Here is a 54687-nt window from a genome sequence, read left to right on the forward strand (position 1 = left end):
CAGCAGGCGGCCCGCGGCACCCAGAGCGTGACCGACACGGTGGGCCACGTGAACGCGTCGGCCTCGGAAACCGGCGCCATCGCCGAGAACGTGCTGGGCGCCGCCGCCCAGCTGCATCGCCAGGCGGATTCCCTGCGGTCCAGCGTTCATACGTTCCTGGGGAGCATCAGAGCGGCATGAGCGCCCTGAAGACGGGCTGACGGAGTCGGCCGGCGGCGTCGGTGCGCCTAGCCCGATCGCTTCAATCCCTTCGCGGAGGGGTGCTAAGCGCTTGGGCGGTAAGGGAAATGGCGGACCCGGCGAGATTCGAACTCACGACCTCTGCCTTCGGAGGGCAGCGCTCTATCCAGCTGAGCTACGGGTCCCCGTCGCAGCGGAAGCGCACCATAGCGCAACGCTTTCGCAGGAGCAAACACCGAATTGGGTCCGTTCGCCGCTTTTTGCCGGGCCGCGGCGGGCGTCCGTCGCCCCCGTCGCCAACGGACGTGCGGGGGACGGCGGCGGCCCGAGCGGCGGCACCGAGCGGCGCCGTCGGCGGATCTTCCGCCGTTTCGGTGCCCCGCGGAACACCTCCTGCGGGGCTCTCCGGTCTCCCCGTCGCCCCCACCCCGCCGCGGTGTCCGGGGGAAGGGTGGAAGCTATGGAGAAACGCGTCCTGTCGCTCCGTCCGCCTCACTCCACGGTGACGCTCTTGGCGAGGTTGCGGGGCTGGTCGACGTCGGTGCCCTTGAGCACGGCGGTGTGGTAGGCCAGGAGCTGCACCGGGATGGCGTAGAGCAGCGGCGCCACCAGCGGGTCGCAGGCCGGCAGCTCGACCGACCAGCGGACCTTGTCCGCCAGCTTGTCGATGCCCTTCTTGTCGGCGAGCAGCAGCACCTTGCCGGAGCGCGCGCAGACCTCCTGGACGTTCGACACCACCTTCTCGAAGAGGTGGTCGGACGGCACCAGCACGATCACCGGCACGGAGTCGTCGATCAGCGCGATGGGGCCGTGCTTGAGCTCGCCGGCGGCGTAGCCCTCGGCGTGGATGTAGCTGATCTCCTTCAGCTTCAGCGCCCCCTCCAGGGCCAGCGGGTACATGGCGCCGCGGCCGAGGTAGAGCACGTCGCGGGCCTCCGAAACCTCCATGGCCAGCTCGCGCAGGCGCTCGTCGTGGGCCAGCACCTCGGCGGCGCGGGCCGGCACCTCGCGCAGGGCGTGGGCGATCGACTGCAGGCGCTCCGGCGCAATGGCGCCGCGGGCGCGGCCCACCGTGACCGCCAGGCAGGCCAGGGTGGTGAGCTGGGTGGTGAAGGCCTTGGTCGAGGCGACGCCGATCTCCGGGCCGGCCATGGTGTAGAGCACGGCGTCGCTCTCGCGGGCGATGGTGCTCTCCGGCACGTTGACCACGGAGAGGATGTGCTGGCCCTGGCGCTTGCAGTAGCGCAGCGCCTCCAGGGTGTCGAGCGTCTCGCCGGACTGCGAGATGAAGACGGCGACGCCGCCCTCCGGCATCGGCGCCTCGCGGTAGCGGAACTCCGAGGCGATGTCGATCTCCACCGGCACCCGCGCCAGGGTCTCGAACCAGTACTTGGCGACCAGGCCGGCGTAGTAGGCGGTGCCGCAGGCGACGATGGTGATGCGCGGCGCCTTGGCGATGTCGAAGGGGAACTCGGGCAGCGCGATGTAGGAGGTCTCGGGGTTGATGTAGGCGTTGAGCGTGTCGCCGATGACCTGCGGCTGCTCGTAGATCTCCTTCAGCATGTAGTGGCGGTAGCCGTCCTTGCCGATCAGCGCGCCGGAGACGGCGGTCGTCTTCACCGGGCGCTCGACCACCGCGTCGCCGGCGTCGTGGACGGTGCAGCCGGTGCGGGTCACCTCGACCCAGTCGCCGTCCTCCAGATAGCAGATGCGGTTGGTCAGCGGCGCCAGCGCGAAGGCGTCGGACGCCAGGTACATCTCGCCGTCGCCGTAGCCCACCGCCAGCGGCGTGCCGTGGCGCGCGCCGATCATCAGCTCGTGCTCGCCGGCGAAGATCAGCACCAGCGCGAAGGCGCCCTCGAAGCGCTTGAAGGCGGTGGCGGCCGCCTCCACCGGGGTCATCTCGTGCCGCTCGAGATAGTAGGTGACGAGGTGGGCGATCACCTCGGTGTCGGTGGCGCTCTCGAAGACGTAGCCGTGGCCCTGCAGCTCGGCCTTCAGCTCGGCGTAGTTCTCGATGATGCCGTTGTGCACCACCGCCACCCGCGGCGTGGCGTGGGGGTGGGCGTTGTTCTCGGTGGGACCGCCGTGGGTCGCCCAGCGGGTGTGGCCGATGCCCACCGTGCCGGGCAGCGGATCGTCGCGCAGCTTCATCTCGAGGTTGCTGAGCTTGCCCTCGGCGCGGCGCCGCTCGATGCGGCCGTTCACCAGGGTCGCCGCGCCGGCGCTGTCGTAGCCGCGGTATTCCAGGCGACGCAGGCCTTCGACCAGGCGCGGAGCCGCGTCATGGATGCCGATGATGCCGATGATGCCGCACATGTCGAACCGTTCTCCTGAGACTGTCGCGGGTTTGGCGGTGGGAGCGGGGGGTGGTGGACGTCGCTCGCGGTGTCAGCCTACGCCTTTTTCGCCTTATCGTTTTGCTTCCGTTCGCGGAAGCCGGCGGCCCAGGCGGGGTAGGCCTGTTGCCGGCCGCGCGCCACCGCCAAAGCGTCGGCGGGCACGTCCTCGGTGATCACGCTGCCGGCGCCGACGATGGCGTCGTCGCCCACCCGCACCGGCGCCACCAGCGCGGTGTTGGAGCCGATGAAGGCGCCGGCGCCGATGTCGGTGTGGCTCTTGCCGAAGCCGTCGTAGTTGCAGGTGATGGTGCCGGCGCCGACGTTGGCCTTGGCGCCGACCCGGGCGTCGCCGATGTAGGCGAGGTGGTTGACCTTGGCGCCGGCCTCGATGCGGGCGTTCTTGATCTCGACGAAGTTGCCGATGTGCGCGTCGGGGCCGATCTCCGCCCCCGGGCGCAGCCGGGCGTAGGGGCCGACCTGGGCGCCCGCCTCGACCCGCACCTGTTCGAGGTGGCAGAAGGGCTTGATCTCGACGCGGTCGCCGACGCTCACGCCGGGGCCGAAGACGACGAACGGGCCGACCACCACGTCGCGGCCGAGGCGCGTGTCGAAGGAGAAGGTGACGCTGTCCGGGTCGACCAGGGTGGCGCCGTTGTCCATCGCCGCCTTGCGCAGGCGGCGCTGCAGGATGCGCTCGACCTCGGCCAGCTCGGCGCGGGAGTTGACGCCGATCACCTCGGCCGGGGCGCCCTCCACCACGGCGCAGGGCATCGCCTCGGAGCGGGCGATCTGCACCACGTCGGTCAGGTAGTACTCGCCCTTGGCGTTGGCGTTGCCGATGCGGCCGATCAGCTGGGCCATGCGGCTGCCGTCGAAGGCCATCAGCCCGGCGTTGCACAGGCCGACGGCGCGCTCCTCCGGCGTGGCGTCCAGGTATTCGACGATCTTCTCCAGCCCGCCGCGGGCGTTGAGGATGAGGCGGCCGTAGGCGCCGGGATCCTCGGGGCGCATGCCCAGCACCACCACCGCGGGGTCGCTCGCCTGGCGGCGGGCGTTGACCATGGCGCGCAGGGTGTCGGGGGTGACCAGGGGGGTGTCGCCGTAGAGCACCAGGACGTCGCCGCGGAAGCCCTCCAGCAGGCCGAAGGCGGCGCGGACGGCGTCGGCGGTGCCGCGCTGCTGCTCCTGCACGGCGGTGGGGTAGGGGGCGACGGCGGCGGCGACGTCGTCCATGCCGGGACCGACGACGACCACCACGTGGTCGGGGTCGAGCCCGGCCACGGCGGCCAGCACGTGGCCGATCATCGGCCGCCCGGCGACGCGGTGCAGCACCTTGGGCAGGTCGGACTTCATGCGCGTGCCCTTGCCGGCGGCAAGGATGACACAGGCGAGGGGGCGTTGGGTCATGGCGTTCCCTGTTCGACGTCGCGCACCGAGCGCTCCCCTGGGGGGCGCGGCGCCTAGATGACACAGCCCGCGGGGCGTACCCAAGTCAACTTTTGTGACACGCCGTTACACGTGGCGGGGAGGACGAACCCCCTGTGCCCGAGGTATGGACCGCCCGCGTGCACTGCAACGTCACCGGTCGGCGTACCGCCGCCGGGCCGTGCCCCTTTGCACCGCCCGGCGGCGATGGTCTATGCAGACGGTGCGCCCCCGCAGCCGGAGAGTCCGCCCGATGACCGACGCCGCCGCCCCGTTCCCGCCCGCCCCGTTCCCGCCCGTCGTCGTGTTCGACCTCGACGGCACCCTGATCGACAGCGCCCCCGACATCGCCCGCGCCGTCAACGCGACGCTGGCCGGCTACGGCCGGCGCGCCGTGACGGTGGCGGAGGTGCGGCGCATGGTCGGCGACGGGTCGGCTAACCTGGTGCGCCAGGCGTTCGCCGCGACCGGTGCGGCGGCGGCGGAGGAGACCGTGGCGGAGGCGCTCGGCCGCTACCTCGACCTCTACTTCGCCCAGTCGGCCGAGCCTTCCTGCCTCTATCCCGGCGTGCCGGAGACCCTGCGGGCGCTGCACGCCGCCGGGGTGCGGCTCGGCCTGTGCACCAACAAGCCGGAGCGCATCACCCGCAAGCTGCTGGCGCCGCTCGGCCTGGAGCCGCTGTTCGGGGCGGTGGCGGGCGGCGACACGCTGGCCGTCCGCAAGCCCGACGGCCGCCACCTCGGCTGGGTGATCGAGCGCCTGGGCGGCGGCCCGGCGGCGATGGTCGGCGACAACGCCAACGACGTGAAGGCGGCGCGCGCCGCCGGCGTGCCGGTGGTGGCGGTCAGCTACGGCTATCCACGCATGCCGGTGCCGGACCTCGGCGCCGATCTGGTGATCGACCGCTTCGCCGACCTGCCCGACGCGCTGGCCCGGCTCAAGCCGTTCTTTCCTTGTTGACAGGCGCCCCGCGACCCCTTAAATACGCCGCTCACCGCTTGGACGGCGGGCGCGTAGCTCAGCGGGAGAGCACTCCCTTCACACGGGAGGGGTCACAGGTTCAATCCCTGTCGCGCCCACCATCTTTTCCCATCAGATCAAAGCACTGGCGGACCTCCTAAGGTTGCCTGGGCAGCCCCTCCGTGGCGCACGTGCCGTGAACGGACACTTTCGATCCGGTGCTCGGTGCTCTGGACACCCGTTCGACGTGCCCAGGTGAAAGCGTCGCGCAGGTCGTCTCCGCCCCCCCCTCGCCGAGTCGCCGAGGGCGGCATCGGTCACAGGCCAGCCCCCCACACCATCCGCGTTATCGATCGTCCGCCGTCCCGTCGCGCACGATCTCCTCGCTCGTGACAAGATAGCGACTCCCCAGCCCTGGACTGGCGCGCCCGGCGCTCACAGGAGGTCTCTGATACCCCCCCGAGCCGAACCCCTGACACACGAGTGCCCCCACCCCACCCTCCCCGCGGCGCAGCCGTGGCGAGGGTGGGGTGGCAGAAGGCGTGTCAACCATTCCGCCCGACGGTATGATTGGGGGCGTCACAACCGGTTCGGTTGCATCTCCGCGAGCATAAGTCCGCCAAGTTGGTTGCTACTCGATCGGGGAGACTCTGCCATACTCGCAAAAGCCGTGCGCTTGGCTTCGCGTATCTGCCCTGGGTGATATGTCGTCAGTCGTGCGCCCATCCATGACTCTGGAGGCGGGAATGCTCGTATATGAGGACTATGCCTACCTGGACGAAACTCTTTATGGTTCGTCCGGAGACGACATATTTTTGCTTTCAGAGATCGGCCCCGGCACAAATTTTCTGTATGGGCTTGCCGGAGCTGATATCTTTCTCGGTCTTGGCCAGTCGCCGACGGTGGTCTATGGCGGATCGGGCAACGATACATTTGGGTTCGCCGGTACCACTGCGACCAGCCCTGCCTATGATAGGATCGGCCTCATCGAAGACTTTTCGTCTGGAGATGAGATTAGGATTTCCACAACCGGACAACCAACCCTTGTTGATCTTGCCTCGATTCCGGACTATGCCAGCGCTCCCTATGTGATTGGGTACATGGCGAACTACGTCAGTTCCAGTGGAACGTACGGTGTGCTGCTGGCAGAGACGAACGGCGACACGACATGGGACCACGTCGTCACCTTCAGTTCGGTGTCGTCGCTGAACATGGCCCTTGAGCCGACGACGGTCGGTAAAGTCGCGATATTCAGCGTGGGCGGCAGCACGGTGGTGGAAACGCCGATCCCGGTCCCGGATGGGGCGATTTCCGGATCGACGTCGGGGGACAATCTTGTGGGCACCGGCGACGGTGACGAGATCTACGGCCTCCAGGGTGCCGACACGATCTCCGGCATGGCCGGCGACGACGCGTTGTATGGCAACTTCGGAATGGACAGTCTGGCTGGCGACGCCGGCAACGATTCCCTGTTCGGCGGCCAGGATGGCGATACCATGTTCGGCGGCTCTGGTGACGATGACATCTACGGCCAGATCGCGTCCGACAGCCTCGTCGGTGGTGATGGCGCCGATGAGATCTTCGGCGGCCAGGGCGGGGATACCATCAGCGGCGGCGAGGGCAACGACTGGCTGACCGGCAACCGTGATGACGACCTGTTGTATGGCGGTGCCGGGGCCGACACGTTCGTGTTCAGGGAGACGATGGGCACGGACACCATCGCCGACTTCAATGCCGCGGAAGGTGACAAGATCGAGTTGCTGGGATCCCAGACATATGTTCTCACCGAGTCGGAGGGGAATGCCATGCTGCGATTCGACAGCGGCGATCAACTGGTGTTGGCTGGGCACCGGGCCAGCGAGGTGAACGACGGGTGGTTCACGGTTCTGTAGGAACGCCGACTTGGCCTCCGGCATGACGAGGTGGAAAAGGGGAGCATTCCATCGGGGCTGGGGGCGGTCAGCGACCGGAAGATCCGCGACCAGCGGTGATGTTCCTGCGGCGTCGATAAGGGGCAGTGTCTTGACGGACGGTGCGCCCAGTACGGAGAGGCCCGGGTTATGGCGGGGCCTGTCTTGGCCGAGCGGCTGTCATCGATGATCTGACCGTTGATCCCCTGGGGCGGCGGGAGCCGCGGGCGTCCACCAGCAGGTGGCCGCGTGGCGCCCGCCGGGATACTGAACATCCCGAGGATCGGCTTCCCGCCCCCGGGAAGTATCTACCGGTCGACAACACGACCGCGAAGATCTTGCGGGACGCCGCGCCGTCGCTGAATGGCGGCTCGCTTGATTGACGCCTGCACGCAGCGAGCCCGCTTCGGTGAAGGTGCCCCCGGAGCCTGTTATGAACCTGGCGCTTGATGACAACCCGTGATGACTTGTATTTTTCTTCTTTGGCGGCTCTGGAGGTCTTGGCTTTTGCCGAACGCCCCGGCCAGGCCGACGCTTCACCTTAGTCCACTGGTGGAAAGCAGGCATTCGTCGGAGTCGTCGACAAGTCAAAAGCGGTTGTGGTCGGCCATTGCGTCCCTAATAAGCTCTAGCCGTCCCGCTCATTCTGGTCACGATACAGATCAGCGAGGTTGCGGATGTGTTCGCGGACCTTTTCTCGGACGGCGGGTGTGAGGGCCCGTATATTGGCGATGTCTTCGCTTTCTTCCTTTGATATCCCGGGGCCATAAGGAAGAAGGTCCCACGGATTACATCCCAGTGCGCGTGAGAGGCGATCCATCCAGGCTTGAGTGAGTTTGCGCTCGCCACGTTCCAATCGACCAATCTGCTGATTGGTGGTGTGGGCCGCATCGGCGAGCCGGATCGTCGACCAGCCCTTGGCTTCGCGCAGTTGGCGAATGCGATTGGGGTATTCCATCACGCCACTCAACCAATTTGACGGAGGTTGTGCCACAACCAATGTGGTTGACTGACGCGAGCGTTCATCCGCGCCTCCCGCTCAAAACGGCGAATCTGCCACGCGACGGTTCGCTTGGTCCGGGCCGCGCTGGGCCGGACCTCATTTGGCTGCCGCCGCCCTGATCCGCTCGGCACCGTGCTGGCCGTGGCCCCGCGCGACTGGCCATCGAGGTTTCTGCAGTTGCGGGGCATGGTGGATGGTGCCTGTCGCCTTCTTATGGCCCGCGCCCGTCCCGGCAAACCGGCACCCTACGCGCGACTCCGACGACGCTTCGACCAGGCATCGGCGGAGGCACGATCAAGAGTTTCGGATGCACGGGCATGGGCATTGAACCGGCGCCGCGCTACGCTTGGGGCCCAGTGAGGAGGCGAGCATGAGCGACGACACCACGAAGCCGGCCCGAGCGGACACCGGGGCGTGCAGCGACGATGACCTCGGCGGCGCTTCCGGAGGCGTCACCGTCGTCTTCGACGGAGTCGAACTGCCGCAACACCTGGGTCAGCTTCGCTCCGTTCGGGAGGGGCGGCAAGCCGCGCTGACACGGTTGCGCGGAAGGGCGGCTCACCGCGCCAGCGACCGCCGCAGCAGCACGCTGCCGCCGTCGTGCGGCAGGCGCGCGTGCCAGGGGATCGCCGCCACCGCGACCTCGGTGAAGCCCTCGCCGGCGTAGAGGCTGCGGGCGGCGGCGTTGTCGGCCCACACGTGCAGGGTCAGCCGGTCGTAGCCGCCCTCGGCGGCGCGGTGGTAGCTCCAGGCGAGCAGCCGGCGGGCCAGCCCGTGGCGGCGCCAGCCCGGCTCGACCGCCAGGGCCGACAGGAAGTGGCTGCCCCAGTCCTGGGTGTTGTCGAACGGCTCCAGGTGGGCCAGCCGGTCGGTCGGGATGAAGCTGCGGTCGGCGTCGCGCATCCAGTCCGTCGGGTGGGCGTGGGCCACGCCCACCACCCGGCCGGCCGCCTCCGCCACCGCCATGTGGCGGTGCGAGAAGGAGCCGGCGCGGCCGGCGATGCCCGGCACCAGCATCGCCCCGGCGTCCATCCCCGGCACCAGGCCGTCCAGCAGGAACTCGTAGACCCCGCCGCCGGCGGCCAGCACCAGCGGCGCGATGGCCGGGGCGTCGTGCGGTTCGGCGGGGCGGATGCGGATGTCGGCGGCCATGATGGTCCCTGATGGGATGGAAGGGGGAAGGGCGGACGGGGTGCGACCAATGTGGCGCGTCCGCCGGCCGGCGCCAAGCGCGTGCCGAAAGGACGCGGGCCCCGGCGGTTGACGGCTGCCGGGCCGCTCGTCTAGGGTGTCCCCATGGACGGACACCGCTTTCTGCTGCGTGCGCGAATTATCGGCCCGGCCCCCGTGTGAGGGCCGGGACCTTTGACGCGCCGGCCCGGGACCGCTCCCGCGCCGGCCTCGCCGACCGCAGAGCAGGAGCCTTTCCCGTGTCCGTTTCCGCCGTTTCCCCCCTCGTGCCCGCCGCCGAGGCGCGGCCGGCCGACCCCGCCCGCACCGTCACCTTCACCCTGCGCACCGACGCCGAGCCCGGCGTGCTGCCGCGCGTGCTCGAGCTGTTCGCCAAGCGCGGCCTCGTCCCGGCGGCGCTGCGCAGCGACCTCGCGGCGGACGCCGAGACCCTGGCCATCGCCGTCGAGGTGACCGGCATGGCGCGGGCCGAATCCGACCATGTCGCCAATTGCCTGCGCAGCATCCCCGCGGTCATGCAGGTGCTCACCGGCGAGCGCCGGCTCGACGCCGTGGCCTGACGCTCAGCCGTGCTTGCCGCCGCCGTGGGTGTCGTCGCGGGGCGGCGGCCCGGCGGCCTCACCGGCGGCCGCCGCTCCGGCCTCGGGCTCGTCCTCGGCCTGCTCCGCCTCGCTCTCCTTCATCAGCGCCGCGGCCCGCTGCAGCTTGCGGAACTGGGCGACCGAGAAGGGCAGGGTGGCGAGGTAGGCGAGGCCCAGCGCCGTCAGGGTCCACCAGGGCTGGCTGACCAGGAAGGCGGCCAGCAGGCCGACGCCGACCAGCGCCGGAACCACCAGCCGCTGCGGGACGCGCAGCCCCTTCAGCGAGAAGGTGGGAATGGTCGAGATCATCAGCCCGCCCATGCCCAGCATCCACGGCACCACCAGGACGGGGTGGCCGGTGACCTCGGGATCGGTGGCGAAGCCGGCGATCAGCGGCAGCAGCGCCAGGCCCGCCCCGGCGGGCGCCGGGATGCCCGTGAAGTAGTTGAAGGCGAAGGGCGGCAGGTCGGGCGCGCCGAGGCGCGAGTTGAAGCGGGCCAGCCGCAGCGCCGCGCACACCGGGAAGGCCAGGGTGGCGATCCAGCCCAGGCTGCCGGCGCCGTCGAGCGCCCAGAGATAGATGGTCAGCGCCGGCGCGACGCCGAAGCTGATGACGTCGGCCAGGCTGTCCAGCTCGGCGCCGAACTTGCTCTGGCCGTTCAGCAGGCGGGCGATGCGGCCGTCCAGCGCGTCCAGCACGGCGGCGATCATGATGGCGATCACCGCCGGCTCCCAGCGCTCCTGCATGGCGAAGCGGATGCCGGTCAGGCCGGCGCACAGCGCCAGCACCGTCAGCACGTTGGGCAGCAGATGGTTGAGCGACAGCCCCTTGAGGCGGGGGTGCGGGCGGCGCGGCCGGCGGCGGCGGAAGGTGGGGGGCTTGAAGACGCCCTGGGCGAAGACCGGGTTCCGCTTCATCGGCGGACCTCGCCGAGCCGTTGCGCCTCGTGGGAGGCGAGATCGGCCAGCACGGTCTCGCCGCCGATCGCCGTCTGGCCGACGCACACCAGCGGCATGACCCCGTCGGGCAGGTAGATGTCGGTGCGGCTGCCGAAGCGGATCAGGCCGAATCGCTGGCCCGCCTTGACCGCCTGCCCGGGCTTGAGCGTGCAGATGATGCGGCGCGCCACCAGACCGGCGATCTGCACGTAGGCGATCTCGCGCCCGTCGGGCAGGCGCTGGCGCACCGCCATCCGCTCGTTTTCGTCGCTCGCCTTGTCCAGGGCGGCGTTGAGGAAGCGGCCGGGGTGGTACTCCGCCGCCACCACCTCGCCGTCGCCCGGCACGCGGTTGACGTGGACGTTGAAGACGTTGAGGAAGATCGAGATGCGCGTGCGCTGCTGCGGGCCCATGCCCAGCTCCGGCGGCGGCACCGCCGGAACGATCATCGTCACCCGCCCGTCGGCCGGGCTGACCAGCAGCCCGTCGCGGGCCGGCGTCACCCGGTCGGGATCCCGGAAGAAATAGACGCACCAGGCCGTCAGCAGCAGCCCCAGCCAGCCCAGCGGCTCGGCGACCATGACGCCGAGGAGCAGGGACACCACGGCGAATCCGGCGATGAACGGCCAGCCGGCGCGATGGATCGGAACGAGTACGGTATCGATGGCGGTCATCGCCGGGCCTTCACCCCTCCTGTTCGAAAGCCGCGCATTCTAGTCACGCCGTCCCCGCCTTTACAGAATTTTAGCGGCCTCGGGCGGATTCTGCCGACCCCTGAACCCACAAGAATGGGCGAGCCCCCGTGTCCGTTCCCCTTTCCGCCCGGCTCGACGCGATTCCCTCCCTGGCCGAGGTGGCGCGGGCGTCGCTGCCGCTGGGCGTCAACGCCGTCGTCATGACGCCCGAGGGAGTCCTCGGCATCGCCCGGCCGCCGCGTCCGTCGCGGCTCAACTTCTTCGTCGAGGGCCTGCCCTTCCACGCCGCCGTCAGCCCCGACGAGCGCGACGGCACCGAGGGGGCCGTCTGCCAGATCTGGGCCGAGGTCGGCCACATCCCCTACAGCGCCCAGTCGCCCGACCGCCGCCGCCGGCTCTTGGAGGTGCTGCGCGCCATCCAGGCGGTGCCGGACCTGCAGCGCGCCCGTTTCCTGGTCCAGGAGGGGCAGAAGATCCTGCTGTTCAGCGAGACCCGCGTCGACGGCCACGTCACGCCCGAGGACCTGATCCACGAGACGGTCCTGCTGATCCAGGAGGCCCGTCCGTTCCTGCGCATCCTCGGCGACCATCTCTGAAGGATCCGTTGGGGGGTGCGCCGGCCGCGCACCCTTGCCGGGAACATCGAACCCGCTTGCCCGTTCGTAAGACACACCGGCCCGCTGTCCGTTGCGGACAAAGCCCGATGCCGGCGCGTTTTATCGAAGGAGGGGCAGATGAGCAGCGTGTTCTACATCATCGGCGTGGTCGTCGTGGTCATCGCCGTCCTCAACCTGGCCGGCGTCGTCTAGAGCGGGATCACACCAGGTGGACTCACCTGGAGTGTGAATCCCGCTCCGGATCCGCATGTTCAGAGCAGGAGTCACGCTTTTGGCCGGACCGGGCAAAAGCGATCTTGCTCTGGACGCCCGTCCGTCCGGCTCAGTTCGCGACCGGCAGCGTGAAGATCTGCCCCGGATAGATCAGGTCCGGGTTGCGGATCTGATCGCTGTTGGCGCGGTAGATCAGCGTGTACTGGAAGCCGTCGCCGTAGGTGCGGCGGGCGATCCGCCACAGGCTGTTGCCGGGCTGGACGACCACCGTGCCGTCGCGCGGCATGTCGGGCGGCACGTCGGAGACCTGGACCGGCAGCTCGACCCGCGACGTCACCTTGCCCGTGTCGGAGACCTGGTCGGCCCGCAGCGTGTAGATGCCCGGGTCGATCAGCCGGTCGGGACGCAGGCGCCACTGCCCGTCGGGGTCGGTGCTGGCGCGTCCCACCAGCAGGTTGTCGAGATAGAGTTGGACCGCGCTGCCGGGCTGCGCCTTGCCGCCCATGGCGACGTGGCCGGCCTCGTCGTAGTCGAGGGTCTCCACCGAGACCCCGCCGGGCGGCAGGGGCGGCAGGGTGGCGACCGAGGCGCCGCCGCGCGCCGGCTCGGCCGGCGCGTCCGTCGCCGCGGCCACCGCCGCCGCGGCGGCGGGCTCGGGCGGTGGCGGCGCCTGGAGGACGGTCGACGCGCCCAAGCCGTCGCGCGGGACCGCCACGGCCAGCGCCTGCGACGGCCGGTCGGCCGGTCGGCCGGCGACGTCCCGGTCGGGATGCGGCACCACCAGGACGACCACGTCCTCCGACGGCACCGGCGAGTCCGTTGCGTCGCTCCCCGACGTCCGTGCGGGCGGGTCGCCGGGCGTCCGGGCCAGCAGGCTCAGTTCGCGGCTGCCGGGCGGCAGCGGATCGGACGGCAGGAACACCCATTCGCCGCGCTTGTCCGCCCGCACCTCGCCCAGCGGCTGGCCGGCATCCATGATCGTCACCCGCGCCTCGGGAGCGGCGCGGCCGGCGATCACCGCATCGCCGGCCGGGGTGATGCGCACCACGTCGAACGCGGGCGGCAGCGGCGCCGGCCGCGCCGGCGCGGCGGCCTCCGGCGCCGCGGAGGGCGTGGCGGCCGCCGGCGGAGCCGCGGCCGTCACGGCCGGTTCGGGCTTGGCGGCGGGAGCGGGCACCGATTGGATGTCGGATGGCGCCGCGGCCGGCGCAACGGCAGCGGCGGGTGTCCCCGGGGCGGGCGCCGGAACAGTGGGGGCAGGCGCGGCCGGCGCGGCGGCCGGCGGCGGAGCGGGCGCCGGCGCGGGGCGTGAGACGGCAACCGCGGCCGTCCGAGGCGCGGGCGGGGCCTCGGTCCGGGTACCCATGATGATCGCGGCGCCGCCCGCCACGAGCGCGGCCGCGCCGCCGAGAACGAAAAAGGCTTTCAACGCCGCACATCCGCATCGGATCGCCGACCGAAGCGGTCGGTTGTCACTGAAATATCCGCCCTTCTGCGCGTCGGATCAACTGCGCAGTACGTCCGGAGACGGCGATTGCGTACGGTTTCGCGGTCGTTTCGTGGTCGTGTCGCGGCGGCCGTCGGCCGTCAGCGGTCGGCCGGCAGCGACTTCAGGTATACGGCCATGGCATGGCGGTCCTCGCGGGTCAGCTTGGAGGTGGAGTTGGTGACGACCTCGCCCATGGCGCCGCCGGCGAAGTCGCCGTCGGGCATCATGCCGATTTCCAGGAACAGTTCGAGATCCCCGACCGACCAGGCGCCGATCCCACGGTCCGGGTCCTGCGTGATGTCGGGCACGGCGTCGCCTTCGGGACCGTCGGGATTGCCGGTGAAGAGGGCGTCGCGGTCGAGCCCGCCAAGGAGCGTGCGCGGCGTGTGGCACTCGCCGCAGTGGCCAAGCGCTTCCACCAGGTAGCGCCCGCGGTTCCACTCCGCGGACTTGCCGGGATCGTCGGGCCGCGGACCGGCATCGAGATGCAGCCACTGCCACACCGGAAGGAGGAAGCGCCAGCCGAAGGGCGGGTCCAGATCGTGGGGCCGGTTCGGCGTCGCGACCGCCGGCCGCGAGAACAGGTACGCTCTGAGGTCGGCGATGTCGCGGTCGCTCATCCGCGTGTACGAGGGGTAGGGGAAGGCGGGGAACAGCGCCGTGCCGTGCGGTCCCCGGCCCTCGCGCAGCGCCGTCCGGAAGTCGGCGTCCGACCAGGCGCCGATGCCGTGCCGGGGATCGGGCGTGATGTTGGGGCTGTAGAAGGTGCCGAAGGGCGTCTCCAGCGCCCGTCCCCCGGCCAGCGGCGCGCCGCCGCCCTTCCCGTCGGTGTGGCAGCCGTAGCAGCCGGCGGCCGCGAAGACGTACGCGCCGCGGGCGACCGGGTCGTCCGACGCGGGGTCGGCGGCCGGCGGCTCGGCGGCGCCCGCCGCGGCGGCCGGCGCCGTCGCCAGCGCGAGGAGAAGGGCGGCCGTCCGCACGGTTCAGTCCTTCTTCTGGCGGAAGTCCTCGTGGCAGGACTGGCAGACCTTGCCCACGCCCTGCATCGCCTTGGCGATCTGCGCCCGGTCGCCCGAGGCCGCGGCCGTCTTCAACTGCTCCGCGGCCGGGCTCAGGTCGTGCCAGTAGGATTCCGCCTTGGACCAGTTCTGCCACAGCTCGGGCTTGACCTCGCTGTCGCCGACGCCGATCGCGGTCCCCTCGGGGAACACCGTCCTGGGGTCGGTGGCGGCCACCTCCTGGATGGCGGTCGCGGCGGACTGCACGTCGGCCGCCGTCGGACCCTCGTTCTTGACGAAGCCGCCGACGGCCTTCATGCCGCCGCCCATCTTCTTCATCAGCTTCTCGCGCGCTTCGACCTGCGCCATCGGGTCGGCGGCCAGCGCCAGCCCGACGCCGCCGGCGAGGGTGGCGGAAACCGCAACGGCAGCCAGGACGTTCAGCAGAGGCGTACGCATGTGGTGTGGTCCCTCCCAGGACGAACGTGGTTGCAGCGGGCCGACTGCGATCCCGGTCCCCCGCCCGCGGGCGGGGCCGGTCTTGTCATTCCCGCAGCGATGGTGTAACGGGCAGCGGCTTCCGGCCAATCACAGGATCGTGAGGCCGCTCGACGGAAGGCTGTGCGATGAAGACCCCGAATTCCGTATGCGTCTACTGCGGCTCGTCCAGCCGCGTCGCCGACGGCTACAAGGCGGCCGCCCACGCGCTGGGCGACGGGCTGGCACGGCGCGGCATCCAGCTCGTCTACGGCGGCGGCCGGGTCGGCCTGATGGGCATCGTCGCCGACGCGGCGCTCGCCGCCGGCGGCCGTGCGGTCGGCATCATCCCCGAGCACATCCAGACGCTGGAGGTCGAGCACACCGGGCTCACCGAACTGCTCGTCGTCGACAGCATGCACACCCGCAAGCGGCTGATGGTGGAGCGGTCCGACGCCTTCGTCGTGCTGCCCGGCGGCCTCGGCACCCTCGACGAGACCTTCGAGATCCTGACCTGGAAGCAACTGCGCCTGCACGACAAGCCGATCGTCGTCGTCAACGTCGACGGCTACTGGGACCGGCTGCAGAGCCTGGTCGACCACATGACGGCGGAAGGGTTCTGCCGGCCGGAGCACCGGGACCTGTTCCGCGTGGTCGATGCGGTCGAGGACGTTTTCGACGCCCTGGCGCAGCAGCCAGCACCGTCGCACGGCACCGCGTCGAGCCGGCTCTAGGCCGTTCCGCCGCGCCTTCCTTTCTGCGGCGCGGCGGTCTATAAAGCCGCCGTTGCCTCCGTCCGGGACCCCGGGATTCCGAGCGCGACACCGGAACACCCCGGGGGACGCCCGCTGGATGGCGCGCCCGGCGCCCATGGACAATAGACGCCCACACCCCAAGGGGGAGAAACCGCACCCATGACGAAGATTAAGGTAGCCACGCCGGTCGTCGAGCTCGACGGCGACGAGATGACGCGCATCATCTGGCAGTTCATCAAGGACAAGCTGATCCTTCCCTACCTCGACATCGACCTCAAATACTACGACCTGGGCATCGAGGAGCGCGATCGGACGAACGACCAGATCACCGTCGATTCGGCCAACGCGATCAAGCAATACGGCGTCGGCGTGAAGTGCGCGACCATCACTCCGGACGAGGCGCGCGTCAAGGAATTCAACCTCAAGAAGATGTGGAAGTCGCCGAACGGGACGATCCGCAACATCATCGGCGGCACCGTCTTCCGCGAGCCCATCGTCTGCAAGAACATCCCGCACTACGTTCCCGGCTGGCAGAAGCCGATCGTCATCGGGCGCCATGCCTTCGGCGACCAGTATAAGGCGACCGACTTCGTGGTGCCGGGCGCCGGCAAGCTGACCATCAAGTGGGTGCCCGAGGGCGGCGGCACGCCGATCGAGCACGAGGTGTTCGACTTCCCCGGTGGTGGCGTCGCCATGGGAATGTACAACCTGGACGAGTCGATCGAGGGCTTCGCCCACTCCAGCTTCGTCTACGCCCTGGAGCGCGGCTTCCCCGTCTACCTCTCGACCAAGAACACGATCCTCAAGGCCTATGACGGGCGCTTCAAGGACATCTTCCAGGCCGTCTTCGACGCCCATTACGCCGACAAGTTCAAGGCCAAGGGCCTGACCTACGAGCACCGCCTGATCGACGACATGGTCGCCTCGGCGCTGAAGTGGGAAGGCGGCTTCGTCTGGGCCTGCAAGAACTACGACGGCGACGTGGAGTCCGACGTGGTGGCGCAGGGCTTCGGCTCGCTCGGCCTGATGACCTCGGTGCTGATGACGCCGGACGGCAAGACCATCGAGGCCGAGGCCGCCCACGGCACGGTGACGCGGCACTACCGCGAGCACCAGAAGGGCAAGGAGACCTCGACCAACCCGATCGCCTCGATCTACGCCTGGACCCAGGGTCTGGCCTTCCGCGGCAAGTTCGACGACACCCCGGACGTCGTCCGCTTCGCCCAGACGCTCGAGAAGGTGTGCGTGGAGACGGTGGAGTCCGGCTACATGACCAAGGATCTGGCCATCCTCATCGGTCCGGAGCAGCCGTGGCTGACGACCCGCCAGTTCCTCGACAAGTTGGACGAGAACCTGCAGAAGAAGATGGCGGCCTGGAGCTGACCGCTCCGCTCGCCGCTCGCCGCCGCGGCTCCGCGGTGGCCGTTCACGACGATCGCCGGGGGAGCGTACGCTCCCCCGTTTCGTTTGTGCGGCCCTGCGCTTGCGCCCGCCCGCTCTCGACGAAGGCTCCCAGCGCCCGCAGGTGCCGGTCCAGCCCGTCGACGAAACGCCGCACCTTCAGGGGGATGTAGCGGTTCGACGGGTAGACGGCGTGCACCGGGTGCGGCTCGTAACGCCACTCCGGCAGCACGCGTTCGAGCCGACCCTCGGCCACGAGGGGCTCCAGGATCAGCCCATGCACGAGGCCGATCCCCAACCCGGCCAGCATGGCCTCCTGGATGAGCAGCGCGTTGCCGGAGCGGAAGGTGGGGCGTGAGGGAACCTCGACCGCCTCGCCGTTCCGACCGAGGAGCGGAACGCGTTCCCCCGCGATGAGCTGGGCGTGGAGCAGGTAGTCGTGATCGACCAGATCGCCCGGGTGCCGCGGCCGGCCGCGACGGTCGAGATAGGCGGGCGCCGCGGCCAGGCAGCGTTCGATGGCGCCGAGCTTGCGCACGACCAGGCGGTCGTCGGCGACGGCCCCCAGGCGGATGACGACGTCGAGACGTTCCGCCATGACGTCGACGAAGCTGTCCGTCAGCGCCACGTCGAGCAGAAGGTCCGGATTGGCCCGCTTGAATTCGATGAGGTAGGTGGCCAGGACGCTGGCGCCGAAATTGATCGGCGCGCCGACGGCGAGACGGCCGCTCATCGTCCGGCCGAGATGGCCGACCGTGCGGTCGGCCTCGTCGAGCCGTTCGAGGACGGCACGGGCATGCTCCAGATAGTGCACGCCCGCCTCGGTGAGGGACACCCGCCGGGTGGTCCGGTCGAACAGCCGGACGCCGAGCCGCACCTCCAGCGCACGGATCTGCTGGCTGACCGACGGCTGGCTGCGGCCGAGCTCCCGCGCGGCCGCCGAGAAGCTACCGGTCTCGCAGACGCGAACGAAGCTGGCCAGGGTCGTCAGCCGGTCCATCGGCGCGTCGGTCCGGATTGATAAGCCGGCCTGATAGGTGCCATTGCCACGCGCCCGCTTCAAGAGATCCCGCAGCGGTGGAAGATGGCACCGCTTCCGGTCCGGATGCGTTCACACGGAGTTCCATCGATGTCGCCGTCCCGTCGCGGATTTCTCTCTGCCGCCGCTGTTGCCGCCGCCACCGTCGCCGTGGGTGGCGCGGCGCTCCCGGCACAGGCCCGGGCGCCTTTGGCGGGCGTCCAGGTCCCCGGTGTTCTGCGCCGCAAGATCGGCTCGGTCGAGGTGACCGCGCTGCTCGACGGCCATCTCGACGTCGCGCCCGAGGCCCTGGTCGGTGCCGACGCGGCCGAGGCGGAGGCCCTGGCGCGCGCCGCCTTCCTGCCGCCCGGTGCCCGCCGCATCCCGGTCAACGCCTACCTCCTCAACCTCGGCGACCGGCTGGTGCTGGTCGACACCGGCGCTGCCACCGCGTTCGGCCCGACGCTCGGGCGGCTGCCGGCCATGCTGGCCGCCGCCGGCGTGACCGCGGAGCAGATCGACACGGTGCTGATCACCCACATGCACCCCGACCACATCAACGGGGCCGTGACGGCGGAGGGAGGACCGGCGTTCGCCAACGCCGAGCTGGTGGTAACCGAACGCGACCATGCGTTCTGGCACGACGATGCCCATCTGAACCGCGCCGCCGACGCGGTGAAGCCGCTCTTCGCGGGGGCCCGTGCCGCGGCGGCGGCCTATGGCGGCAGGCTGCGGCGGATCGGTGGGGAGGGCGACGCCGTCGGCCCCGTGCGCACCGTGCCGCTGCCCGGGCACACCCCGGGGCACGCCGGCTTCCTGCTCGAGTCCGAAGGCGAGGGCCTGTTCATCTGGGCCGACACCGTCCACGTCGCCGCCTACCAGTTCGCCCGGCCGGAGTGGGGCCTCGCCTTCGACGTCGACGCGCAGCAGGCCGCCCAGACCCGCAAGCGGGCGTTGGACCGCGCGGCGGCGGACCGCATGATGGTGGCGGGGATGCATCTTCCGTTTCCGGGCTTCGGTCACGTGGTCCGGGACGGCGCCGGCTACCGTTTCGTCCCGGCCGAATGGGCGTTCACGCTGTAGGGTGCGGCGGGGGAAACCCCGCCTGCCGCCCGGCGCGCTTTGCCGACCGGACGCTTTTCGGTGCCAGCGCGCCAGCATCAAATCCGGACGCTTGCGAAGATATCACGGATTTCCAAGCATAGATCGCTTCCATAGGCCGACCTATCGTATCGCCGTGATGATGGAGGCGATGCGATGAATGGCGCCACGATCCAAGCGACAGGTTCTCCCAATGACAACCGCATCCCAGCGCATGTGATCTTGCGCTGTGGGATCGTTGACCTGTCGAAGGTCCCTCCGTGTCCTTTCCGTAGCGGTGCGCGTCCTGTCACGGCATCCCGCCCGGCCGGGGCCGGACAGGTTCCAAGCCTCCCGGCATCACCTGGAACCGCCAATCGCTCGACGCCGCCCATGGGGCGCCGCGCGGCGTGACGCGCCGCTCGCGGGCGGCCGTCCGCGCTGCCGACGCCGCGCGACGCGCGGCGACCGTCGACGTCCTCGAACGTCAATCCCCAGATGGAAGAGACGCCATCATGACAGCCTTCATGATCAACGGGCGCGCGGTCGACGTGGCCGCTGCACCCGACACGCCCCTGCTTTGGGTGATCCGCGAGCATCTGAAACTCACCGGCACCAAATTCGGCTGCGGTGTTGCGCAATGCGGCGCCTGCACCGTCCATGTCGACGGGGTGCCGACACGCTCCTGCCAGACCAACCTGGAGGACGTTGCGGGCCGGGAGGTGACGACGATCGAAGGTCTGTCGCCGGACGCCAGCCATCCCCTGCAGAAGGCCTGGATCGCCGAGCAGGTGCCGCAATGCGGCTATTGTCAGTCGGGCCAGATCATGCAGGCGGCGGCGCTTCTGGAAAGCACCCCCGCGCCGACCCGCGACGAGATCGTCGCGCATATGGAGGGAAACATCTGCCGCTGCGGCACCTATGTCCGCATCATCAGCGCCATTCAGCGCGCCGCACGGGAGGGCTGAGCCATGATCCGGACTGTGAGGGTCCATTGCCGGGCCCTTTCGCGGCGCAGCGTCCTCGTCTCGGCCGGCGGCCTCGGCGTTGCGGTCGCGTTCGGGGGGGTGCCCGTCCTCGCCGACGGCGCGGGCATGCCCCCGGTCGCCGCCCCGGTCGTCGCCCCGGTCGTCGGCGGCCACTTCCGTCCCAACGCCTGGGTCACGGTCGCCGCGGACGGCAGCGTGACCATCATCTCGCCCGCCGTCGAGATGGGGCAGGGAATCATGACCACGCTGCCGCTGCTCGTCGCCGAGGAGATGGACGCCGACTGGAACCGCGTCCGGGTCGTCCAGGCGCCGTCCGATGCCGAGACCTACGGCAATCCCGGATTCTACGGGATACAGCTCACCGGCGGCAGCGAGTCGACCCGCGGCTACAACGCGCTGCTTCGCCTGACCGGCGCCCAGACCCGCCTGATCCTGCTGTCGGGCGCCGCCACCATCTTGAAGGTGCCGGTGACGGAGCTGGCGACCGAGCCCAACCGCGTGGTGCATCCATCCTCCGGCCGATCCCTCGATTACGGCGAGATCGCCGCCAGGGCGGCGCTTCCCGATCCGCTGCCGCAGGCGACGGAGGCCGACCTGAAGCCGAGCGACCGGTGGCGTTACATCGGCAGCCGGACGATCCGGCGAGTAGACGTGCCCGCGAAGGTCAATGGAAGCGCCGCCTTCGGCATCGACGTCCAGCGTCCGGACATGCTGTACGGCGCGGTTCTGCGGGCGCCGGTCCAGGGCGAGCGGCCGGAGGCCATCGATGACGCCGAAGCCAGGGCGCTGCCGGGCATCGTCCGCATCGTCCCGCTGGCCTACGGCGTCGGCATCATCGGCAACACGGTGGAGGCGACCAGACGCGCCAAGGACCTGCTCTCCGTCTCCTGGAGCGCGACCTCACGGGTCCGCCGCTACGGCAGCGCGCGGCTGCTCGACGCGTATCGCGCCATCGGCCGCGACACCGGGCGACCAGGGGTGCAGGCGCACAGCCGTGGCGATGCGGACGCCGCCATCGCCGGCGCGGCGACGGTGATCGAGGTCGACTACATGAGCGACCATGTCGCCCATGCGACCATGGAGCCGATGAACGCCACCGCGCTCGTCACCGGCGACACGGTGGAGCTGTGGGCGCCGACCCAGGGGCCGACGGGCACGCAGGGGTTCGCGGCGGCCGTGGCGGGCACCACGCCCGACAAGGTCAAGGTGAACACGACCCTGCTCGGCGGCGGCTTCGGGCGCAAGGCGGAGGCGGATTTCATCGAGGACGCGGTGTCGCTGGCCAAGGCCGTGGAAGGGCGGCCGGTCAAGGTCATCTGGAGCCGTGAGGACGATATCCGGCACGACAAGTTCCGGCCCCTCGAGGCACAGCATGTCACGGTCGGCCTCGATGCGGCGGGGACCATCGTCGGCTGGCGGCATCGCATCGTCGCCGACTCGATCTTCGCCCGCACCATGCCGTCGCTGTTCGAGCAGGCCGGCGGCCACGACGACGTCGTGACCGAGGGCGCCCTGTTCAACTACGCCGTGCCCGCCCACCAGGTCGAGTATCTGCGACAGGACAACGGTCTCGCCATCGGGTTCTGGTTCGCGGTGGGGGTCGGATACACCCGGTTCGCCATCGAGTGCGTCGTCGACGAGATCGCCGCCGCCAGAGGCGTCGATCCCGTGGCGTTGCGGCTGGAGCTGCTCAAGGACCGGCCCCGGGCCCGCGCGGTGATCGAGACCGTCGCCCGGATGGCGCAGTGGGATCGCGCGCGCGATGGTCGCGGCCTCGGCCTGGCCTACTCCGACGCCTTCGGTTCCCATTGCGCGCAGGTGGCCGAGGTTTCGCTCGACCGCGACAGCGGCGTCATCCGGGTGCACAAGGTGTGGTGCGCCATCGATCCGGGCGTGGCGATTCAGCCCCTCCACATCGAGGCGATGATGATGACCGGCATCACCAACGGCACCGGCCATGCGCTGTTCGAGCAGATCAACATCGTCGACGGCGAGGTGCAGGAGTCGAATTTCGATACCTACCGGGTGATCCGCATGTCCGAGGCGCCGGACATCGAGGTGGCCGTGGTGCCGACGCCCGGTGCTCCGTTCGGCGGCATCGGTCAGGCGGGTCTCCCCCCGACCGGCCCGGCGATCGCCAACGCCGTCGCGCGGCTCACCGGGGGCGTGCGGCTGCGCCACTATCCGTTCACCCCGGACAGGGTGAAGGCGGCGCTGAACGCCTGAACCGGGCCCGGCTCCCGCCCCTCCCACGCCGGCGAGCGCGCGGCGGGGGAGGGGGCTCCTTCGCGGCGGTCGCATCAAAGCGGACGACACGGCGTTCATGGCTCATATCGGACGATCGCGACGATATCAGGCAATGCTGAGAATAGGCCGTCCCGAAACAACCGCCCGCCACCCCTCAGCCGACCTCGCTGCGGCGGGGCGGGTCGGCGCCGGGGCGGGCGCAGGTCAGCGCGGCGACGCGGTTGGCCATGCGCAGTGTGTCCGCCAACTCCCCGTCCGCCATGGCGGCCAGGGCGGGGCGAGCCAGGCGGCCACGCTCGTGCAGGCCGGCCAGCAGGCCCGCCATGAAGGCGTCGCCCGCGCCGACCGTGTCGACCACCGTCACCCGCTCGGCGGGCGTGGCGATCCCGCCATGGCGCCGCCAGGCACGGGCACCGTCGGCCCCGCCGGTCACCACGACCAGCTCCGGCCCCAGGGTCAGCCAGCGGGCCGCGACGTCGCCGGCCGGTGTTCCCGGGTGCAGCCAGTCCAGATCGGCCCCGCTCACCTTGACCAGGTCGACCAGCGCGATCAGCCCTTCCAGGCGGCGGATGTAGGCCTCCCGCCCCCCCACCAGCGCTGGACGGACGTTGGGGTCCAGGGAAAGGAAGCGGTGGCCCCGCTCGCGCGCGAGCAGGGCGGCGATGGCGCTGCCGACGGGGTCCACGGCGAGGCTGAAGGAGCCTGCGTGGAGCGCCGCTACGGGACCGAGATCCGCCGGCAGCGCCGAGGCGGTCAGTTGCCGGTCCGCCGCGCCCGCGCCGTAGAAGGCGTAGCGCGGCTCCCCGTCGTCGGGAAGGGTGACGAAGGCCAGCGTCGTCGGGTCCGGCAGGCGGACGACGAAGCGCGTGTCGACGCCGTTGCCGGCCAGGGTGGCGACCAGCCGGTCGCCGAAGAAGTCGGTCGACACGCCGCCGAGGAAGCCGGCCGGCGCCGCCAGGCGGGCCAGGCCGACGGCGACGTTGAAGGGCGAGCCGCCGGGGTGGGGCACGTAGCCGGCGGCGGCGGCGAACCGCGCCGGCAGGAAGTCGATGAGGGCCTCGCCGCACGACAGGATCATGATCGCGGTCTCCGGACGCCGTTCGCGGGTGGACTCTGGCGGATACACCACCGGTTGCCTAAGATCGTGCCGAGCGGACCGGACGAAGCGCGATGCGGATCGGTGTGGACCTCGGCGGAACGAAGATCGAAGCGGTCGCCCTGGACCGGCAGGACCGGGCGCTGCTGCGGCGACGCGTCGCCACGCCGCGCGGCGACTACGCCGCCACCCTCGCCGCCATCGCCGCGCTGGTCGCGGGGATCGAGGCGGAGCTGGGCTGCCGCGGCACCGTCGGCGTCGGGATGCCGGGCTCGATCTCGCCGACCACCGGTCTGGTCAAGGGCTGCAACTCCACCTGGCTGGTCGGCCACCCCATGGTCCGCGACCTCGAATCCTGCCTCGGCCGGCCGGTGCGCTGCGCCAACGACGCCAACTGCCTCGCCCTGTCGGAGGCCGCCGACGGGGCGGCGGCCGGCGCCGCGGTGGTGTTCGCCGCGGTGCTCGGCACCGGCTGCGGCGGCGGCTTCGCCATCGCCGGACGGATGCACGAGGGGCCGAACCGGGCGGCCGGCGAGTGGGGGCACAACGTCCTGCCGTCCGACCGGCCGGAGGGGCGGCGCTGCTTCTGCGGCGGGGTCGACTGCATCGAGACCTATCTCTGCGGCCCCGCCTTCGAGGCGGAGTACGCCGCCGCCGCCGGGCACGGCCTGCCGGCGGCCGCCGTCGCCGCGGCGGCGGCGCGGGGCGACGCCGTGGCCGACGCGGTGCTCTCCCGCTACGAGGAGCGGCTGGCCCGCGCCCTGGCCCAGGTGGTGAACCTCGCCGACCCCGACGTCATCGTCCTGGGCGGCGGCCTGTCCAACATCGACCGCCTGTACCGCACCGTTCCCGACCGCATGGCCCGCTGGGTGTTCGGCGGCGAGTGCCGCACGCCGGTGCGCCCGGCCAAGCACGGCGACGCCAGCGGCGTGCGCGCCGCGGCGCGGCTGTGGTCGGCGTGAGGCGGCAGGCGCGGACGGTGGCGGGATGGTCGCACCGGCCAGCCCTCCCGACCGTCCGCCACCGTTCTCAGACCGCCGTGGCACGGATCGCCTCCTCGACCTCGGCCATGCGGGCGAAGACCCGGTGGGCGCCGGCGTCGCGCAGGCGCTGCCCGTCCTCGACGGCGCAGAGATGGCTGCCGCCGACGAAGCCGAACACCGTCATGCCGGCGGCGCGGCCCGCCCGCACGCCGGCCGGACTGTCCTCGACGACGATGCAGGCGCCGGGCGGCACCGCACCCATGCGCTGCGCCGCCAGCAGGAACAGGTCCGGGGCCGGCTTGCCGCGGGCCACCATGGTGGCGCTGAACAGGTGCGGCTCCAGCCGCTCCAGCAGCCCGGTGACCCGCAGCGCCAGGCGGATGCGCTCGGGCGTGCTGCTGGAGGCGACGCACACCGGACGGTCGAGCCGGCCGAGCAGCCCGGCGACGCCGGGCATCGGCCGCAGCTCGCGCTCGAAGGCGGCGAGGATGGCGCGGCGCAGGTCGTCGACGAAGCCGGACGGCATGGGATGGCCGGTGTCGCCCTCGACCTCACGGACCATGGCGGCGGTGCTGATGCCGAGGAAGCGGCTGCGCACCTCGTCGACGCCGATGGGATAGCCGGCGGCCGTCAGCGCGGTGGCGGTGCAGCGCAGGCTGATCGGCTCGCTGTCGACCAGCACGCCGTCGCAGTCGAAGACGATCAGCCCGGCCATGGCGTCCTACCAGCAGGTGTAGCCGGCGTCGGCCAGCACGATGCTGCCGGTCAGCAGGCTGGCCGCGTCGGAGGCCAGGAACAGCACCGTCGAGGCGATCTCCTCGGGCTGGCCGACCCGGCGCATCGGCGTGTTCTCCAGCCACACCGGGTACATCCGCGGGTCCTCCATGCCGAACCGGGTGAGGCTGGTCTCGATGTAGGTGGGCGCCACCGCGTTCACCCGCACGCCGCGCTCGGCCCATTCGGCCGCCAGCGACCGGGTGAGGTGGTGAACCGCCGCCTTGGAGGCGTTGTAGTAGGCCTGCGGCTGCGGCTTGTTGACGATGAAGCCGGACATGGAGCCGACGTTGACGATGGCGCCGCGGCGGCGCTCCAGCATGGCACGGCCGAACGCCCGGCACGACCAGAACACGCCGTTGAGGTTGACGTCGATGACGTGGCGCCAGTGCTCGTCGGTCACCTCCTCGGCCGGCACGTCGCTGCGGGCGATGCCGGCGTTGCACACCAGGATGTCGACGCCGCCGAAGCGGGCGTTGGTGCGCTCGGCCGCGGCGGTCACCGCGTCCGGGTCGGTGACGTCGAGCACCACCCCCTCGGCCGCGTAGCCCTCGCGGGACAGGGCGGCGCGTCCCGATTCCACCAGCTCCTCGGTGAGGTCGGCGATGATCGGCCGGGCGCCCGCCTCGGCCAGGGCGTGGACGCAGGCGAGGCCGATGTTGCGCCCGCCGCCGGTCACCAGCGCGGTGCGGCCCTTCAGGTCGTACTTCTCGAGATACATGGGAACCTCTCCAGGCGGTCAGTGGGCGACGGTGCGCGGCGAGCGCGTGAGGTCGGCGAGGGGATGGCGCTCGATCCGCTCCAGCGCCAGGCCGTCGCCGCCGAACAGGTGGCACTTGCGGCCGTCGATCCGGACGACGACGTGGTCGTGGACGTGGACCGGCTGGTCACCGGCCACCTGGACCACCATGGTCGTCTCCGGGCCGGCCTGCACGTGCAGGAAGGTCAGGCCGCCGAGGCGTTCGGTCACCAGCACCTTGCCGGCGGCACCCCCCTCGGCCGCGGCGGCGTCGGCCAGGCCGAGATGCTCCGGCCGCACGCCGAGCGTGACCGCGTCGCCCGCCTTGAGCGCGCCGGGGCGCACCGGGACGGCCACCGGCGTGCCGGTCGCCAGGCGCACGGTGACGCTGTCCGCCGCCGTCCCGGCCACCGTGGCCGGCAGCAGGTTCATGGTGGGCGAGCCGATGAAGCCGGCGACGAACAGGTTGCGCGGGTGGTGGTAGAGGTCGAGCGGGCTGCCCACCTGCTCGATCACCCCGCCCTGCAGGACGACGATCTTGTCGGCCATGGTCATCGCCTCGACCTGGTCGTGGGTCACGTAGATCATCGTCGCGTCCAGGCTCTCGTGCAGCTTGGCCAGCTCGATGCGCATCTGCACGCGCAGGGCGGCGTCGAGGTTCGACAGCGGCTCGTCGAACAGGAACACCTTGGGCTGGCGGACGATGGCGCGGCCGATGGCGACGCGCTGGCGCTGGCCGCCCGACAGCTCCTTGGGCTTGCGGTGGAGCAGCGGTTCGAGCTGCAGGATGCCGGCGACGTGGCGGACCTTGCGCTCGCGCTCGGCCCGCGGCACGCCGGCCAGACGCAGGCTGAAGGCCATGTTGTCGGCCACCGTCATGTGGGGATAGAGGGCGTAGCTCTGGAACACCATGGCGAGCCCGCGGTCGGCCGGACCCACCTCGTTGACCCGGGCCCCGTCGATCTCCAGCTCGCCGGCGGTGATGCTCTCCAGGCCGGCGATCATCCGCAGCAGGGTCGACTTCCCACAGCCCGAGGGGCCGACGAACACCACGAACTCGCGGTCGCGGACGTCGAGGCTGACGCCCTTGATGGCCTCGAAGCTGCCATAGTCCTTGCGCACGTCGCGCAGCGTCACGGTCGCCATGGCGCGATCCTCCCTTGATGTCTCGTCATTTCACGGCGCCGAAGGTCAGGCCGCGCACGAGCTGGCGCTGGCTGAACCAGCCCAGCACCAGGATCGGCGCGATGGCCATGGTCGAGGCCGCCGACAGCTTGGCCCAGAACAGCCCCTCCGGGCTGGAGAAGGAGGCGATGAAGGCGGTCAGCGGGGCGGCGCTGGCGGCCGTCAGGTTGAGGCTCCAGAACGCCTCGTTCCAGCACAGGATGAGCAGCAGCAGCGCGGTGGAGGCGATGCCCGGCACCGCCAGCGGCAGCAGCAGGTGGGTCAGCTCCTGCTGCGGCCGCGCCCCGTCCATGCGGCCCGCCTCGAGGATCTCGTGTGGCACCTCCTTGAAGAAGGTGTAGAGCATCCACACCGCGATCGGCAGGTTGATCAGGGTGTAGACGATGACCAGGCCGGTGCGGCTGTCGAGCAGCCCGGTGTCGCGGGCCAGAAGGTAGATGGGCACGAGCACGCCCACCGGCGGCAGCATCTTGGTGGAGAGCATCCACAGCAGGGTCTGCTTGGTCCGCTTGGTGGGGAAGAAGGCCATGGCGTAGGCGGCGGGGACCGCGAGGGCGATGGCGAGCAGCGTGCCGGCGACCGAGACGATGACGCTGTTGCCGGCGAACTTCAGATAGTCGGCGCGCTCCTGCACCTCGGCGTAGTTCTCCAGGGTCGGCTGGAAGAACAGGCTGGGCGGGGTGGCGATGGCGTCGACCTCGGTCTTGAAGCCGGTCAGCAGCATCCAGAAGATCGGGAAGAACATGACCAGCGCCACGGTCCAGCCGGCCACGGTGCAGAGCAGACGGGTTCGTGCGTTCTCCATGTCCGCCTCCTCAGGTGGCCAGATTGCGGGCGATGGCGCGCACCAGGAAGAAGGCGACGACGTTGGCCAGCACGATGGCGATCACGCCGCCGGCCGACGCCCCGCCGACGTCGAACTCCAGGAGTGCGCGCATGTAGATCAGGAAGGCGAGGTTGGTGGTGGCGAGTCCCGGGCCGCCCGACGTCGTCACCAGGATCTCGGCGAAGACGGTCAGGAGGAAGATGGTCTCGATCATCACCACCACGCCGATGGCCCGGCTGAGGTGCGGCAGGATGATGAAGAAGAACATCGACAGCGGACCGGCGCCGTCCATGCGCGCGGCCTCCCGCTGCTCGTGGTCGAGCGACTGGATGGCCGTCAGCAGGATCAGCAGGGCGAAGGGCAGCCACTGCCAGGCGACGATGATGATGACCGCGCTCAGCGGGTATTCGGCGAACCAGTCGACCGGGGTGAGGCCGATCCCGCGCAGGAGCGCGCTGATGACGCCGTTGATCGGGTGCATCATCAGGTTCTTCCAGATCAGCGCGCTGACCGTCGGCATGACGAAGAAGGGGGCGATGACCAGCAGCCGGGCGACGCCGCGGCCGAAGAAGTCCTGGTCGAACAGCACCGCTAGCAGGGTGCCCAGGCCGACGGTGATCGCCAGCACCCAGCCCACCAGGAGCAGCGTGTTGGCGAGCGCCGTCCACAGCGCCGGGTCGGTCAGCAGGAACTCGTAGTTGTCCCAGCCGGCGAAACCGCCGAGCGCCGGGTTCAGCAGGTTGTAGCGGATGAACGAGAAGTACACGGTCATCGCCAGCGGGACGATCATCCACAACAGCAGGAGGACGACCGAGGGGGCGAGGAACGGCAGGGTCTTGAACGGTCGCCGGGCCGGCCGGCCGGCGGATGCGCCGGCGGCCGGGGCGACGTCGAACGTCGCGGACGTGGACATGGTCGGCAGCCTCCATCAGGGGCGCGCGGTCAGCGGTAGCCGGCCTGCCGCATGGTGCGCTCGGTCGTCGACTGGGCGCGCTCCAGGGCTTGGTCGACCGAGGTCTGGCCGGCCAGCGCCGAGGCGACGATCTGCCCGACCTGGGTGCCGATGGCCTGGAACTCCGGGATGGTGGCGTACTGGATGCCGACGTAGGGCTTGGGGTTGCGGGTGGTCTTCACCGGGTCCGCCGACTGGATCGCGTCCAGCACGAAGGCGGCGAAGGGGGCGACCTCCTGGTACTCCTTGCGGGCGTAGGTCGAGGCGCGGGTGCCCGGCGGCGCCGACACCCAGCCCTCCTTCTTGGCGACGAGCTGGACGTAGTCCTGCGACGTGGCCCAGGTGATGAACTGGCGGGCCGCCGCCTCCTTCTGGGAGGACGCCGGGATGGCGAGCGTCCACGACCACAGCCAGGCATTGCCCTTGTTCCAGGTGCCGACCGGGGCCTGGGCGAAGGCGACCTTGTCGGCCACCCGCGACGTCGCCGGGTTGTAGAGCATGCCGGCGGCCACCGTGGCGTCGATCCACATGGCGCACTGGCCGTTGGCGAACAGCGCCAGGTTCTCGTTGAAGCCGTTGCTGGTGGCGCCCGGCGGCCCGTAGGTCTTCAGCAGGTCGAGGTAGGTGCCGACCGCCTGCTTCCACTCCGGCGTGGCGATGGTCGGCTTCCAGTCCATGTCGAACCACTGGCCGCCGTAGGTGTTCACCATGGTGCCGAGCAGCGCCATGTTCTCGCCCCAGCCGGGCTTGCCGCGCAGGCAGATGCCGTAGATCTGGTTGGCCGGGTCGTGCAGCTTCTCCGCGAACTGGGCGATCTGGTCGTAGCTCGGCTGCTTGGGCATGGTGAGCCCGGCCTGCTCGAACAGGTCCTTGCGGTAGAAGGTCATGGAGCTCTCGCCGTAAAAGGGCAGGGCGTAGAGCGTGTCCTGGTAGGAGAGCGCCTCGCGGATCGGCGGCAGCACGTCCTCGACGTCGTAGCCCGCCGGCAGGTCGTTCAGCGGCTTCAGCCAGTTCTGCTTGGCCCAGATCGGCACCTCGTAGGTGCCGATGGTCATCACGTCGAACTGGGCGCCCTTGGTGGCGATGTCGGTCGTCACGCGCTGGCGCAGCACGTTCTCCTCCAGCACCACCCAGTCCAGGTCGATGTCGGGGTGCTGCTCCTCGAAGTGCGAGGACAGGCGTTGCATGACGATCATGTCGCCGTTGTTCACGGTGGCGATGGTGAGGCGCGTTTGCGCCGAGGCCGCGGTCGCCGCGGCGAGCAGGGTTCCGGCGGCGACGCCGGCGAGAAGCGTCCTGGTCACGTCAGTTCCTCCCTTGATGGGCCTCTTGCGGATGAACCGTCTGGGCATTTGCTCACATATCGAGCAAATGATGCGCTATTTTGTTCGTGACGTCAATGGTTCTGGCGACCGCGTTCGCCGGCTGCCCGTCGCCGCGCCCGTCCCCGACGCGTGGCCGCCGTCCGGCTTGCCCGGGGCGCGGTTGCGCCGCTACGCTTTCTGCCGGCGGCCGTGCCGATCCGCTCGCCGGGCCCGCCGGCGCCGGCGTGCGCGCCCCGCCCGCCTGCCGTCGCCACCGGCGGCCGTGGTACGGCACAGCCCGCGCTCAAGACGATCCTGAACACCGTCAAGCGGGGGAAGTCTCTCGGCGAATCGCTCTCGGTCGTGACCGGGTGGAGCGATCCGTTCGCCGATTCCGGACTGCCCATGACCGTGAGCTCCGACGGGGTTGTCGAGTATCTCAGGCAACACAAGGTCAAATTGGCGTATTCGCGCGCCGACCGCGCCAGGGCGAACCTGAAGCCGCAGATGAAGCAGAAGCTGCCGCAGGAAATCCTCTCCAGCGGTCTCGACTGTCTGGGGATTTCGTACCAGGGGGGGAGGCGAAGGGCACGTACGGCGAGAAGGACCTGCTGGAAGCGGCGAAGAAGGTGCAGAAGGAGATCCAGGTCCAGCGGCACGTCTATGTCGACCAGAGCATGGTCTACGAGATGATCGTCGACTACATCAAGAAGCCGGCGGATTTCGGGAAGACATGGGGCGGCCGGGCGGAGACGCTGCTGTCGGCGCTCAACATGGGCGGCCTGCTCGACGCGGGCCTTCCCGGCCTGCCGACGACGGTGTCGGGTGCCATCAACCTCGGCCTCGAGCAGTATGCCGGCGCCAGCGAAGCGGACTACGTGCTCAACCAGCTGATGCGCGACGGCGGCGGCGATCTTCCTCTGGCCCAGAGCGTCGGCCGCGCCCGGAAATAGCGGGCCGGCGGACCCCGCCGCGGTTCACGGCCCGCCCAGGAGGGCGGCGGCCGTGGCCTCGTCGGTGATGAGCCCGTTGACGAGGCGGCCGCGCAACGCGCCCCGCAGCGCCACCAGCTTGCTCTGCCCGGCGCCGCTGGCGATGACCGGCCGCAGGCCCGGGTCGGGCAGGGGGTGACCGGTCAGCCGGGCGTTGGTGCCGCCGTCGAGGACGCGGCCCTCGGCGTCGAAGGCCCAGCCGACGATCTCGCCGACGGCGCCGGCGGCCATCAGCTCCGCCAGTTCGTCGTCGGTGATGAAGCCGTCGGCGTGCAGCGGCATGCCAGGGCCGATGCCGCCGATGCCGACGAACGCCGCCGCCGCCTCGGCGACCAGGGCGCCGAGCTTCGGGAAGGAGCGCTGGGCCTGGAGCATCCGCCGCTCCTCCACGCTGTCGGCCACCACCGGCAGCGGCAGCGGATAGCATTCGGCCCCACAGCGGTCGGCCAGCCGCATCACCACGTCGTAGGGGCTGGCCCGGCCGCCACGGGTCAGGTTGCCGACCAGGGAGACGATGCGGTGCCGCGGGCGATCCAGGGTCGGCACCTGGGTGACCGCGGCCAGCATGGTGCGGCCGGTGCCGAGCGCCAGGGTCACCGGTTCCTTGGGGGAGAGATGGGCCTCGATCTGGGTGGCGGCGGCGATGGCGATCCCGGCGACGCCGTCAGGGGCTTCGGGATCGGTCGGGACGACCTCGCAGTAGCGCAGCCCGTACGTCCCGCTCAGGCGGTCGGCCAGCTCGACGCAGGCGAGGATCGGGTGGTCGATGCGGAACTTGATCAGCCCCTCGGCCTGGGCCAGCGCCACCAGCCGCTGGGCGTTCTGGCGCGACACGTTCAGCGTGGCGGCGATCTCGTCCTGGGTGCGGCGGCGGATGTAGTAGAGCCAGGCGGCCCGCGCCGCCAGATCGAGCCTGCGGTCCCCCGCGTCGGACGGATTCTTGGCCAAGGCCGGCACCACCGCACGTGACGTTGTCCCTGCCCCCTATAGAGCATGGGCCCGCGGCGGTGGGCAAGCCGCGCGGCGGCGGCCGAGGGAAAGCCCCCCGGATCGGGGGGCGAGGCACGCGTCAACAGCTGAACGAAACGAACCATGCCCGGGGCCCGGATGCGCTCTGCCGGCGCAAGCGCCCGCGCCGGCGCTCCGGGTCAGGCGACGCCGACGCTGCGGTCCTCGTCGCGCTTCTTGGTGTTGCTCGGCTGGTAGGCAATGGCCGCGTGCTCCGAGCAATAGGGCAGGCCGGTCACCGCCGTCTTGCCGCAGAAGTGGAAATCCTGGTGCTTGGGATCGCCGACCGGCCACTTGCACATGCGCTCGGTCAGGCTGAGGATCGTCGCACCCCGGGAGGGCTTCTTCTTGATCGGCGACGGCCGCCCCGACAGGCCCAGCCGGTGGGCCTTGCCGATCACGGCGTTGCGGGTGATGTCGCCGAGCAGGTCGGCGATCTCGCTTGCGCTCAAACCCTGCGCCCACAGGTCCCTAAGCTGTTGAACCCGTTCGTCCGTCCAACTCATGCCCTGTCTCCACTGCTCCGGTTCCCCTGACCCGGCTGGCGAATACGCCGTTCGGCGGGCCGCCGTGTTTTCCATAAACCGCAACATTTTGTTGCCAGGCGGGGACGAAACTACCAGATGGACGCCCCTTGCGATAGAGGGAAGCGGCGAACTTTCTGTGCATAAGTCGCTCGGCAAGGGAGGTGCGACCTTTCTGACACCCTTTTTTGCGTGTTCGCAGGGGGCGGGAATCGTCGGGGGCACGACGGGTGTCCCGGGGCCAGCGCGGCGACCGGAAGCGCCTCAGGCGCCGGAGAAGCCGGGCTTCCCGTCGAAGTCGCAGAGGTTCTCGGTCTGGATGAAGTCCACGCCGGCCTGCGCGAAGCGGCCCAGCAGGCCGACGATGTCGCCGTGCGCCAGGGAGCCGGAGCGCGCCAGGAAGCGGCAGCGCCAATGGTCGGTGCACAGCACCGCCGCGTTGGGTTCGGGCCAGACGGACTGGCTGCGGTTGGAGATGCCGGTGAGCCGCAGCGTCGTCCCGCCGAGCGGCTCGACCCGGGCGGCCAGCTCCTCCGGCCGCTCGCCGCTCCAATGGACGAAGACGTCGACCCCGACCAGCGTCTTCGCCGCCGGCCGCCGCGGCGACGGCCGCACCGCGCCGCCGGGGCCGACCCGGCCGCTGGCGTAGCCGACCGTCGGCAGGGTCGTCGGCATCGCGCCCAGCCGCTCGACGACCGCCTCGGCGAAGGCCCGGGTGCCGACGCGGTAGCGGCTGAGGCCGCGGGAGAACAGGTCGGCGGTGTGCACGCCGTCCTCGATGGTCTTGAGCCAGGCGTTGTGGACGAGCGCGGCGGTCTCGCCCTGGCCGACGTGCACCAGCATCATCACCGCCGCCATCAGCAGCCCGGAGGGGTTGGCCACCCCCTGGCCGGCGATCGCCGGAGCGGAGCCGTGCAGCGCCTCGAACAGGGCGCAGCGCTCGCCGACGTTGGCGGAGCCCGCCAGCCCGACCGAGCCGGTGACCTGGGCGGCGATGTCGGAGACGATGTCGCCGTAGAGGTTGAGGGTGACGATGACGTCGAAGCGCTCGGGCTGGTCGGCCAGGCGGGCGGCGCCGACGTCGACGATGAGGTGGTCCGCCCGGACCTCCGGGTACTCCGCCGCGACCTCCTGGAAGATGCGCAGGAACAGGCCGTCCGTCAGCTTCATGATGTTGTCCTTGACGAACGCCGTCACCTTCTGGCGGTGGTTGGTGCGGGCGTACTCGAAGGCGTAGCGGACGATGCGCTCCGATCCCGGACGCGAGATCAGCTTGACCGACTGGATCACGTCGTCGGTCTGCCGGTGCTCGATGCCGGCGTACAGGTCCTCCTCGTTCTCGCGGACGATGACGACGTCCATGCGGGGGTGACGCGTACGCACGTACGGATGGTAGGAGACGCAGGGACGGACGTTGGCGAACAGGCCGAGGCGCGTGCGCGCCACCACGTTGAGGGAGCGTTGCCCGGCGCCGTGCGGCGTGGTGACCGGCCCCTTCAGCAGCACGCCGGTGCGCTGGATCGAGGCCCAGCCCGCCGGCTCCAGGCCGCTGTCGAAGCCGCGGCGGTAGGCGGCCTCGCCGGCGGCGACCTCCTCGACGGCGAGCCGCGCCCCGGCGCGCTCCAGCACCGACAGAACGGCGTCCAGCACCTCCGGCCCGACGCCGTCGCCGGCGGCGACCGTGATGGGGACGGGGGAAACGCGATCGGTCGTGGTCATGGCGGCGGCTCCTGCACGGGACCCGACCCTAGACCCGCCGCTGGCCCGGTTCAATGGAAGGCACCATAATAGGAACCGTCGCGGCGACGAGCCGTTGAGGCGCAGGACGCTCAAGGAGGACAGACCAATGCCGACCGAGGTGAACCGCACGTTGCGTGTCGCGGGTGCGCTGGCCGGCTGCCTGGCGCTGACGGCCTGCGCCGACGGCGCGACCGGCATCGGCGTCAACCTGGTGACCCAGGATCAGCTGGCGGGCGCCGGGCAGGAGGAATGGCAGCGCCTGCGGGCGACCACCCCGGCGTCCGACGACCCGTCCTATCAACGCCGGGCGGAGGCCGTGTCGGGCAGGCTGCTCCAGGCGGCGGGACTCAACCCCGGCGAATGGGAGGTGGCCGTCTTCGACGACGACCAGGCCAACGCCTTCGCCCTGCCGGGACAGAAGATCGGCGTCTACGCGGGCCTGTTCCGCTACGCCCGGACCGACGCCCAGCTCGCCGCCGTCATCGGCCACGAGATCGCCCACAACCTGGAGGCCCACGCCGCCGAGCGGGCGAGCGCGCAGCTCGCCACGGAAACCGGCGTCAGCCTTCTCGGCACGGCGCTGGGCATGGGTGGCGTCGCGGGCGGCCAGCAGCTCGCCGCCATTCTCGGCACCGGGGCGCAGTACGGCCTGATCCTGCCCTATTCCCGCAACCAGGAGCTGGAGGCCGACGCCGTGGGCCTCACCATCATGGCGCGCGCCGGCTACGACCCCCGCGAGGCGCTCACGTTCTGGCGGAACATGCAGCAGGATTCCGGTCCCCGTCCGCCGGTCTTCCTGTCGACCCACCCCGGCCCCGAGGACCGCATCGCCGCCCTGGAGCGCCTGATGCCCCAGGCGCTGGAAGCGTACGGCCGGAACTGAGGCGCGGATGGCGGGACGGCCGCGTCCCGCCCACACCGGCGCCCGCGTCAGTAGGGCGGCGAGCTGGCCGAGCGGTCGTCGTCCTGGGGCTGGGAGCCCGGGTCCGCAGGCGCTTCGGCCGTCGGCGAGCGATCCGAGGGGACGACCCGCCAGACCGTGTTCGAGAGGTCGTCGGCGACGATCAGGGCGCCCTGCGGGTCCACCGTGACGCCGACCGGCCGGCCGTAGGTCTTGCCGTCCTCGCCGAAGAACCCGGTGACGACGTCGACCGGCGGACCGGCGGGGGCGCCGTCACGGAAAGGCACGAAGATCACCTTGTACCCGCTGGGCGCGCTGCGGTTCCAACTGCCGTGTTCCCCGACGAACACGCCGTCGGCGAAGCGGTCGCCCATCGCGGGATTGGAGAAGGCGACGCCGAGCGCGGCGACATGCGATCCCAGGCTGTAATCCGGCCGGATCGCCGCGGCGACCTTCTCCGGATCCTGCGGCCGGACGCGCGGATCGACGTTCTGGCCCCAGTAGCTGTAGGGCCAGCCGTAGAAGCCGCCGTCGCGGACCGACGTGAGATAATCGGGGACGAGGTTCGGGCCAAGCTCGTCGCGCTCGTTCACCACCGCCCACAGGGTGCCCGTTCCCGGCTGGATGGCGAGCGCGGTGGGGTTGCGCAGGCCGGTGGCGTAGGGCCTGTGCGCTCCCGTCTCGGCATCCACCTGCCACACCATCGCGCGGTCGGTCTCGGCGGGCATCCCACGCTCGGTGATGTTGCTGTTGGAGCCGATGCCGACGTAGAGGAAACGCCCGTCCGCGCTGGCGGCCAGCGCCTTCGTCCAGTGATGGTTGATCGCGGACGGCAGCTCGGTGACGGTGACCGGCGGTCCGTCGGCGCGGGTCTGCCCGTCGCGGTAGGAGAAGCGCACCAGGGCGTCCTGGTTCGCGACGTAGAGCTGGCCGTCGACCAGCGCCAGCCCATAGGGTGCGTTCAGATTCTCGGCGAAGACGGTGCGCTCCTCGTAGACGCCATCGCCGTCGCCGTCCCGCAGGAGGGTCAGGCGGTTGCCGCTCTTGACCGAGGTCGTTCCCTTGGCCTTGATGAAGCCGGCGATGATGTCCTTCGGCCGCAACGCCGGCGCCCCGCCGCCCCGTCCCTCGGCGACCAGGATGTCGCCGTTGGGGAGGACGAGGGTCTGACGCGGAATGCCGAGATCGGTGGCGATGGCCGTGACGGTGTAGCCGTCCGGCACGGTCGGCCGCCGGTCGCCCCAAGGGGCGGGGTCGGCGATCTTCATGCTGGGAAGAAGCCCGCGCTGCTGCTCGGGCAGCGTCGGATTGGCGCCATACTCCGGCGCCGCCGGGTCGCCGCCGTCGCAGGCGGCGAGCAGAGCCACCAGCGCGGCGGCCGGCAGGCGGGTGCGGTTCATGTCATCCCTCCCTTGTGGAGGCTGGAGAAGCCGACCCAGGTCGCGAGGATGGCCAGCACGGCGACCACCGCCGACAGGATGAGCCCGTCCGGCATGGTCGCCCAAGCGTCCCGCGCATGGACGAACGCGTTGACGAGGCCGAGCACGAAGGTGACGAGGAGCAGGAGACCGTAGAGGAGCGGCCGGCCCCGGCGCCGGACCGCGCGGACGAGGTCCACGACGGCCCAGAGGAGCGACAACCCGGTGAAGACCATGCCGCCCGTGATCAGCCAGGCGGCGAAGTTGCTCCATTGGATCTCATAGCTGTTGGCATAGGCGACGTCGCTGAGCAGAGCCCCCAGGAACAGCGGAAGGGTGGCGGCGAGCAGCACCGCGTGGACGGGCTGGATCGCCCGTGCCGGTCTGTGGTCGACGGTAGCGGTCACGGCGTTCTCTCCTTGCCCGGCGGGATCATGCCCCGATGCACCGCGCGGGACGCTCCGGCGGCACGGCCAGCCGGGCGGCCGCGCCGAAACACGCATGGGACACGGTGTTCCTATAATGGGGAGAAACGGCCCTGGTTCCGGACGGCGGCCGCGGATTCGCGGCCGGACCGTTCCCCGATGGCGTCGCCGAGGCGAACCCGGTCGCGGAAGACGGATGCCGGCGGGCAAGCCGGCGCTCGACAGGTCGGGGCCGACGGACCATATAATCGGTTCCCGTTCCGTACCGCCTCCCCGTCCCTGCCGGAAGAGCCCCACCCATGGCCCATCCCGTCCTGTCCGCCATCCCGCAGCGTCCGCTGGCCAAGCTCGAGGCGGGGAAGGCGTTCGAGATCGTGTCGGACTTCGCCCCGGCCGGCGACCAGCCCCGCGCCATCGAGGACCTGGTGGAGGGCGTGACCGGCGGCGAGAAGGACCAGGTGCTGCTGGGTGTCACCGGCTCCGGCAAGACCTTCACCATGGCCCACGTCATCCAGCGGGTCCAGAAGCCCACCCTGGTGCTCGCCCCCAACAAGACCCTGGCGGCGCAGCTCTACGGCGAGATGAAGTCGTTCTTCCCCAACAACGCCGTGGAGTACTTCGTCTCCTACTACGACTATTATCAGCCGGAAGCCTACGTCCCGCGCACCGACACCTACATCGAGAAGGAATCGTCGATCAACGAGCAGATCGACCGCATGCGCCACTCGGCGACGCGGGCGCTGCTGGAGCGCGACGACGTGATCATCGTCGCCTCGGTGTCGTGCATCTACGGCATCGGCTCGGTGGAGACCTATTCGGAGATGACGGTCGATCTGCGCAAGGGGCAGGTGATCCGCCAGCCCGACCTGCTGCGGGCGCTGACCGAGCTGCAGTACAAGCGCAACGACGCCGCCTTCGGCCGCGGCATCTTCCGCGTGCGCGGCGACACCATCGAGCTGTTCCCCGCCCACATGGAGGACCGTGCCTGGCGCCTCTCCCTGTTCGGCGACGAGATCGAGGCGATCCACGAGATCGATCCGCTGACCGGCGAGAAGCTGGCCGGGCTGGACGCGGTGCGCGTCTACCCCAACAGCCACTACGTCACGCCCAAGCCGACGCTGAACCAGGCGATCGAGCAGATCAAGCGCGAGCTGAAGGTGCGCCTCGACGAGTTCGCCCGCGAGGGCAAGCTCCTGGAGGCGCAGCGGCTGGAGCAGCGCACCACCTTCGACATCGAGATGATGGCGGCGACCGGCTCGTGCGCCGGCATCGAGAACTACAGCCGCTATCTCACCGGCCGGGCGCCGGGCGAGCCGCCGCCGACCCTGTTCGAGTACCTGCCGCCCGACAGCCTGCTGATCGTCGACGAGAGCCACGTCATGGTGCCGCAGATCGGCGGCATGTACCGCGGCGACTTCATGCGCAAGTCGACCCTTTCGGACTACGGCTTCCGCCTGCCGTCCTGCGCCGACAACCGTCCGCTCAAGTTCGAGGAGTGGGAGGCGATGCGGCCGCAGACCGTGTTCGTCTCCGCCACCCCCGGCAACTGGGAGATGGAGCGCACCGGCGGCGTCTTCGTCGAGCAGGTGGTGCGCCCGACCGGCCTGATCGATCCCGAGGTGATCGTCCGCCCCACCGAGACCCAGGTCGACGACCTGATCGCCGAGTGCAAGGACGTGACCGCCCGCGGCCACCGGGTGCTGGTCACCACCCTGACCAAGAAGATGGCCGAGGCGCTGACGGAGTACATGCACGAGGCGGGCCTGCGCGTGCGCTACATCCACTCCGACGTGGAGACCTTGGAGCGCATCGAGATCATCCGCGACCTGCGGCTCGGCGCCTTCGACGTGCTGATCGGCATCAACCTGCTGCGCGAGGGCCTGGACATCCCGGAATGCGCGCTGGTCGCCATCCTCGACGCCGACAAGGAAGGCTATCTGCGCTCCAAGACGTCGCTGATCCAGACCATCGGCCGCGCCGCCCGCAACGTCGAGGGCCGCGCCATCCTCTACGCCGACACGGTCACGGCGAGCATGCAGTACGCCATCGACGAGACGGCGCGGCGCCGCGAGAAGCAGGAGGCGTACAACGCCGAGCACGGCATCACGCCGGAATCGGTGCGCAAGAAGATCGGCGACATCCTGGAGAGCGTGTTCGAGCGCGGCGACCACGTCACCGTCGACACCGGGGCCGGCAACCTCGTCGGGCACAACCTCAAGACCGTCCTCGCCGACCTGGAGAAGCGCATGCGCACCGCCGCCGCCGACCTGGAGTTCGAGGAGGCGGCGCGGCTGCGCGACGAGATCCGCCGCCTGGAGAACCTCGACCTCGGCATCGAGGGGCAGGGCAGCATCGGCATCTCCACCAACCGGCTGGGGCGCGGCGTGCCCGAGGGAGGGGACAATCCGAAGCGCAAGTCCGGCAAGCCGACCGGGCGGCGGCGCAAGGGGCCGTAGCGGCTGCGGTCGGCTACGGACGCCGCCCCAGCCTCACGGCCGGAAGTCTGAGGCGGCAATGTCCGGCCGCCCGGACGGTGATGGTGCGGTCGGCCTTCTTCCCCATCCACGTTCGGCTCGACAGGAACCCGCTGTGGCGTCTCATCGGCCGATGCCGGTTCGTGGCGCGCCGGGCCGGCCGCGCCGAGGAGCGGATGGCGGTCAAAGCACCCGCAGTCCGAGGTGTTGCCGCATCGGCTCGAAATCGCGGTCGCAATGAAGCAGAGCGTGGCGACCTTCGATACAGAACGTACCGATGATGACGTCGACCGTCTTGCGCACCGTGACGCCCTTGGCATGCAACGCGCGGTAGTTTGCCGCTGCCTTCGCCGCGCTCGACGGCGACAGCATCGCTTCGACCTCGCCGTCTGCTCTGTGTCGCGGCCTCGGAAGAAGTCGATCCATACGGTCGTGTCGACCACGATCACGCGGCATCTCGACGACCGAGCCGGCTCGAATCCAAGTCGCCCTCCCAGTCGACGGTCCCGTAGAGAGCCAGCGTCTGCTCCTCCGCCTTGCTGCGGATCAGGCGACGCAGGGCCTCGTCGACCACCGCCTTCTTGGTCGGCAGCCCCGTCCGCGCCATGGCTTCCGCCATCAGCGCGTCGTCGATATCGATGTTGGTGCGCATGAAGCTCCGGTCCGCCGCCGATGTGTAGATGTCGGTGAAGCGATGCACATTCGGGCGGCGCCCGGCAATCGTCCGCTTCCGGCGGTTTCCCTCGGCGCACGCAGACGACGGGCGGAAAAGTGCCAGGATTCAGGATCGGGGCAACGCAGGTAAGAAGAGGGCGGTACGCTCCGGTACGGAACCGCCCCTTCTCATCTTGCGATCTTCGCGTTCTAAATTACGGTCGTCCCAAACACCGCGGTGCGTGGCGGCTACTCCTTGAGCGCCCCGGCATGATGGCGCAGGTGGTCGTCGATGAAGGTCGCGATGAAGAAGTAGCTGTGGTCGTAGCCCGGTTGCATCCGCAGGGTCAGCGGGTGCCCCGCGGCTTCGGCCGCCTGGCGCAGGGCGTCCGGCTGCAGCTGCACCCCGAGGAACGAATCGCCCTCGCCCTGGTCCACCAGCAGCGGCAGCCGCTCCTTGGCGTCCCGGATCAGCTCGCAGGCGTCCCACTTCGCCCAGGCCGCGCGGTCCGGCCCGAGGTAGCGCCCCAGCGCCTTCTCGCCCCACGGCACCCGGGACGGGTTGACGATCGGCGCGAAGGCCGACACCGACACGTACCGCCCGGGATTGCGCAGCGCACACACCAGCGCGCCGTGCCCGCCCATGGAATGGCCGGCGATGCCCCGCCGGTCGCTCACCGGCAGGGTGCGCTCGACCAGTCCCGGCAGTTCCCGCACGACGTAGTCGTGCATGCGGTAGTGCTTGGCCCACGGCTCCTGGGTGGCGTTCACGTAGAAGCCGGCGCCGTGGCCGAAGTCCCAGGCGCCGTCGGGGTCGCCGGGCACGTCGGGGCCGCGCGGGCTGGTGTCGGGGGCGACGATGGCGATGCCCAGTTCCGACGCCAGCTTCTGGGCGCCGGCCTTCTGCATGAAGTTCTCGTCCGTGCAGGTCAGGCCGGACAGCCAGTAGAGCACCGGCACGGGGCCGGACTCCGCCTGCGGCGGCAGGTAGGCGGCGAACACCATGTCGCAACCCAGCACCGTCGAGCGGTGCCGGATGCGCTTGTGCCAGCCGCCGAAGCTCCTGTTGGCCGCGACGACGCTCGTCTCTCCGGTCAACACTCCCTCCCGGCGTTACTGGTTGTACAGGATGACGGAGCGGATGCTCTTGCCCTCGTGCATCAGGTCGAAGGCCTCGTTGATGCGGTCCAGCCCCATGGTGTGGGTGATGAAGGTGTCGAGCTCGAACTCGCCCTTGAGGTAACGCTCCACGTACTCCGGCAGCTCCGAGCGACCGCGCACGCCGCCGAAGGCGGAGCCGCGCCAGACCCGGCCGGTGACGAGCTGGAAGGGACGGGTGGAGATCTCCTCGCCGGCCCCGGCGACGCCGATGATCACCGATTCGCCCCAGCCCTTGTGGCAGCACTCGAGCGCCGCCCGCATCACCTTGACGTTGCCGATGCACTCGAAGGAATAGTCGACGCCGCCGTCGGTCAGCTCCACCAGCACCTCCTGGATTGGCCGGTCGTAGTCGCGCGGGTCGATGCAGTCGGTGGCGCCCAGCTTGCGGGCGATGTCGAACTTCGCCGGGTTGATGTCGACGCCGATGATGCGCGAGGCCTTCGCCATGACGGCGCCGATGATCGCCGACAGGCCGATGCCGCCCAGGCCGAAGATGGCCACCGTCGAGCCGGGCTCCACCTTGGCCGTGTTCATCACTGCGCCCATGCCGGTGGTGACGCCGCAGCCCAGCAGGCAGACCTTCTCCAGCGGCGCTTCCTTGTTGATCTTCGCCACCGCGATCTCCGGCAGCACGGTGTACTCGGAGAAGGTCGACGTGCCCATGTAGTGGAAGATCGGCTGCCCCTTGGCGGTGAAGCGGGTGGTGCCGTCGGGCATCAGGCCCTTGCCCTGGGTGGCGCGGATCGCCTGGCACAGGTTGGTCTTGCCGGACAGGCAGAACTTACACTTGCCGCACTCCGGCGTGTACAGCGGGATGACGTGGTCGCCGACGGCGACCGAGGTGACGCCGGGCCCCACCTCGACGACGACGCCGGCGCCCTCATGACCGAGGATGCAGGGAAACACGCCTTCCGAATCGGCGCCCGACAGGGTGTAGGCGTCGGTGTGGCAGACGCCGGTCGCCACCAGCTTCACCATCACCTCGCCCTGCTTGGGCGCGGCGACCTCGACCTCCTCGATTTCCAGCGGGCGCTTGGCCTCCCAGGCCACGGCGGCGCGCGACTTCACCATATTCCAACCCTCTCGACGTTCGTCTCGTTGCTGATGGTTCCCACCCCACACGGCGGTGCCGCCGCGCCGTCGTCAAGACGGGCGGTGCGGGGGAGCGTCATGCGCGAATGGTACGGTGGCCGCGGCGAGGACGCACCCTATACTTTGGACCGGTTCAACCCGTGCCCCGAAACAGCAGAGGTCGGAATGGCCGAAGAACGAAGCTTGTTCGACTCCGTGACCGTCGGAAGCATGACGCTGCCGAATCGGATCGTCATGGCCCCGTTGACCCGCAGCCGGGCCAACAATCCGCAGGGCGCACCGACGGCGATGCACGCCGAATACTACGCCCAGCGGGCCAGCGCCGGGCTGATCATTGCCGAGGCGACGCAGATCTCGCCGCAGGGCAAGGGCTATGCCTTCACGCCGGGAATCCACAGCGAGGCCCAGGTGAAGGGCTGGCGGCTCGTCACCGACGCCGTGCACGCCAAGGGCGGGCGGATGGTGCTGCAGCTCTGGCACGTCGGGCGGATCTCCCACCCCTCGCTGCAGCCGGGCGGCGCCCTGCCGGTGGCGCCCTCCGCCGTGAAGCCCAACGTGAAGGCCTTCACCGAGAGCGGGTTCGCCGACATTCCGGCACCGCGCCCGCTGGCGGTCGAGGAGATCCCCGGCATCGTCGAGGACTACCGCACGGCCACCCGCAACGCGCTGGCCGCCGGCTTCGACGGGGTCGAGGTGCACGCCGCCAACGGCTATCTGATCGACCAGTTCCTGCGCGACGGCACCAACACGCGCAGCGACGCCTACGGCGGCAGCGTCGCCAACCGGTCGCGCTTCCTGTTCGAGGTGCTGGACGCGGTGGTGGCCGAGGCCGGGGCCGGCCGCGTCGGCATCCGCCTGTCGCCGCTCAGCCCCAGCAACGACGCCCACGAGAGCGATCCCGTCGGCACCTTCGGCCCGGTGATCGAGCGGCTGAACGGCTACGGCCTCGCCTACCTGCACATGATCGAGGGCGAAACCCGCGCGCCGCATCCCGGTTTCGGCGGCGACCTCGCGACCCTGCGCCGCCTCTACCGCGGCTGCTACATGGCCAACAACAGCTACGACCGGGCGCTCGCCATCCAGGCGGTGGAGAGCGGGCACGCCGACCTCGTCGCCTTCGGCCGGCCGTTCATCGCCAACCCCGACCTGGTCGAGCGGCTGCGCCGCGACGCACCGCTCGCCGAGCCGGACCAGGCCACCTTCTACGGCGGCGGCGCCAAGGGCTACACCGACTACCCCATGCTGGCGGCGGAGTAGGCGGCTACACCGGGTGGCCGGGGTTGGGCGTCTTCTCGTAGCGCTCGCCCTCGGCCGCCTTCTCGTTCTCCTTCTCCGCCTCCCGCTTCGGGAGGTCGTCCTTGCGCTCGTCGTGCTTGGGCTTGTCGGCCATGGCTTCCCCTCCGGTGACGGACCTCATGCCGTCAACCCGCCGACCGGCGAAAAGCTCCCGGCGGACATCCGCCGATCGCCGTCGGCGGGGCACCGGGCGGCTCACCGGGCGTCGCGGGCCTGCAGCAGGCGGCCGCGCTCGGTGACCAGGACGGCCACCAGGGTGAGGAGGCCGCACAGGGCGATCCCCATGGTCAGCGGCCGGACGGTGCCGTCGAAGGCGTGGCCGATGGCCCAGCCGAGAAGGGCGGCGGACCCCGTGGTGTAGAAGCCGATGAAGGAGGATGCCATGCCGGCGACGTGGCCCAGCGGCTCCATCGCCAGGGCGTTGAAGTTCGGCGCGATCAGGCCGAAGGCGAAGAAGGTCGCCGCCAGGAAGCCGCAGAAGGGAATCAGCGGCAGGTCCTCCGGGAAGCCGGCGAGCGCCAGCACGGCGCAGATGGCGACGTAGCCGATCAGCGCCGCGTGCGACACGCGGCGCATGCCCAGCCGGCCCACCAGCTTGGCGTTGGTGAGCGACGCCGCCGCCATCGCCGCGGCGATGGCGCCGAAGACGATGGGGAACAGGTCGCCCAGGCCGTAGACGTCGACGAACACCTGCTGCGCGCTGCCGACATAGGCCAGCAGGCTGCCGAACAGGAAGCCCGCGGCCACCGTGTAGCCGAGGCTGCGGCGGGTCGTGACCACCCGCCGGAAGGCGGCGGTCAGGGCCGGGCCCGACAGCGGCATGCGGTCGTGGGGCGGCCGCGTCTCCGGCAGGCGCAGCGCCGACCAGCCCAGCGCCAGGGCGGCGGCCAGGAACAGCACGCCGAAGATCCACGGCCACGGGCCGATGTGCAGGATGGCCTCGCCCAGCGCCGGCGCCAGCACCGGCACGATGATGAAGATCATCATCACGAAGGACATGACCCGCGCCATGTCGCGCCCGGCGAAGCGGTCGCGGATGACGGCGATGGCGACCACCCGCGGCGCCGCCGCCCCCAGACCCTGCAGGGCCCGGGCGGCGAGCAGCCAGCCGAACTCCGGGGCGAAGGCGGCGCCCACCGAGCCGATGGCGAACACGACAAGGCCGACGGCCAGCACGGGTTTGCGGCCGAAGCGGTCGGACAGCGGACCGTGCACCGGCTGTCCCGCGGCGAATCCCAGCATGTAGGAGGTGACCACGAGCTGCCGGTTGTTCGCCGAGGTGACGGCGTAGGTGCCGGCGATGTCCGGCAGGGCCACCAGCATGATGTCGATCGACAGGGCGGTCAGCGCCATCAGCAGCGCCATCAGCGTGACGAACTCGACGAACCCGATGTCGTGCGCCTTGGGGGGGAGGTCGTTGGAGTAGGGCATGGCGCGAAGGTGCGTCGGTTCGCCGCGCAGGGCAAGGCGGACAGCCCTGCGCCGGGAGCAGTCCTGCGTTCTGCGCGCGAACGTGCCGTGAACCCGCTCAATCCAGAGGCAAGGCCGCCCAGAGGCAGGGCGGCCCAGAGGCAGGGCGGCGTGGTTCTCGGCGAGCGCCGCCCCGATGCGGCGTTCTCGTCGTTCCGGTGCCGCATGATGGTCATGGGCCTGGAGAACCGCGCCCCCTCCAGGTGCGCCGCAGCGCCTCCGCGACGGCCCGGCGGTGGCGACCGGATCGCCCGTGGCAAGCCGTCCGTCGAACGGACCGTTGGGTGGCAAACCACCTATGCCGCCGTCGCCCTTTCCCTGGCCGACGGCGACGGGCTAGGGTGCGCGCCGTTGCACACGCGGAACATCGCCATGCCTGAATCTCCCATGCCGCGGCCCGGGACGGCGGAGCCGCTCCCCCTCGCCGAGGAGCTGCTGATCGATGCCGAGGACCGGCCGGGGCCGGGGCCGCGCCCCACCCATCCGGTTCTGGTCGGCGTCGGGCTGGTGCTGGTGGCGCTGAACCTGCGGCCGGCGCTCAGCAGCGTCGCCCCGGTGCTGCCGGACCTGGTGCGCGACACCGGCGTGTCGGCCGGCGCCGCCAGCGTCCTGACGACGGTGCCGGTGCTGTGCCTCGGCCTGTTCGGTCTGCTGGCGCCGCGGCTGGCCCACCGTCTCGGCAGCGAGCGGGCGGTGGTGTGGGCGGTGGCGGTGCTGGCGGCCGGCCTGGCGCTGCGGCTGCTGCCCGACTATCCGGCGCAGCTCGCCGCCGCGGTCCTGGCGGGGGCGGGAATCGGTGTCGCCGGGGCGCTGCTGCCCGGCATCGTCAAGCGGGACTTCCCCGGGCACCTGGCGCTGATGACCGGCGTCTACACCATGGCGCTGTCCGCCGGGGCGGCGGCGGCGGCCGGCGCCACCGTGCCGCTGGCCGGCCTGTTCGGCGGCGTGGCGAGCCCGTGGGCGCCGGCCCTGGCGTTCTGGGCCCTTCCGGCGGCCGTCGCGGCGGCGATCTGGCTGCCGTTGCTGCCGCGCCGCGAGGCGCCGCCGGCCGGAACGCGGGCGTCCGTACCCGGACTGTGGCGCGATCCGTTGGCCTGGCAGGTCACGCTCTTCATGGGGCTGCAGTCGGCGCTGGCCTACGTGATCCTCGGCTGGCTGGCGGTGATCCTGCGCGACCGCGGTCTGGAGCCGCTGACCGCCGGCGCGGTCGTGTCGGTCTCGGTGATGGTGCAGGTGGCGGCGGCGCTGGTGGCGCCGACCCTGGCGACCCGCCGGCGCAGCCAGGGCAGGGCCATCGTCCTCGTGCTGCTGCTGTCGCTGGCGGGGATGCTCGGCCTGATGTTCGCCCCGCTCGGCGGCCTGTGGGCGTGGGCGGTGGTGCTCGGCCTGGGGCAGGGCGGGACCTTCGCCATCGCCCTGTCGCTGCTGGTGCTGCGGTCGGGCGACGCCCACGTGGCGGCGCACCTCTCCGGCATGGCGCAGAGCGTCGGCTACACCCTGGCGTCGACCGGACCGCTCGTCGTCGGGCTGCTGCACGACTGGACCGGGTCCTGGGTCTGGCCGGGGGTCTTCTTCGTCGCCGTCGACCTCGCCGCGATCGCCTTCGGCCTCGCCGCCGGGCGGGACCGGCTGGTGCTGGGCGGCCGACGCCCCTGAACGGGGGTTCAGCCGCCGCCCGGGCCGCGCCCGAGGAGGCGCAGCATGCCGATCAGGGCGCGGTCGCGCTCGGCTTCCAGCTCGGCGATCGAGCGGCCGTCCGCCTCCTCGGCGACGCCCTCGACGATGCGGGCCTGCACGGCGGCGTCGAGCGACGGGCTGCCCAGGCTGGCCCAGCGCTTCACCTGGCTGGGACCGAGATGGGCGAGATAGTGGGCGATCCCGCCCTCGCCGCCGCCGAGATGGTAGGTCATGTGCGGCCCCATCAGCGCCCAGCGCAGCCCCGGCCCCTGGGAAACGGCGGCGTCGATGTCGGCGACGCTGGCGACCCCCTGTTCGACCAGATGCACCGCCTCGCGGTAGAGGGCGGCGCTGAGGCGGTTGGCGATGTGGCCCGGCATCTCGCGCCTGAGCACCACGGGGTGGCGCCCGAGCCCGCGGTAGAACGCGCACGCCGTCGCCACCGCCGCGGCGGTCTCGCCGACGATCTCCACCAGCGGCAGCAGGTGCGGCGGATTGAAGGGATGGGCGACGATGTGGCGGCCGGCGGCGGCGCAGTCGGCGACGATGGCGCTGCGCAGCAGCGCCGAGGTGCTGCTGGCGACCACCACGTCCAGCGCCGCCAGCCCGTCGATCTCGGCCAGCAGGCGGCGCTTCAGCGTCTCGTTCTCCGGCGCGTTCTCCTGGACGAAATCGGCGCCGCGCACCGCGTCGGCGAGGTCGGCGTGGAAGGAGAGCCGGCCGCGGCCGCCGCAGCCCAGCTCGGCCAGATGCGCCAGGGCCCGCTCGACGAACCGCTCCAGGAAGGCCGGCGCGCCCGGTGCCGGGTCGGTGGCGGCGACGTCCAGCCCGTGGGCGAGGAACAGGGCCGCCCAGCTGGCCCCGACGGTGCCGCAGCCGACCACCGCCACCCGCGTGATTCCCGCGACGCTCATGCCCTCGCCTCCCGTGCCGCCGGTTCGTTCTCCGGCGCCGCCGCGATGCGGTGGCGGCGGGTGGAATAGAGCAGGATCAGCCCGGCGGTGGACAGGCCCAGCCCGTACCAGGTCGGCAGCGCCGCCAGGACCGCGATCGCCAGAAGCACGAGGACGTTGAGCGGCCGCGGCTCGACGTAGCGCACGCCGGCGAACAGGTTGGCGAAGGCCAGGGTGAACACCGTCCCGGAGACGCAGGCCTCCAGGACGTGCAGGAGGCTGCCTTCGGCCAGCATGCCGGGATAGACGATGAACATGAAGGGGATCACGTAGGTCACCGCGCCCAGCTTGACCGCCTCGCGCGCCACCGCCATCCAGTCGGCCTGGGCGATGCCGGCGGCGACGAAGACGGCGATGCAGACCGGCGGCGTGATGGTGGAGATGGTGGCGTAGTAGAAGACGAACATGTGGGCGATCAGCGGCGGCACGCCGACCTTGGTCAGCGCCGGGGCCAGCACCGCGGCGACCAGCACGTAGGCGGCGGTGGTCGGGATGCCCATGCCGAGCACCAGGCAGACGGCCGCCGTGACCAGGGCGATGGCGAAGACGGAGTTGTCGGCGATGCCGACGATGAGCGACGACAGCGCGACCCCCAGCCCGGTCAGATTGACCATCGCCACCAGGATCTGCGCGCCGGCCAGCAGCACGCCGATCATCACCAGCGCCTTGCCGGCGTCGTCGAGCGCGCCCACCAGGGTGCCCAGCGTCCGGCGCGCGTCGCCGGCCGAGCGGATGTTCAGCGCGAGGAAGGGCAGCAGCATCGCGGCGATGCCGAAGAAGGCGGCGGTCTGCACCGAACGGCCGGTGAGGATGCCGTAGAACAGCCCGCCGAAGGCGGCGGCGATGGGGACGATGCGGCGCGCCGTCAGGATGGTGCGCCACGCCGGCATCTCGTCGTCGGGCACCACCTTCAGGCCGCGCCGGCGGGCGATCAGGTGGATGGTGGCGAAGGCGCCGAGATAGTAGAGGAAGGCCGGCAGGGCGGCGGCCAGGGCGATGTCGAAATAGGACCGGCCGATGATCTCGGCCATGACGAAGGCGGCGGCGCCCATGATCGGCGGGGCGATCTGCCCGCCGGTCGACGCCACCGCCTCGATGCCGCCGGCCAGCGGCGCCGGGTAGCCGAGGCGCTTCATCAGCGGGATGGTGAAGTTGCCGGTCGTCGCCACGTTGGCGACGGCGCTGCCGCTGATCATGCCGAACAGGCCCGACGCCACCGTCGCCACCTTGGCCGCCCCGCCGGGGCTGCGCCCGCTGACGCGGACCGCCAAGTCCATGAAGGTCTGCCCGCCGCCGGTGAACAGCAGGACCGACCCGAACAGGACGAAGGCGCCGATGGTGGTCGCCGCCACCCCCACCAGCAGACCCCAGATGCCGAGGTCGCCCAGCAGCAGCGTCTCGGTGACGAACTGCACGTCGAACCCGCGGTGGCCGAGGCGGCCGGGCAGGTGCTGGCCGAGCAGGGCGTAGGCGATGCCGAGCAGGACCAGCGACGGGAACACCCAGCCGATGGCGCGGCGCGACACCTCCAGGATCGCCAGCACCAGCCCGGCGGTCAGCGCCACGTCGAGCGGCGTCGCCGTCGGCAGGCTGCCCATGATGGTCTCGTACTGCACGATGACGTAGGCGCAGCCGGCGAGGGTGGCGCCGGCCAGCACGGCGTCGACGGCGCCGCCGGCGGCGCGCCATGGCCGGCCGTGGCCGAGCGGGAACATCAGCACCCCCAGCACCACCACGAAGGCGATGAAGACGGCGCGCTGGATCAGGCCTTCGAAGGTGCCGAAGGCGGCCGTGTAGAGGATGAACCCGCCCAGCAGGATCGCCACGGCCTTGGTCAGGGTGCCACGCACGGCCGCCGCTCCCGTGTCACGACTTCGGCATGAGCTTGGCGGGGATGGTGACGCCGCGCTCCTCGAGGTAGCGGGCGACGCCGGGATGGAGGGGCACCGTGCCGTTGGCCAGGGTCAGGGCGACCAGGTCGGCGCCCTTGAGGTCGCTCAGCGCCGCCGCCTGCGCCGTGGTGTCCTCGTAGACCGCCTTGGCGATCCGGTAGGCGAGCTCGTCCGACAGGCCGGGCCGGGCGTGGACGGCCAGCCCGAAGCTCCAGGTCGTGTAGGCGGGCACCCCGTCGGCGGCGCCGGCGGGCACCTCCACCACCGACAGGTCGGGCAGCGCCGTCTCGATGGTCTTGCGCTGCTCCGGCGTCAGCGACAGCACGCGCACCGGCGTCATCGTCGCGATGTCGAGGGTCGAGCCGTCGAGCTTGTTGCCGACGCCGGACTTGACGTAGCCGATGGCGCGGTTGTCCTTGACCGCGTCGACGATGTCGCTGGTCGAGCCGCGGACGTAGTCGGGCCGGATGCCCAGCGCCTCGAGCACGGCCTCGCTCGTCTTCTCCGTCGCCGAGCCCTTGAGGCCGGGGTTGAAGCGCTTGCCGGCGAGGCCGGCGATCGCGTCGACGCCGCTGTCGGCGCGGATGATGACGTTCTGCGGGGCGATGGAGTAGACCCACAGCAGGCGGCTGTCGATCGCCTTGTCCTTGAAGTCCCCCTTGCCCGCGGCCGCCTGGTAGCCGACGTTGGTGGTGACGAGGCCGAGGTCGATCTGGTTGCGGGCGATGCGCCGCAGATTGTCGACGGTGGCGCCGGTCTCGACGACGGCGCTGTCCGCCTCGGCGACCTTGTCGTTGATCAGCTGCGAGACGGCGACGAAATAGCCGTACTGGCTGGACGACGCCGAGGTGGCGCCGATCAGCAGCTTGGTCTGGGCGGCGGCCGGCGCGCTCAGCCCGAGCACGGCCGCCAGGGTGAGGGTCGCCAGACCCGTGGTGCGCATCATGGGGTTTCCTCCTGTGTCGTGTTGGCAGCGTCGTCCGGGGCGTCGAGCAGGGCGCGCGGCACCCGCACCGGCAGGGAGAGGACCAGGAACGACAGCGTCTTGCCGTGGCCGTCGAGGTTGAGGGCGAGGTTGACGCCGCCCTGCAGCACGTCGTCGATCACGAGGTTGACCGCCGCCAGGTTCGGCAGCTCGTAGCGGACGGCCGGCCCGGGGCTGCGGTGGCGGAACAGGGCGCGCACCCGCTCGGCCGTCACCTCCGCCAGGATGGTCGGGTAGAAGGAGGGATGGCGGGCGATCACGCTGACGTTCAGGCGGTCGCCCTTGTCGCCGGTGCGGCCATGGGCGATGCGGTGCAGCGGGACCTCGACGAGGTCGGCGGTGTCGGCGGTCATCCCAGGATCTCCACGGCGGGCCGCACCAGGCTCCGCGGCACGTAGCCCGATGCGGTGGCGATGCGCTGGCGCACGGCGCTGCGCACGCCGCCGCCGCCCGCCGGGCCGCAGGTGTAGAGGGCCAGCACCTCCTGCGCGGCCCGTTCGGCCAGGGCCCGTTCCGGCGTCGCGACGGCGATGCGCAGGCGGACGTCGCCGTCCTGGGCGGGGGCCTCGGCCAGCCCGCCGCCGGCGTCGTCGCCGAACACGCTGCACAGGCCGACGATGTCGCCGCGCATCCGGCAGTCCGCCGGCAGGCGCCGGCGCACCACGTCCAGCGCCAGCCGCGCCCGCGCCGCCGCGTTCGGCCCGGCGTAGGAGATCTCGCCCTCGCCCAGCCAGCCGCCGTCGTAGCCGACCGTCACCTTCAGCCGCTCCGGCCGCGGCCGCCCGGCGGCGCCGGTGACCCGCACCCGGTCCGCTCCGGCTTCGGCCAGGACGACGCCGGTGATGTCGAGGGTCACGTCCGGCGTCAGATAGGCGGCCGGGTCGTGCACCTCGTAGAGGATCTGCTCGGTGACGGTGCGGCGGTCGACGAGCCCGCCGGTGCGGTCGGCCTTGCCGATGGTGAAGACGCCGTCGGCCTCCATCGCCGCAATGGGAAAGCCGATGTCGTGCGGGTCGGGGACGTCCTTGACGCCGGGATCGGCGAAGTAGCCGCCGCTCACCTGGCTGCCGCATTCCAGGAGATGGCCGGCGAGGGTGCCGCAGGCGATCCGCCGCCAGTCGTCCTCGGCCCAGCCGTGATGGTGCATGAAGGGGGCGAGCGCCAGCGCCGGGTCGGCGACCCGCCCCGCCACCACGATGTCGGCGCCCAGGGCCAGCGCCTCCACCAGCGGGGCGGCGCCGAGATAGGCGTTGGCCGAGATCGGCGCCGCCACCCGCAACGGCGCGCCGGCGGCGTCCTCCACCGCGCCGTCCAGCAGCGCGGCGGTGACGTCGTCGCCGGTGACGACGGCGACGCGCATCGGCCGGCAGCCCAGGCGGCGGCCCAGGGCGAGGATGCGCCGGGCCGCCGCCCGCGGGTTGGCGGCCCCGAAGTTCCCGAGGATGCGGATGCCGTGGTCGAGGCACGCGGCGAGGATCGGTTCGAGCAGCGGCTCCAGCAGGGGTTCGTAGCCCCGTTCGGGATCCCGCATCCGGTCGAGCTGGGCGAGCGCCAGCGTGCGTTCGCCCAGCGTCTCGAACATGATGGCCGCCGGCCGTCCCGACCGCGCCAGGGTGGCGACGACCGGGCCCGGCGCGTCGAGACGGTCGCCGGAGAAGCCGGCGCCACAGCCGACCAGGATCGTTCCCTCCGCCATGGCCCCTCCCCGCGGAATTTGTTAGTATGTCCATCATTCATGGCGGTGATTGCGTTGACAAACTGATTTGTTTGATCAATTGATAATCTATGCTTATGAATGTGACGCTCCGCCAGCTGCAGTGCTTCCGCCAGGTCGCGGAGCACGCCAGCTTCAGCAAGGCGGCGGAGCGCATCGGCCTGTCCCAGCCGGCGCTCAGCGCCACCATCCGCAAGCTGGAGGATGCGGTGGGCGTGCGCGTGTTCGACCGCACCACCCGGCAGGTCGTGCTCACCCCCGAGGGCGAGGAGCTGCTGCGCCTGGCGACGCGCATGGTGGACGAGTTCGAGTCGGTGTCCGGGGACCTGCAGGACTATCTGGCGCGGCGGCGCGGGCGGGTGGTGGTGGCGGCGCTGCCGACCGCGGCGGCGGTGATCCTGCCGCCGGTGCTGGCCCGTTACCGCCGGGACCATCCGGGCATCGACGTGCGCCTGGACGACGCGCTGCACGACCGCATCCTCGAGGCGGTGCGCTCCGGCTCCGCCGATTTCGGCGTCACGGTGGCTCCGGCCGACGGCGACGAGTTCCGGTTCCAGCCCCTGCTGGCGGACCGCTTCGTCCTGGTCTGCCGGCCGGAGCACCCGCTGGCCGCCCGCGGCGCGGTGACCTGGGCCGAGCTGGCGGATCAGCCGATGATCGCCATGTCGCGCACCACCAGCGTGCGCCAGCTCATCGACACCGCGTGCGCCCGTGCCGGGGTCGGCCTGCCGTCCCTCTACGAGGCGTCGCACCTCGCCACCATCGCCGGCCTGGTCGAGGCCGGCATCGGCATCGCCGCCCTGCCGTCGCTGGCCCTGCCGCTGCTGCGCTTCGCCGAGCTGACCGCCGTCCCCATCGAGGAACCGGTGGTCGAGCGCAGCATCGGCATCGTCCGCCGCCCCGCCCGCTCGCCGTCGGTCGCCGCGCGCGGCCTGCTGGACCTCCTGCTGGACGTCACAGGCCGATGAACGGCTGGATCAGCCGGCCCATCAGGCCGGTGAAGCGCAGCGGCGCGTCGGTGGCGATCAGGCAGACGCAGTCCTCGTGGCTGTCGGCGATCGGCTGGTGCCGGGTCTCCGCGTCGGCCTCGGCGAGGTCGCCGGGGCCGTAGCGGCCGAACTCGTCGGCGAAGGATCCCGTGAGCATCACCGTCAGCTCGATGCTGCCGTGGCCGTGATGGGGCAGGGTGGTGCCCGGCGCGATGCGCAGAAGCTGCGCGTTCCCGCCGGCGGCGGTGCGCGGCAGCAGGGGAATCCGTGCCACGCCCGGAGCGAGCCGCTGCCACCGCCGCTCCGGCGCGGGGCCGAGATAGGAGGCCAGAGGCTCCGGGAAGGGGCCGGGCGCGGCGGCGGTGGGGGCCGCGGCGGGACGCGGCGCCGGGGGCATTCCGTCCAGCAGGGCCAGCGCGCGGTCCAGCGCACCGTCGCCCAGCGGCTGCGGCGCCAGATCGTCGAGCAGAGCGCCGCCCAGCGCGTCGATCTGCGCCGCGACGCGGCGGCAGGCGGGGCACAGGGCGAGGTGCGTGGCGACCGCCAGCGACACCCCTTCGTCCAGGCTGCCGGCGCCGTAGGCGACCAGCAGGGCGTCGCTCGGGTGATGCTTGGGGGTCATGGACACTCCTCTCCCAGCGCCTTGCGGATCTTGTCCATGGCGAGACGCAGGCGCGACTTCACGGTTCCCAGGGGCAGGCCGAGGCGTTCGGCGATGGCGGGATGCGGCAGGTCGGCGAAGAAGGACAGGCGGACCGCCTCGGCCTGCTCGGGCGGCAGGGTCGCCAGGGCGGCGCGCAGGGCGCCGTTGCGCCGGCCGTCGGCGACCAGCGTCTCGGCGCTGGGGCCCTCGTCCGGCCGCTCGGCCAGGATCTCGTCGGACACTTCGGGGTGGCGGGCGCGCCGCAGGGCGTCGATGCGCAGGTTGCGGGCGATCGTGAACACCCAGGTC

52 protein-coding genes, 2 tRNA genes and 1 pseudogene (1 of these 55 only partly in view) are annotated in these 54687 nt (G+C 71.1%); 19 read left to right on the plus strand and 36 right to left on the minus strand.

Annotation, left to right across the window (positions count from 1 at the left end; translation table 11 throughout):
* Positions 1 to 180 (plus strand): annotated as a pseudogene (locus ACSBPG_RS24845) (globin-coupled sensor protein); the annotation flags it as partial.
* 108 nt (positions 181 to 288) lie between these two features.
* On the opposite strand, the gene ACSBPG_RS24850 reads toward ACSBPG_RS24845, so the two are convergent.
* The 3 genes from ACSBPG_RS24850 to glmU form a co-directional block, all read right to left on the minus strand.
* Positions 289 to 365 (minus strand) — tRNA-Arg (locus tag ACSBPG_RS24850).
* Positions 366 to 672: 307 nt separating this feature from the next.
* Positions 673 to 2499 carry a glutamine--fructose-6-phosphate transaminase (isomerizing) gene (glmS, locus tag ACSBPG_RS24855; RefSeq protein WP_435539923.1) on the minus strand — a complete coding sequence of 609 codons (1827 nt, stop codon included), beginning with the start codon at positions 2497 to 2499 and terminating at the stop codon, positions 673 to 675.
* A 77-nt stretch (positions 2500 to 2576) separates the two neighbouring features.
* Positions 2577 to 3929: a bifunctional UDP-N-acetylglucosamine diphosphorylase/glucosamine-1-phosphate N-acetyltransferase GlmU gene (glmU, locus tag ACSBPG_RS24860; RefSeq protein WP_435539924.1), complete on the minus strand. Its 1353-nt coding sequence runs from the start codon at positions 3927 to 3929 to the stop codon at positions 2577 to 2579.
* 271 nt (positions 3930 to 4200) lie between these two features.
* On the opposite strand from glmU, the gene gph reads away from it, so the two are divergent.
* The 3 genes from gph to ACSBPG_RS24875 all read left to right on the plus strand — a co-directional run bounded on the left by gph (position 4201) and on the right by ACSBPG_RS24875 (position 6800).
* Positions 4201 to 4908 (plus strand): phosphoglycolate phosphatase, encoded by a 708-nt coding sequence (gene gph / locus ACSBPG_RS24865; protein ID WP_435539925.1) that lies wholly within the window; start codon positions 4201 to 4203, stop codon positions 4906 to 4908.
* Between the two features lie 47 nt (positions 4909 to 4955).
* Positions 4956 to 5030: transfer RNA gene (locus ACSBPG_RS24870), tRNA-Val, on the plus strand.
* 624 nt (positions 5031 to 5654) lie between these two features.
* Positions 5655 to 6800: a calcium-binding protein gene (locus ACSBPG_RS24875; RefSeq protein ID WP_435539926.1), complete on the plus strand. Its 1146-nt coding sequence runs from the start codon at positions 5655 to 5657 to the stop codon at positions 6798 to 6800.
* Positions 6801 to 7446: 646 nt separating this feature from the next.
* Here the strand turns inward: ACSBPG_RS24875 and ACSBPG_RS24880 are convergent.
* Both ACSBPG_RS24880 and ACSBPG_RS24885 read right to left on the minus strand, forming a co-directional pair.
* Positions 7447 to 7776: a helix-turn-helix domain-containing protein gene (locus tag ACSBPG_RS24880; RefSeq protein WP_435539927.1), complete on the minus strand. Its 330-nt coding sequence runs from the start codon at positions 7774 to 7776 to the stop codon at positions 7447 to 7449.
* 603 nt (positions 7777 to 8379) lie between these two features.
* Complete coding sequence (locus tag ACSBPG_RS24885) at positions 8380 to 8973, minus strand: N-acetyltransferase family protein (RefSeq protein WP_435539928.1); 594 nt, start codon at positions 8971 to 8973, stop codon at positions 8380 to 8382.
* A gap of 278 nt (positions 8974 to 9251) precedes the next feature.
* Here ACSBPG_RS24885 and ACSBPG_RS24890 point away from each other — a divergent pair, with 278 nt between their 5' ends.
* Positions 9252 to 9572, plus strand: a complete 321-nt coding sequence (locus ACSBPG_RS24890) for a hypothetical protein (protein WP_435539929.1) — start codon at positions 9252 to 9254, stop codon at positions 9570 to 9572.
* A 3-nt stretch (positions 9573 to 9575) separates the two neighbouring features.
* Here the strand turns inward: ACSBPG_RS24890 and ACSBPG_RS24895 are convergent, their stop codons facing one another.
* Both ACSBPG_RS24895 and ACSBPG_RS24900 read right to left on the minus strand, forming a co-directional pair.
* Positions 9576 to 10511, minus strand: coding sequence for a CDP-alcohol phosphatidyltransferase family protein (locus ACSBPG_RS24895; protein WP_435539930.1), 936 nt, complete (start codon positions 10509 to 10511; stop codon positions 9576 to 9578).
* Positions 10508 to 11206, minus strand: a complete 699-nt coding sequence (locus ACSBPG_RS24900) for a phosphatidylserine decarboxylase (RefSeq protein ID WP_435539931.1) — start codon at positions 11204 to 11206, stop codon at positions 10508 to 10510. The genes ACSBPG_RS24895 and ACSBPG_RS24900 overlap by 4 nt, the downstream gene beginning before the upstream one ends.
* A 128-nt stretch (positions 11207 to 11334) precedes the next feature.
* On the opposite strand from ACSBPG_RS24900, the gene ACSBPG_RS24905 reads away from it, so the two are divergent.
* Positions 11335 to 11823: a hypothetical protein gene (locus ACSBPG_RS24905; RefSeq protein ID WP_435539932.1), complete on the plus strand. Its 489-nt coding sequence runs from the start codon at positions 11335 to 11337 to the stop codon at positions 11821 to 11823.
* Between the two features lie 15 nt (positions 11824 to 11838).
* The gene (locus ACSBPG_RS24910; RefSeq protein ID WP_435539933.1) at positions 11839 to 12036 is read left to right on the plus strand and encodes a hypothetical protein; all 198 of its coding nucleotides are present in this window, start codon (positions 11839 to 11841) and stop codon (positions 12034 to 12036) included.
* A gap of 130 nt (positions 12037 to 12166) precedes the next feature.
* On the opposite strand, the gene ACSBPG_RS24915 is transcribed toward ACSBPG_RS24910, so the two are convergent.
* From ACSBPG_RS24915 to ACSBPG_RS24925, 3 genes are all read right to left on the minus strand, one after another.
* Positions 12167 to 13234, minus strand: coding sequence for a LysM peptidoglycan-binding domain-containing protein (locus ACSBPG_RS24915; RefSeq protein ID WP_435539934.1), 1068 nt, complete (start codon positions 13232 to 13234; stop codon positions 12167 to 12169).
* 410 nt (positions 13235 to 13644) lie between these two features.
* On the minus strand, positions 13645 to 14526 hold the full coding sequence (locus ACSBPG_RS24920) for a c-type cytochrome (protein ID WP_435539935.1): 882 nt from the start codon (positions 14524 to 14526) through the stop codon (positions 13645 to 13647).
* 3 nt (positions 14527 to 14529) lie between these two features.
* Positions 14530 to 15003, minus strand: a complete 474-nt coding sequence (locus ACSBPG_RS24925) for a c-type cytochrome (RefSeq protein ID WP_435539936.1) — start codon at positions 15001 to 15003, stop codon at positions 14530 to 14532.
* Positions 15004 to 15170: 167 nt separating this feature from the next.
* Between ACSBPG_RS24925 and ACSBPG_RS24930 the strand changes: the two genes are divergently transcribed.
* Complete coding sequence (locus ACSBPG_RS24930; protein ID WP_435539937.1) at positions 15171 to 15755, plus strand: TIGR00730 family Rossman fold protein; 585 nt, start codon at positions 15171 to 15173, stop codon at positions 15753 to 15755.
* Between the two features lie 180 nt (positions 15756 to 15935).
* Positions 15936 to 17159 carry an NADP-dependent isocitrate dehydrogenase gene (locus ACSBPG_RS24935; RefSeq protein WP_435539938.1) on the plus strand — a complete coding sequence of 408 codons (1224 nt, stop codon included), beginning with the start codon at positions 15936 to 15938 and terminating at the stop codon, positions 17157 to 17159.
* Positions 17160 to 17202: 43 nt separating this feature from the next.
* On the opposite strand, the gene ACSBPG_RS24940 is transcribed toward ACSBPG_RS24935, so the two are convergent.
* Positions 17203 to 18177, minus strand: coding sequence for a LysR substrate-binding domain-containing protein (locus ACSBPG_RS24940; RefSeq protein WP_435539939.1), 975 nt, complete (start codon positions 18175 to 18177; stop codon positions 17203 to 17205).
* A gap of 129 nt (positions 18178 to 18306) precedes the next feature.
* On the opposite strand from ACSBPG_RS24940, the gene ACSBPG_RS24945 reads away from it, so the two are divergent.
* The 3 genes from ACSBPG_RS24945 (at position 18307) to ACSBPG_RS24955 (ending at position 22490) form a co-directional block, all read left to right on the plus strand.
* Complete coding sequence (locus ACSBPG_RS24945; protein WP_435539940.1) at positions 18307 to 19278, plus strand: MBL fold metallo-hydrolase; 972 nt, start codon at positions 18307 to 18309, stop codon at positions 19276 to 19278.
* 512 nt (positions 19279 to 19790) lie between these two features.
* Positions 19791 to 20243, plus strand: a complete 453-nt coding sequence (locus tag ACSBPG_RS24950) for a (2Fe-2S)-binding protein (RefSeq protein ID WP_435539941.1) — start codon at positions 19791 to 19793, stop codon at positions 20241 to 20243.
* A gap of 3 nt (positions 20244 to 20246) precedes the next feature.
* Positions 20247 to 22490 (plus strand): molybdopterin cofactor-binding domain-containing protein, encoded by a 2244-nt coding sequence (locus ACSBPG_RS24955; RefSeq protein ID WP_435539942.1) that lies wholly within the window; start codon positions 20247 to 20249, stop codon positions 22488 to 22490.
* A 175-nt stretch (positions 22491 to 22665) separates the two neighbouring features.
* Here the strand turns inward: ACSBPG_RS24955 and ACSBPG_RS24960 are convergent, their stop codons facing one another.
* Positions 22666 to 23589 (minus strand): carbohydrate kinase family protein, encoded by a 924-nt coding sequence (locus tag ACSBPG_RS24960; RefSeq protein ID WP_435539943.1) that lies wholly within the window; start codon positions 23587 to 23589, stop codon positions 22666 to 22668.
* A gap of 92 nt (positions 23590 to 23681) precedes the next feature.
* Here ACSBPG_RS24960 and ACSBPG_RS24965 point away from each other — a divergent pair, with 92 nt between their 5' ends.
* Positions 23682 to 24569: an ROK family protein gene (locus tag ACSBPG_RS24965; protein ID WP_435539944.1), complete on the plus strand. Its 888-nt coding sequence runs from the start codon at positions 23682 to 23684 to the stop codon at positions 24567 to 24569.
* 67 nt (positions 24570 to 24636) lie between these two features.
* Here the strand turns inward: ACSBPG_RS24965 and ACSBPG_RS24970 are convergent, their stop codons facing one another.
* From ACSBPG_RS24970 to ACSBPG_RS24995, 6 genes are read right to left on the minus strand one after another with little or no spacing between them, the layout of a single operon-like run.
* On the minus strand, positions 24637 to 25305 hold the full coding sequence (locus ACSBPG_RS24970; RefSeq protein WP_435539945.1) for an HAD family hydrolase: 669 nt from the start codon (positions 25303 to 25305) through the stop codon (positions 24637 to 24639).
* Positions 25306 to 25311: 6 nt separating this feature from the next.
* Entirely contained in the window at positions 25312 to 26085 is a 774-nt protein-coding gene (locus tag ACSBPG_RS24975; protein ID WP_435539946.1) for an SDR family NAD(P)-dependent oxidoreductase, read from the minus strand.
* An 18-nt stretch (positions 26086 to 26103) separates the two neighbouring features.
* On the minus strand, positions 26104 to 27249 hold the full coding sequence (locus ACSBPG_RS24980) for an ABC transporter ATP-binding protein (RefSeq protein WP_435539947.1): 1146 nt from the start codon (positions 27247 to 27249) through the stop codon (positions 26104 to 26106).
* Positions 27250 to 27274: 25 nt separating this feature from the next.
* The gene (locus tag ACSBPG_RS24985; RefSeq protein WP_435539948.1) at positions 27275 to 28093 is read right to left on the minus strand and encodes a carbohydrate ABC transporter permease; all 819 of its coding nucleotides are present in this window, start codon (positions 28091 to 28093) and stop codon (positions 27275 to 27277) included.
* Positions 28094 to 28103: 10 nt separating this feature from the next.
* The gene (locus ACSBPG_RS24990; protein WP_435539949.1) at positions 28104 to 29027 is read right to left on the minus strand and encodes a carbohydrate ABC transporter permease; all 924 of its coding nucleotides are present in this window, start codon (positions 29025 to 29027) and stop codon (positions 28104 to 28106) included.
* Between the two features lie 29 nt (positions 29028 to 29056).
* Entirely contained in the window at positions 29057 to 30370 is a 1314-nt protein-coding gene (locus ACSBPG_RS24995) for an ABC transporter substrate-binding protein (protein ID WP_435539950.1), read from the minus strand.
* A gap of 629 nt (positions 30371 to 30999) precedes the next feature.
* Here ACSBPG_RS24995 and ACSBPG_RS25000 point away from each other — a divergent pair.
* Positions 31000 to 31323, plus strand: coding sequence for a hypothetical protein (locus ACSBPG_RS25000; RefSeq protein WP_435539951.1), 324 nt, complete (start codon positions 31000 to 31002; stop codon positions 31321 to 31323).
* A gap of 24 nt (positions 31324 to 31347) precedes the next feature.
* Here ACSBPG_RS25000 and ACSBPG_RS25005 read toward each other — a convergent pair whose 3' ends face one another.
* The 3 genes from ACSBPG_RS25005 to ACSBPG_RS25015 all read right to left on the minus strand — a co-directional run bounded on the left by ACSBPG_RS25005 (position 31348) and on the right by ACSBPG_RS25015 (position 34613).
* Complete coding sequence (locus ACSBPG_RS25005) at positions 31348 to 32310, minus strand: sugar-binding transcriptional regulator (RefSeq protein ID WP_435539952.1); 963 nt, start codon at positions 32308 to 32310, stop codon at positions 31348 to 31350.
* A 200-nt stretch (positions 32311 to 32510) separates the two neighbouring features.
* Entirely contained in the window at positions 32511 to 32876 is a 366-nt protein-coding gene (locus tag ACSBPG_RS25010) for a GcrA family cell cycle regulator (protein ID WP_435539953.1), read from the minus strand.
* 282 nt (positions 32877 to 33158) lie between these two features.
* Positions 33159 to 34613, minus strand: coding sequence for an NADP-dependent isocitrate dehydrogenase (locus tag ACSBPG_RS25015; RefSeq protein ID WP_435539954.1), 1455 nt, complete (start codon positions 34611 to 34613; stop codon positions 33159 to 33161).
* A 127-nt stretch (positions 34614 to 34740) separates the two neighbouring features.
* Here ACSBPG_RS25015 and ACSBPG_RS25020 point away from each other — a divergent pair, with 127 nt between their 5' ends.
* Positions 34741 to 35517 (plus strand): M48 family metallopeptidase, encoded by a 777-nt coding sequence (locus ACSBPG_RS25020; protein WP_435539955.1) that lies wholly within the window; start codon positions 34741 to 34743, stop codon positions 35515 to 35517.
* A 47-nt stretch (positions 35518 to 35564) separates the two neighbouring features.
* Here the strand turns inward: ACSBPG_RS25020 and ACSBPG_RS25025 are convergent, their stop codons facing one another.
* Positions 35565 to 36935, minus strand: a complete 1371-nt coding sequence (locus tag ACSBPG_RS25025; RefSeq protein WP_435539956.1) for a PQQ-dependent sugar dehydrogenase — start codon at positions 36933 to 36935, stop codon at positions 35565 to 35567.
* Complete coding sequence (locus ACSBPG_RS25030) at positions 36932 to 37360, minus strand: DUF2231 domain-containing protein (RefSeq protein ID WP_435539957.1); 429 nt, start codon at positions 37358 to 37360, stop codon at positions 36932 to 36934. Before ACSBPG_RS25030 ends, ACSBPG_RS25025 begins: the two co-directional genes overlap by 4 nt.
* A 317-nt stretch (positions 37361 to 37677) precedes the next feature.
* Here ACSBPG_RS25030 and uvrB point away from each other — a divergent pair, with 317 nt between their 5' ends.
* Positions 37678 to 39834, plus strand: coding sequence for an excinuclease ABC subunit UvrB (uvrB, locus tag ACSBPG_RS25035; protein ID WP_435539958.1), 2157 nt, complete (start codon positions 37678 to 37680; stop codon positions 39832 to 39834).
* 201 nt (positions 39835 to 40035) lie between these two features.
* Here the strand turns inward: uvrB and ACSBPG_RS25040 are convergent, their stop codons facing one another.
* The 4 genes from ACSBPG_RS25040 to ACSBPG_RS25055 all read right to left on the minus strand — a co-directional run bounded on the left by ACSBPG_RS25040 (position 40036) and on the right by ACSBPG_RS25055 (position 42735).
* The gene (locus ACSBPG_RS25040) at positions 40036 to 40224 is read right to left on the minus strand and encodes a hypothetical protein (protein ID WP_435539959.1); all 189 of its coding nucleotides are present in this window, start codon (positions 40222 to 40224) and stop codon (positions 40036 to 40038) included.
* Between the two features lie 73 nt (positions 40225 to 40297).
* Positions 40298 to 40504, minus strand: coding sequence for a type II toxin-antitoxin system VapB family antitoxin (locus tag ACSBPG_RS25045; protein WP_435539960.1), 207 nt, complete (start codon positions 40502 to 40504; stop codon positions 40298 to 40300).
* A gap of 251 nt (positions 40505 to 40755) precedes the next feature.
* Positions 40756 to 41604, minus strand: coding sequence for an S-formylglutathione hydrolase (gene fghA, locus ACSBPG_RS25050; RefSeq protein ID WP_435539961.1), 849 nt, complete (start codon positions 41602 to 41604; stop codon positions 40756 to 40758).
* Between the two features lie 15 nt (positions 41605 to 41619).
* Positions 41620 to 42735: an S-(hydroxymethyl)glutathione dehydrogenase/class III alcohol dehydrogenase gene (locus tag ACSBPG_RS25055; protein WP_435540003.1), complete on the minus strand. Its 1116-nt coding sequence runs from the start codon at positions 42733 to 42735 to the stop codon at positions 41620 to 41622.
* A gap of 189 nt (positions 42736 to 42924) precedes the next feature.
* Here ACSBPG_RS25055 and ACSBPG_RS25060 point away from each other — a divergent pair, with 189 nt between their 5' ends.
* Positions 42925 to 44016, plus strand: coding sequence for an alkene reductase (locus ACSBPG_RS25060; protein WP_435539962.1), 1092 nt, complete (start codon positions 42925 to 42927; stop codon positions 44014 to 44016).
* A 4-nt stretch (positions 44017 to 44020) separates the two neighbouring features.
* On the opposite strand, the gene ACSBPG_RS25065 is transcribed toward ACSBPG_RS25060, so the two are convergent.
* Entirely contained in the window at positions 44021 to 44149 is a 129-nt protein-coding gene (locus ACSBPG_RS25065) for a hypothetical protein (protein ID WP_435539963.1), read from the minus strand.
* A gap of 101 nt (positions 44150 to 44250) precedes the next feature.
* Complete coding sequence (locus ACSBPG_RS25070) at positions 44251 to 45486, minus strand: multidrug effflux MFS transporter (protein ID WP_435539964.1); 1236 nt, start codon at positions 45484 to 45486, stop codon at positions 44251 to 44253.
* Positions 45487 to 45897: 411 nt separating this feature from the next.
* Here ACSBPG_RS25070 and ACSBPG_RS25075 point away from each other — a divergent pair, with 411 nt between their 5' ends.
* On the plus strand, positions 45898 to 47181 hold the full coding sequence (locus ACSBPG_RS25075; RefSeq protein ID WP_435539965.1) for a CynX/NimT family MFS transporter: 1284 nt from the start codon (positions 45898 to 45900) through the stop codon (positions 47179 to 47181).
* Positions 47182 to 47189: 8 nt separating this feature from the next.
* On the opposite strand, the gene ACSBPG_RS25080 is transcribed toward ACSBPG_RS25075, so the two are convergent.
* The 5 genes from ACSBPG_RS25080 to ACSBPG_RS25100 are packed head-to-tail and all read right to left on the minus strand — an operon-like array spanning position 47190 to position 52728.
* Positions 47190 to 48116, minus strand: coding sequence for a 3-hydroxyacyl-CoA dehydrogenase NAD-binding domain-containing protein (locus ACSBPG_RS25080; protein WP_435539966.1), 927 nt, complete (start codon positions 48114 to 48116; stop codon positions 47190 to 47192).
* Positions 48113 to 50005 carry a TRAP transporter permease gene (locus ACSBPG_RS25085; protein ID WP_435539967.1) on the minus strand — a complete coding sequence of 631 codons (1893 nt, stop codon included), beginning with the start codon at positions 50003 to 50005 and terminating at the stop codon, positions 48113 to 48115. The genes ACSBPG_RS25080 and ACSBPG_RS25085 overlap by 4 nt, the downstream gene beginning before the upstream one ends.
* A gap of 16 nt (positions 50006 to 50021) precedes the next feature.
* Entirely contained in the window at positions 50022 to 50993 is a 972-nt protein-coding gene (locus ACSBPG_RS25090; RefSeq protein WP_435539968.1) for a TAXI family TRAP transporter solute-binding subunit, read from the minus strand.
* The gene (locus ACSBPG_RS25095; RefSeq protein ID WP_435539969.1) at positions 50990 to 51385 is read right to left on the minus strand and encodes an AtuA-related protein; all 396 of its coding nucleotides are present in this window, start codon (positions 51383 to 51385) and stop codon (positions 50990 to 50992) included. Before ACSBPG_RS25095 ends, ACSBPG_RS25090 begins: the two co-directional genes overlap by 4 nt.
* Positions 51382 to 52728 carry an acyclic terpene utilization AtuA family protein gene (locus tag ACSBPG_RS25100; RefSeq protein WP_435539970.1) on the minus strand — a complete coding sequence of 449 codons (1347 nt, stop codon included), beginning with the start codon at positions 52726 to 52728 and terminating at the stop codon, positions 51382 to 51384. Before ACSBPG_RS25100 ends, ACSBPG_RS25095 begins: the two co-directional genes overlap by 4 nt.
* A gap of 95 nt (positions 52729 to 52823) precedes the next feature.
* Between ACSBPG_RS25100 and ACSBPG_RS25105 the strand changes: the two genes are divergently transcribed.
* Entirely contained in the window at positions 52824 to 53714 is an 891-nt protein-coding gene (locus tag ACSBPG_RS25105) for a LysR family transcriptional regulator (RefSeq protein WP_435539971.1), read from the plus strand.
* Here ACSBPG_RS25105 and ACSBPG_RS25110 read toward each other — a convergent pair.
* Positions 53701 to 54357 carry a ChrR family anti-sigma-E factor gene (locus ACSBPG_RS25110; RefSeq protein ID WP_435539972.1) on the minus strand — a complete coding sequence of 219 codons (657 nt, stop codon included), beginning with the start codon at positions 54355 to 54357 and terminating at the stop codon, positions 53701 to 53703. The two genes, ACSBPG_RS25105 and ACSBPG_RS25110, sit on opposite strands and share 14 nt — an antisense overlap.
* A protein-coding gene (locus ACSBPG_RS25115; protein ID WP_435539973.1) for a sigma-70 family RNA polymerase sigma factor crosses the window boundary here: on the minus strand, positions 54354 to 54687 show its 3' portion. Its footprint extends 293 nt past the window's final position; only the last 334 of its 627 coding nucleotides appear in the window; its start codon lies off the right edge, out of view — the gene reads right to left on this strand; it ends in the stop codon at positions 54354 to 54356. Before ACSBPG_RS25115 ends, ACSBPG_RS25110 begins: the two co-directional genes overlap by 4 nt.

The organism is Azospirillum sp. ST 5-10, from assembly GCF_051225715.1.
Taxonomy (GTDB): domain Bacteria; phylum Pseudomonadota; class Alphaproteobacteria; order Azospirillales; family Azospirillaceae; genus Azospirillum.

Excerpts from the sequence above, each read along its gene's own strand:
- ACSBPG_RS25065 (WP_435539963.1), bottom strand. The coding sequence starts at position 44,149 with ATGGCCGACAAGCCCAAGCACGACGAGCGCAAGGACGACCTCCCGAAG.
- ACSBPG_RS24955 (WP_435539942.1), top strand. The coding sequence starts at position 20,247 with ATGATCCGGACTGTGAGGGTCCATTGCCGGGCCCTTTCGCGGCGCAGC.
- ACSBPG_RS24895 (WP_435539930.1), bottom strand. The coding sequence starts at position 10,511 with ATGAAGCGGAACCCGGTCTTCGCCCAGGGCGTCTTCAAGCCCCCCACC.
- ACSBPG_RS25075 (WP_435539965.1), top strand. The coding sequence starts at position 45,898 with ATGCCTGAATCTCCCATGCCGCGGCCCGGGACGGCGGAGCCGCTCCCC.
- gph (WP_435539925.1), top strand. The coding sequence starts at position 4,201 with ATGACCGACGCCGCCGCCCCGTTCCCGCCCGCCCCGTTCCCGCCCGTC.
- ACSBPG_RS24990 (WP_435539949.1), bottom strand. The coding sequence starts at position 29,027 with ATGTCCACGTCCGCGACGTTCGACGTCGCCCCGGCCGCCGGCGCATCC.
- ACSBPG_RS25090 (WP_435539968.1), bottom strand. The coding sequence starts at position 50,993 with ATGATGCGCACCACGGGTCTGGCGACCCTCACCCTGGCGGCCGTGCTC.
- ACSBPG_RS24950 (WP_435539941.1), top strand. The coding sequence starts at position 19,791 with ATGACAGCCTTCATGATCAACGGGCGCGCGGTCGACGTGGCCGCTGCA.
- ACSBPG_RS25105 (WP_435539971.1), top strand. The coding sequence starts at position 52,824 with ATGAATGTGACGCTCCGCCAGCTGCAGTGCTTCCGCCAGGTCGCGGAG.
- ACSBPG_RS25095 (WP_435539969.1), bottom strand. The coding sequence starts at position 51,385 with ATGACCGCCGACACCGCCGACCTCGTCGAGGTCCCGCTGCACCGCATC.
- ACSBPG_RS25100 (WP_435539970.1), bottom strand. The coding sequence starts at position 52,728 with ATGGCGGAGGGAACGATCCTGGTCGGCTGTGGCGCCGGCTTCTCCGGC.
- ACSBPG_RS24875 (WP_435539926.1), top strand. The coding sequence starts at position 5,655 with ATGCTCGTATATGAGGACTATGCCTACCTGGACGAAACTCTTTATGGT.
- ACSBPG_RS25045 (WP_435539960.1), bottom strand. The coding sequence starts at position 40,504 with ATGCGCACCAACATCGATATCGACGACGCGCTGATGGCGGAAGCCATG.
- ACSBPG_RS25010 (WP_435539953.1), bottom strand. The coding sequence starts at position 32,876 with ATGAGTTGGACGGACGAACGGGTTCAACAGCTTAGGGACCTGTGGGCG.
- ACSBPG_RS24965 (WP_435539944.1), top strand. The coding sequence starts at position 23,682 with ATGCGGATCGGTGTGGACCTCGGCGGAACGAAGATCGAAGCGGTCGCC.
- ACSBPG_RS24980 (WP_435539947.1), bottom strand. The coding sequence starts at position 27,249 with ATGGCGACCGTGACGCTGCGCGACGTGCGCAAGGACTATGGCAGCTTC.
- ACSBPG_RS25020 (WP_435539955.1), top strand. The coding sequence starts at position 34,741 with ATGCCGACCGAGGTGAACCGCACGTTGCGTGTCGCGGGTGCGCTGGCC.
- ACSBPG_RS24885 (WP_435539928.1), bottom strand. The coding sequence starts at position 8,973 with ATGGCCGCCGACATCCGCATCCGCCCCGCCGAACCGCACGACGCCCCG.
- ACSBPG_RS24900 (WP_435539931.1), bottom strand. The coding sequence starts at position 11,206 with ATGACCGCCATCGATACCGTACTCGTTCCGATCCATCGCGCCGGCTGG.
- ACSBPG_RS25025 (WP_435539956.1), bottom strand. The coding sequence starts at position 36,935 with ATGAACCGCACCCGCCTGCCGGCCGCCGCGCTGGTGGCTCTGCTCGCC.
- ACSBPG_RS24960 (WP_435539943.1), bottom strand. The coding sequence starts at position 23,589 with ATGATCCTGTCGTGCGGCGAGGCCCTCATCGACTTCCTGCCGGCGCGG.
- ACSBPG_RS24930 (WP_435539937.1), top strand. The coding sequence starts at position 15,171 with ATGAAGACCCCGAATTCCGTATGCGTCTACTGCGGCTCGTCCAGCCGC.
- ACSBPG_RS25015 (WP_435539954.1), bottom strand. The coding sequence starts at position 34,613 with ATGACCACGACCGATCGCGTTTCCCCCGTCCCCATCACGGTCGCCGCC.
- ACSBPG_RS24925 (WP_435539936.1), bottom strand. The coding sequence starts at position 15,003 with ATGCGTACGCCTCTGCTGAACGTCCTGGCTGCCGTTGCGGTTTCCGCC.
- ACSBPG_RS24935 (WP_435539938.1), top strand. The coding sequence starts at position 15,936 with ATGACGAAGATTAAGGTAGCCACGCCGGTCGTCGAGCTCGACGGCGAC.
- uvrB (WP_435539958.1), top strand. The coding sequence starts at position 37,678 with ATGGCCCATCCCGTCCTGTCCGCCATCCCGCAGCGTCCGCTGGCCAAG.
- ACSBPG_RS25060 (WP_435539962.1), top strand. The coding sequence starts at position 42,925 with ATGGCCGAAGAACGAAGCTTGTTCGACTCCGTGACCGTCGGAAGCATG.
- ACSBPG_RS24880 (WP_435539927.1), bottom strand. The coding sequence starts at position 7,776 with ATGGAATACCCCAATCGCATTCGCCAACTGCGCGAAGCCAAGGGCTGG.
- ACSBPG_RS24985 (WP_435539948.1), bottom strand. The coding sequence starts at position 28,093 with ATGGAGAACGCACGAACCCGTCTGCTCTGCACCGTGGCCGGCTGGACC.
- ACSBPG_RS25110 (WP_435539972.1), bottom strand. The coding sequence starts at position 54,357 with ATGACCCCCAAGCATCACCCGAGCGACGCCCTGCTGGTCGCCTACGGC.
- glmU (WP_435539924.1), bottom strand. The coding sequence starts at position 3,929 with ATGACCCAACGCCCCCTCGCCTGTGTCATCCTTGCCGCCGGCAAGGGC.
- ACSBPG_RS24970 (WP_435539945.1), bottom strand. The coding sequence starts at position 25,305 with ATGGCCGGGCTGATCGTCTTCGACTGCGACGGCGTGCTGGTCGACAGC.
- ACSBPG_RS25070 (WP_435539964.1), bottom strand. The coding sequence starts at position 45,486 with ATGCCCTACTCCAACGACCTCCCCCCCAAGGCGCACGACATCGGGTTC.
- ACSBPG_RS24940 (WP_435539939.1), bottom strand. The coding sequence starts at position 18,177 with ATGGACCGGCTGACGACCCTGGCCAGCTTCGTTCGCGTCTGCGAGACC.
- ACSBPG_RS25040 (WP_435539959.1), bottom strand. The coding sequence starts at position 40,224 with ATGCTGTCGCCGTCGAGCGCGGCGAAGGCAGCGGCAAACTACCGCGCG.
- ACSBPG_RS24945 (WP_435539940.1), top strand. The coding sequence starts at position 18,307 with ATGTCGCCGTCCCGTCGCGGATTTCTCTCTGCCGCCGCTGTTGCCGCC.
- glmS (WP_435539923.1), bottom strand. The coding sequence starts at position 2,499 with ATGTGCGGCATCATCGGCATCATCGGCATCCATGACGCGGCTCCGCGC.
- ACSBPG_RS24975 (WP_435539946.1), bottom strand. The coding sequence starts at position 26,085 with ATGTATCTCGAGAAGTACGACCTGAAGGGCCGCACCGCGCTGGTGACC.
- ACSBPG_RS25080 (WP_435539966.1), bottom strand. The coding sequence starts at position 48,116 with ATGAGCGTCGCGGGAATCACGCGGGTGGCGGTGGTCGGCTGCGGCACC.